Genomic DNA, 57,671 nt, shown 5'->3' on the forward strand with positions numbered 1-57,671 from the left:
CAAATGATAATTATGGAATATTCCATTCACAGCAGCATATGCCTTTTTACCATTTTTATGAATTAATTCGACAGCTTTTTTCATAGCAGCCTGATTAAATTCACCAGCAAGCCTTAAACCAAATTTTTGTTCACCGATAATAAATGCATCTGCGCCTTTTTCTATTAATGTTTCAATATGCTCAACGGTCTTGGGGGTTACTAATAATTCCGTCATATTGACACTCCTTTAATTGAAATTGCTAAACCATCATCTATATTTAAAAAGTTTGTAGTGTAATTTTCATTATTTATTAACCAATCATTGTATTCTTGAACTTTTTTAACCATTTGACGTAAATTTCTTCTACGCACTACAGAAATATCTGACACAAAACCATGGTAAAGAACATTATCAGTAATAACAACGCCACCTTCTCTTAATAGTGGTGTATAAAGCTCAAAAAACTTTTTAGATTGTGCTTTGGCAGCATCGATAAATATCATATCATAAGTGTAATCATTAACATTTTCAAATTGTTCTAATGCGTCGCCTTCAATTAGTCTAACTTGATCCTTAAATTGATATGCCTCAAAGTGAGCTTTAGCTCTGTTTATCATCTCAGTATCACGTTCAATTGTAGTCACTTTAATATCCTTAGAAACCGATGCAAATTGCATAGCACTATAACCAATAGCTGACCCAATTTCTAATATATGTGTGGGCTTATGTAATCTTATGACCTGTTTTATCATTTCTAATGTGATTCTATCAACTATTGGAACATGATTTTCTTCAGCATATGCTCTTAGAGATTCTATATTCGCATCAGTCTGTTCATGCAACTTTAATAAATATAACTGATTGTTATCCATTTTCAAAACTTCCTTCGTTGTAAAATACTACTTTTATTTTAAACAATAAAATAAATCAGTCATTCTGACTGATTATGGTAACGCAAGTAATTTAAATATAGGTCATTTTCATATGAGACATTACTTTGTTATTTAATAATTCATTTTATGCTATAGATCTTAATTATACGCTTGAAATTAACTTTATATATTTTACCATAAAGTTAGTTAGAATATAAGTGTAAATTGTGTGGCATGGCCTTTTCCATTAAAATATGTGATATTACAACATGAAAGAATAGGAACACTGTTTAATTCTAATACATAAAAAGAAACCAAGCTGAATTAATCAGCTTGGTTCCCCTATACAAAAAATTATTCGTGATCGTGTTCGTGATCATCCATTTCTGTATTAACGATTTCTTCAATCATATCCCATTCTTCATCTGTTTCAACAGGTAAGAATTTGCCACCTTCACCATTTTCATCTGGTTCGTTAATCATTGGTACTAATTCTACTAAATCATCGTCATCAGATTCTGCGCCTTCTTCAGCAAGAATCACATATTCTTTTTTGAATTCAGGGTGATAGAATTCTAAAACTTTACGATATAATACTTCATTGCCTTCTTCATCGTATAAAGTTAATAATTCCTCTTCGTTGTTTATTTCTAATTCAGCATCATGATTGTGTTCTGTCATTATAAAACGCTCCTTTTTATTAAATAGAATCCAAATAACCTTGCAATATAAACACTGCTGCCATTTTATCTATTACTTTTTTTCTTTTCTGTCTTGAAACATCTGCCTCGAGTAACGAACGTTCCGCAGCCATAGTGCTTAATCGCTCATCCCACATGATTATCTCTAAAGATGGCAATGCTTCTTTAAGTTGCTCCTTGTATTGTAACGAAGCTTCGCCTCGAAATCCAATAGAATTATTCATATTTTTAGGCAAACCGATAACAACCGAACCTACGTTCTCTTTTTTTATGATTTCTACTAACTTATCTATACCTAATTCATTATTTTCTTCATCTATACGGAGTGTATCTAATCCTTGAGCTGTCCAACCCATAAGATCACTAACTGCAATGCCAACAGTTTTACTACCAACGTCTAAACCTAAAATCTTATGTTTTAACATATTTTAATCGGGTTTCTCTTGTAAATAATTCGATACTAATTCTTCCATAATATCGTCACGATCAATACGACGAATTTGGTTTCTTGCTTCATTGTGACGAGGAATGTAAGCTGGATCACCAGATAATAAATAACCCACAATTTGGTTTACAGGATTGTATCCTTTTTCTTCAAGCGCATTATAGACATTTTGTAGTACTGTTTTGACATCTTCTTTTGGAATTTCATCATAATTAAATTTCATAGTTTTATCAAAGTTTTCCATTATTAAACACTCCTTTAATATCGAGTAACAATCTAGTTAGTTACATTCTACATGACATCACCTAGAAGTTATAGGGATTTAATGTAATTTTTAATGAAAAGTAATGATTCTGTTATGTTCTCTGGTTCTGTACCGCCACCTTGAGCCATGTCCGGACGGCCGCCGCCTTTTCCACCAACGATTGGAGCCATATTTTTGATAATATCACCAGCTTTTACTTTATCTGTTAGTGATTGAGGTACTGTGGCAACTAATGACACTTTCCCATCTATATTACTCACTAGCACAATAACAGTATCTTGTAATTTTGATTTAAAATCATCCATAGTTTCACGAATTGCTTTCGCATTCGCAACTTCAACTTCAGTAGCTAATACTTTTAAGCCATTGATATCTTCAACTTGATCTGTTATATCTCCCATTTTTAGTGAAGTAATTTCTTTGTTTCGTTGTTCTACTTGCTTAGTTAATTCTTTTTCATCCAATTGCATTTGAACAACTTTTTCAAGGACTTGGTCATCTGATTTAACTTTCACTTGTGATTTAACAGCGTTAAACTTCTCTTGTACTGATTCTAAATAAAGGAAAGCCGATTTACCAGTAAATGCTTCTATACGACGCACACCTGCACCTGTACCTGATTCACTAACAATTTTAAATAATCCAATTTCTGATGTGTTATTTACATGTATACCACCACATAATTCAATAGAAAACGGCGCCATGTTTACAACTCTAACAATATCACCATATTTCTCACCAAATAATGCCATTGCACCTAATGCCTTAGCGTCAGAAATAGACATTTCTTGAATGCTCACTTCAATACTATTCCAAATTTCTTCGTTTACTCGACGTTCTACCTTATCTATTTCGTCTTCAGTCATCGGACCAAAATGAGAGAAATCAAATCTCAAACGATCTGGTTCAACTAATGAACCTGCTTGATTAACATGCTCACCTAATACCTCTTTCAATGCTGCATGTAATAAGTGTGTTGCGCTATGGTTTTTCTCTATTGCACGGCGTTCAGTATGGTTTACACTAGCAGTGACTTCAGCCCCTGTGTTCACATTACCAAATTGTACTTCCCCTTTATGCAAGTTTTGTCCATTTGGTGCTTTAGTCACTTCTGAAACAGTTATTTCGAAGTTTTCATTACTAATTGTACCTTTATCAGCTACTTGTCCACCACTTACAGCATAAAACGGCGTTTCTTTTAATACAAAATGAATACTGCCTCCAGCTTCAACTTCTTCAACTAATTCGCCATTGTAAATAATATCTGTAATTGTAGTAGCTTTATCCATAACATCGTAACCAACAAAATCACTTTGCGTAGTAATGTTTTTTAGCACTTCACTTTGAACTTGCATAGATTGTGAATTTTGACGTGCTTGTCTTGCTCGATTTCTTTGTTGTTGCATTTCTGCATCAAAAGTAGCCATGTCCACAGAAAGATTTTCTTGGGTTGCGATTTCCTCTGTTAATTCAACTGGGAAACCGTAAGTGTCATACAATTTAAATGCATCTTTACCACTAATTTCTTTAGTTTCTACTTTTGCTTTAGCTACTAAATTGTTTAGTATAGCTAATCCTTCTTCTAACGTTTCATGGAAACGTTCCTCTTCGGATTTAATTACACGTTTAATAAAGTCTGATTTTTCTTTAACATTAGGATAATAAGGTTCCATAATGTCAGCAACAATATCTACAAGTCTGTACATAAATGGTTCATTTATATCTAACGATTGGCTAAATCTAACCGCACGTCTTAATAAGCGACGTAAAACATAGCCTCTACCTTCATTAGCTGGTAATGCGCCATCTGCAATAGCAAATGCAATTGTACGAATGTGGTCAGAAATTACTTTGAATGCAACATCAAAGGCATCATTTTCTAAATACTTTTTATTTGAAACTTTTTCCACCTCATTGATAATAGGCATAAATAAGTCCGTTTCATAATTGGTGCGCACATTTTGTGCAATAGAAGCCATTCTCTCAAGCCCCATACCAGTATCAATATTTTTATTTGGAAGTGGTGTGTACGTATGGTCTTTATTATGGTTGAATTCACTAAATACTAAATTCCACACTTCTAAGTAACGTTCATTTTCCCCACCTGGGTACATTTCTTCTTTTGGATCATTTTGACCAAATTGATCACCACGATCATAGAAAATTTCTGTATTTGGACCTGACGGACCTTCACCTATATCCCAAAAATTGCCTTCTATACGTATAATTCTACTTTCTTCTAAACCAATATCTTCATTCCAAATACGATAAGCCTCAACATCTTCTGGATGAATCGTAACATATAAACGTTGTGGATCCATTGCCATCCATTGATCACTTGTTAAAAATTCCCAAGCAAATTCAATTGCCTCTTGTTTAAAATAGTCTCCAATTGAGAAGTTCCCTAGCATTTCAAAGAATGTATGGTGTCTCGCTGTAAACCCAACATTCTCAATATCGTTTGTACGTATCGCTTTTTGAGAGTTAACAATACGTGGCTTTTTAGGTGTTTCGCGTCCATCGAAATATTTTTTCAATGTAGCTACACCTGAATTTATCCATAATAATGAATCATCATCTATAGGTACTAATGGTGCAGAAGGCTCCACCATATGTCCTTTTTCTACAAAGTAATCAATAAAGTTCTGTCTAATCTCACTTGCTTTTAAGTTTTTCATCCTTAAATTTCCTCCATATTAAATCATGTTATATCAGTCATAAAATAAAAACTGCAAATAAAAAAACGCCCATCCTCATAAAAGGGACGAACGTTTCGCGGTACCACCCTAGTTATAAGCCTTAGCAAAATCTCATTCTATCCATGCTTTATGTCGTGCATATCATTCGATAGTTATTTAAAAATTTACTAATTTATACTTATCACTTAATTAGTCTTATGTTTACTGACACAAAGTAGCGTTCAACTAATATCACCTGTACTTTTCACCAACCAGTACATCTCTTTTTGTCTAATATAGTTTACTTTTCTTCATGCGAAGTTAATTATATTGTATTTATTTTCTTTACCAATGTCAATCTTCTACGAAATCATATGGAGAAATCGTTCCCATATTTATCATTGGATCAATTTTAAACATTGTAGATTCTGTTAATACTGTTTCTGAATCAATACTTTGATTGATATCTTCGTCTTCTGAAATTGTTTCATTATTGAAATAAGCTTTCAAGAGTGAACATAGTTGCGTCATTCTCACTTGTCCATGTGTTTTCAATCCTATATCAAACGCTTGTGGGTCCCCCAAAAACACTAAAGATTGCTTAGCTCGTGTAAGACCCGTATATAAAATAGGCTTTTGTAACATTCTAAAGTATTGTTTTACCATCGGCATGATTACAATTGGAAATTCAGAACCTTGCGATTTATGAATTGAGGTACAATAAGCATGTGTCAATTCCATTAAATCTTGACGTGTAAATGTAATTTCGTTCCCCTCGAAATCAACCACGAGTACATCTTTATTTAAAGCATTTTCTTTTGCCCAGAATATACCAACAATTTCGCCGATATCACCATTAAAAATATTATCACTCGGTCTATTTACCAATTGCAATACTTTATCACCTTTTCTAAAGAAAACATCACCAAATTCTATTTCTCGTGTATCTTTTTCTTTAGGATTTAAGATGTGTTGTAATACAGTATTCAACTTTTTAATACCGGCCGATCCCTTGTACATAGGAGCCAATACTTGTATATCACTCATATCATAGCCTTTATTCACTGCGCTTGACACTACTTTTTCTACTACAGACGGGATTTGATCTGTACTACAATTAATAAAATTACGATCATGAAATCGCTGCGTAATATCTATGGACTCACCTAACTTCATTCTGTGAGCCAATTCAATAATACTTGAGCCATCTTGTTGACGATAGACTTCGGTCAGATTCACACGAGGTATGACCTTAGAATCAATTAAATCTTTAAATACTTGTCCTGGTCCAACAGAAGGTAATTGATCCTCATCACCTACTAGAATGACTTGCGCATCTATCGGCACAGCACTCATAAATTGATGAAACAACCATGTATCAACCATAGACATTTCGTCTATAATAATCAATTTGGCTGAAATTTCATTATCTAAAATATCTTCTGGTGATGTATCCTGATTCCATCCAATTAATCTATGGATTGTCATTGCCTCTAAGCCCGTGGCATCAGCCAATCGTTTTGAAGCTCTTCCGGTTGGCGCTGCTAATACCACTGGATAATCATCGTTTTGATAATCATCATAATCCAAAGATAAACCATGAATTTCAGCGTATAACTCAACAATACCTTTTATCACTGTCGTTTTTCCTGTACCTGGACCGCCAGTAAGTAACATTACTTTAGAATTAATTGCAGTTTGTAACGCTTCTCTTTGTGAGTCTGCATATGACACTTTATTTCTTTCTTCAATATCGCCAATTTCAAGTAACAAGTCCGATTGTTCAATCTCTTTTAATTTGTTGGTATAGCTGAAATTACGATATAAATTTTGTACACTTTTAAGTTCTGAATAATAAAGGCTGGGTATAGCAACTTCATTCTCTTGTTGAATTAGCTTAGTATCACTAACTAAATCTTGTAATACTGTTTCTAATTGTTGCGTGTCAATCACCTCAGCTGGTGGCTGCGATAACATATCTTGAGTCATTTCTAATACATTGTTCGTTGGTAAATAGGTATGACCTTGTTTAATACACGCTTCTTCTAATACATATAGTAAGCCTGCCTTGAGACGTTCAGCATCATTAAACTGTATACCAACATTCCTAGCTAAAGTATCTGCCTTGTTAAAGCCAATACCTTTTACATCATAAACAAGTTGATACGGTTTGCTTTTAACTATGTCAAGAGTATCTCCCATGTAAGCTTGATAAATAGCCATTGCAAGTTTAGGTCCAAATCCTAAATCATGTAAACGTATAATGATTTGTTCAGTTTCTTGATTGCTCGCAATCTGCTCAGCAATTTGCTTTTGCTTTTTCTTAGGTAACCCTGGTACTTTTTCTAATATTTCTGGATTATTTAAGATATCATTTATTGCATTTTCGCCTAATTTATTTACGATGCTTTGTGCTGTTTTTTTTCCTATACCTTTAAATAAATCACTAGATAAATAACTTATAATCGCTTCTTTCGTTTGTGGTAACTCTTTTTCAAATGTTTCAGCTTTTAATTGTTTGCCATATTTTGAATGGGTAACAACTTGACCTTTAAAAGTATAGACATCGCCTTCAGTTATTTCTGGAAAAAACCCTACAATTGTAGGCATTGAATCGAATGATTCATTTGATTCAATCATATCTACTTTTAAAACTGTATAAAAGTTCTCTTTATTTTGAAATAAAATTGCATCAACAGTGCCTTTAATCATAGAACTCGTGAATAATGTAGGGTCTTCCATAAGTTAATCCTCCTCTGCGATAGCTTTAAATGTTTTAATAGCATGTTGACTCATAATGTGTTCTGGATTAATCGCAACTGCACGTTCAAAATATTGTAGTGCTTGTTGAGGATCTTCAGTCTGCATATACGTTGCTAAACCTAAGTTATATAAAGCGTCTGTATGAGCCTCATCTAGAGTTAACACATGATTCAGTTGTGTTACTGCTGCTTCAAACATTTCTAAATGACAAAGCACTAATCCATATTGAAATTGTACTTCACTATCCTTACGGTCATCTAACTCAGCTGCTGTCATTAAAAATGGCAGTGCTTCTTTAAATGCTTCTAATTGATTAAAGGACATGCCTATCATGTAGTTAGTATCTACTTGGTCAACATTATATTTTAAGGCTTGTTGATATAGTTTAATCGCTTCAGTAAATCGATTCTCATTATAATATACATTGCCTAAATTATAATATATTGCACCATTATGAGGATCTAATGTAATTGCTTTTTGGAAGAATTTTTCTGCATTTGCTACTTCTCCGGCTTCAGCAATTAAAATACCTGCATTTATGTAATTTTCAACTTCTTGTGGATTTTGCTCAATATTCTCAAATAATGCTTTAATTGCCGCTTCTATATTTCCTTGCTTGATTAATTTATAAATTTGTTCTTGATTCAATTTAAACCCTCTTTTCTGACTATCTATTATAACATTTGCTGATGGTTTTTAAATGCTATTTTACTAAAAAGAAATCGTCAGTCACTATAATATATAGCTCAACTAACGATCTCCGAATACATCTTTATCATATAATATTATACAACGTAGCTTAATTGACCCGATTGCTTATAGACATCATCAATTGTAGCGCCACCTAAACATATATCGCCATCATATAGTACGACAGCTTGCCCAGGCGTAATAGCACGTACTGGCACATCAAAAGTAACACGTATTGCGTTATCGTTTTCTTTGGTTACAAATACTTTTGTATCTTTTTGACGATATCTAAATTTAGCAGTACATTCAAAACCATTTTCTAAATCAACGTCATTTACAAAAGAAATATCTGATGCAATTAAATAATCACTGTAAAGTGCGTCATGATGGAATCCTTGTTCAACATATAAAATATTATCATTTAAATTTTTTCCAACAACAAACCATGGTTCACCATCTCCACCAATGCCAAGACCGTGACGTTGACCGATTGTATAATACATCAGACCTGCATGAACACCGATTTTTTCACCATCTAATGTACGCATTTCTCCTGATTGCGCTGGTAAATATTGCGATAAAAATTCTTTAAAATTACGTTCACCAATAAAACAAATACCAGTTGAATCTTTTTTCTTAGCCGTAGCTAAATCTTGCTCTTCAGCAATACGACGTACTTCTTTTTTCTCTATATCGCCGATTGGGAACATCACATGAGCTAATTGATCTTGTGATAATTGATTTAAGAAATAAGTTTGATCTTTGTTATTATCAATCCCTCGTAACATTTCAACATGTCCATCTTCGTGACGCTGAATGCGTGCATAATGACCTGTTGCCACATAATCTGCACCTAATTTCAACGCGTGTTCTAAGAACGCTTTGAATTTAATTTCTTTATTACACATTACATCCGGATTTGGTGTACGTCCTTTTTTATATTCATCTAAGAAATAAGTGAATACTTTATCCCAATATTCTTTTTCGAAATTAACCGCATAGTATGGAATCCCTATTTGATTACATACTGCAATAACATCATTATAATCTTCTGTCGCTGTACAAAAACCATTCTCATCTGTATCGTCCCAATTTTTCATGAAAATGCCTATGACATCGTAACCTTGTTCTTTTAATAAATGTGCAGTTACAGAACTATCTACGCCACCAGACATGCCTACAACAACACGTGTATCTTTATTTGACACTTATATGTCCTCCTTAAATTTGTGATAAATTTTATGAATTTCTGTCGCTATATACTTAACTTCTTGTTCTGTTGTTTGTTCGTTAAAACTAAAACGCACAGAATGTTTTGCTCTGTCGTCATGCTCATACATTGCTACTAATACATGTGACGGTGTGGTAGTCCCTGCAGTACATGCAGACCCCGATGATACATAAATATTGGCTAAATCCAATAAGGTTAATATGGTTTCAACATCAATAAATGGAAAATATAAATTCACAATATGTCCCGTTGACTCAGTCATAGAGCCATTTAGTTCAAAGGGTATAGAACGCTCTTGAAGGGAAACTAGAAATTGATTTTTCAAATTCATAAGGTGTATGTTATTTTCATTTAAATGTTCTGTTGCAAGCTTAAGCGCTTCTGCAAAACCAACAATCTGAGGCAGGTTTTCAGTACCGGCTCTGCGTTTTGCTTCTTGTTCTCCACCTAATTGCAAAAATTGTAGTGGTGTACCCTCTTTTACTACTAAGGCGCCAACACCTTTAGGACCTCCAAATTTATGCGCTGTTATACTCATTGCATCAATATTAAAATCATGAAAATTTATATCTAGATGACCGATTGCTTGCACAGCATCGACATGTAATAAAGCATTAGAATCAGCAACAATGCTATCAATCTCATACATTGGCTGTACTGTACCTATCTCATTATTGACAAACATTATTGATACTAAAATCGTCTGTTCTGTAATAACTTCTTTCAATTGATCAAGTTGGACTAAACCTTGATGATCTACATCTAAATAAGTTACATCAAAGCCTTCTTTTTCAAGTTGTTCAAACACGTGAAGTACAGAGTGATGCTCAATTTTAGTAGTAATGATATGGTTACCCTTATAACGCTGTGCATATGCAATACCTTTAATAGCTGTATTATTAGATTCTGTTGCGCCGCTTGTAAATATAACTTCATTCTGCTTTGCGCCGAGAGCTTGTTTGACACTTCTACGCGAATCATCTAGATGCTTTCGTGCATTTCTCCCAACACTATGAATAGAAGATGGGTTACCATAATGAACAGCATATATATCCATCATTTTATCAACTACTTCCTGTTTTACAGGGGTTGTTGCAGCATAATCTGCATATACTTCCATGTTTGACACTCCTTACAATTTTTATCAATGTTCCAATGATAGCACCATCTAATTAATTTTTCTAGTTGTCTGTTTCAAAATGACCATTTTCATCAATAGCTTTATAATCATCTAATAATCTCAAAGTATCATTGACATTTAACTTTTTATCTTGCTTTAATGACAAATTGTGTAGCTGCTTATTTCTAACTTCCCAGTGTGTGGCTTTAAATTGTGACTGCATGTATATATCATGTGTCACAATAAATACTTGACCATTAAAACTTTGTATCATTTTCATAATTAAGTTTTGTGTAGCGATATCAAAATAGTTGGTTGGTTCATCTAATATGAGTAAATGAGGATTTGAGAAAAATAACAATACAAATTGAAGCCTACTCTTTTCTCCCATTGATAAATCTGCTATAGCATGCACTATTTTATCTTGATTAAACCCAAATGAAGCTAAAATCGTTTGTGCATGACTACGATTCATCCCCTCTAGGTCTAATACCATATTAAGTGGCGTTTCATCATAATCTAAATTATTATTTTGCTGATCAAAATATCCTATTTTAAGCGATGGTGTTATATGCACTTTTCCAATATCCGGTATCAATCGTTGTCTAATGATATCAATCAACAATGACTTCCCACTTCCATTAGGCCCAGTGAGTAATATATTTTCGCCATTTTTAATTTCAAAATGAGCATTTTCATAAATAGGATTGTTATTCATGGTCATGCTAAAGTGTTCTATACGTAGTAAGTTACGTTTGCGCAAAACATCTTGGTCATTAAAATGAAAATGTCTATCATCCATTTCCGGTTCTTCAAAATTTGTATCATTACGTTTTTGGGTCAATTGCGTTTCTTTTATTTTAGATTTTTGAGCTAATTTGCTTAACCTTTTCTGTTCAATTGGGTCTCTCACACTCGTTGATTGTTTAGCTGTGTAATGCCATTCTTTTACTCGGCTAATTGTCTGCTCTAGTTCTTTTATTTCTTTTTGATGTTTTTCATAAGCTCTAACTTGGGTTTGAAATTCTAAGTCTATGATTTCTTTATATTGGTTATAATTACCTATGAATTTTCTAGTATATTGGTTAGTAATTTCAATAATGTGACTAGCTGTTTCGTTCATAAATCCACGATGATGTGTGACATAAATCAAAGTATGATTTGATTTATTCATATATTGAACTAAGTCAGCTAACATTGCTTGATCAAGGTGATTCGTTGGTTCATCTAGCAAAATTAATTCCTTATCAGATATAACTGCTCGTAATAATGCAACTTTTGTCTGTTGTCCTCCACTTAGCAAACCTATTGATTGATTTAAATCATGTTCTGTTAAATTAAATTGCTTTGCTTTTGTAAGGATACGCTGTTCTATTTCATATCCATTTAAAGCAATATAATCTGCAATACGCTCATAATTATGCTGCATTGCTTTTTTTATAGTTAAACATTCAGGATATAAAGACATGATATAATCCATCGCTATAATGTCATGATAAATCGTCATATCTTGCTTCATTAAATAAGCATTACCCTCATATTTTTTAAAAATTTCATTTAACAACGACGTTTTGCCAACACCATTATCCCCTACAATTGCTATGTGTTCTCCTGGTTCAACAGATATATTTACGTGTTCTATTAACGTTTTACCATATTTTTCGAATGGTTTTTGCACAAAATAAAAAGACATATCAATTTCCCACTTTCACGGATATGACACATCATAAAATAGCATAAAATAATAATGTAAAGTTGCTAGATTTTAAGGAAGCTTATTTACGACATAGACATATCCCAGTAATTTTTTTATATAAATGTAATTCATTTGAGTTAATCTTTTGAGGGTTATCCATTGTCTTAATTTAAGCCACCTAACGTTTTAATTTCATTTAGTATAACAGTGAGCAATTTTATTCGCAAGTTTTCCTCCGGCTGTTATACTTCAATATATTAACAAGCTCAAGGAGGATAATACATTTATGAACCACTTAAAACTTTCCGCACTTAATCTCGTTCCCATTAGAGAGGGACATGATGATAAAGATGCTATTGATGATATGGTGACTTTAGCGCAAAACCTAGAATCATTAGATTATAATCGCTATTGGATTGCTGAACATCACAATGCCCCAAATTTAGTAAGCTCGGCAACATCACTACTCATACAGCATACTTTAGAACACACTTCTAAAATTCGTGTTGGATCTGGCGGCATCATGCTACCAAACCATGCTCCATTAGTCGTCGCAGAGCAATTTGGGACGATGGCAACATTATTCCCAAATCGTTTAGACCTTGGGTTAGGTCGCGCGCCAGGTACGGATATGATGACAGCCAGCGCATTACGTAGAGATCAACATAATGGCGTTTATGATTTCCCAGAAGAAGTTGAACAACTTGCGACATATTTTGGCCCTGCAAACAAACAAGCTTATGTACGCGCCTATCCTGCCGTTGATAAAAATGTCCCTTTATATATCCTAGGATCTTCTACCGATTCTGCGCATTTGGCAGCGCGAAAAGGTCTACCATATGTCTTTGCAGGACATTTTGCACCACAACAAATGAAAGAAGCTATGCACATTTATAAAGAGTTGTTTGAACCTTCTGATGTACTTAACGAGCCTTATATGATTGTATGTCTTAATGCAATCGTTGCAGATACAGACGAACAAGCACATTATTTAGCAACAACTCAAGCCCAAGTGATGGTCAGTATCACTCGAGGTAAGATGCAACCTGTTCAACCTCCAACTGATAATTTAGGAGGCTTATTAACTCCTAGAGAATTAGAACTTGCCAAACAACGTATGAATCAATCACTCATAGGCTCAGAAGCAACGGTTAAGCAAAAACTCAAAGCTTTTATTGCTGAATATGGTGAATTCGATGAACTTATGGCAATTAGTTATGTTTATGATCAAGATGCTCAATTAGAATCCTATCGTAAATTAAAAAATGTTATTACAAATCTTAATGATTAGTCTATAACTGTAAATAGAATGTAATTTATGTTAAACGAAGAAAAAAGCCCACTCCATAATATGGAGCGGGCTTTAAAAATATAATAAACGATTAAAGTCTTATGCATTTAAGACAAAAGCATTCTACTTTTCGTCTTTTTTATCGTTTTTATCTTCGTCACTGCCACCAGTGAATTTATCAATTTGTTCTGAAGCCTGTTTCGCTTTTTCGTTATCTGAACCTTTAAGTTTTTCAGATACTGTTTTCGCAGTATCTTTTGCTTTGTTTAAGAAATTTTCAGCCATGTGTATTTTCCCCTTTCAAAATGAGATGTTGCTTATTTTTTAAATTTATCAATAGCTTCATTCGCTTTGTTTTTGGCATTTTCAACAAACTCTTTGGCTTTACCAGAGTTTTTATCTTCTTTACCTTCTTTTTCTAAGTCTTTATTGTCAGTAGCATTACCGACCGTTTCTTTCACGTTACCTTTTGCTTGTTCAAACTTACTTTCATCAGCCATTTTGATAACCTCCTTAGCGATGTATATATAATCAATACCACTGTCTAAGAAGCATTAAACATACAAAACGAAATTAATTTACTTTTATTTATATAAGCTACGTCACTATTTTCTTTTTAAATATAAAACATATAACCATCTAAATTATCAGTATCTTTATAATCTGCTAAATATTTCAATGAAGTATTATCAAGTACATCTCTAACTGCATCTCTCATTCTAATCCAAAGTTGCTTCTGCGCTGGTGGTTCTGATTCAATACTTTCTACAAATGTAATTGGACCTTCCAACAAACGAATAATGTCACCAGCTGTTATTTCTTCTGCCGGTACTCTTAATTGATAACCACCTTTTGCACCACGAACACTTCGAATTAAACCTGCATTCCTTAAAGGACCCACTAACTGTTCTAGATATAGATCACTTAAATTATTTTCTTCTGCAATTGATTTTAATGACACACACCCTTGACCTTCTTTTTTAGCTAGGGATATCATTAGTGTTAATCCATATCTTCCTTTTGTTGAAATTTTCATTATATAACCTCACTTAATTCGAATACTATATAATAACATTCTATCATTTTTTACGTTAATATAGAATCAGAAAGGTGTGACAAATCGTGACAAATGAGCCACTTGCATCAAGAATGCGACCAAATAACATAGATGAAGTCATTTCTCAAGAACATTTAGTGGGTCCAAAGGGTATTATTAGACGAATGGTAGATACCAAACGCTTATCTTCAATGATCTTTTATGGCCCTCCTGGCATTGGGAAAACAAGTATTGCAAAAGCAATATCTGGCAGTACACAATTTAAATTCAGACAGCTCAATGCCGTTACAAATACCAAAAAAGATATGCAATTAATTGTAGAAGAAGCGAAAATGTCTGGCCAAGTTATTTTGCTTTTAGACGAAATTCACCGTTTAGATAAAGCGAAACAAGATTTTTTATTACCCCATTTAGAAAATGGAAAAATTGTATTGATTGGTGCTACAACATCAAATCCTTATCATGCAATCAACCCAGCAATTCGTTCTAGAGCGCAAATATTCGAGTTATATTCTTTAGATGAACATGACATCAGAGTTTCATTAGATAGAGCGTTAACTGATGAAACACGTGGTTTAGCAACTTACCATGCACATGTTGACGAAGATGCCTTATTATATTTTTCGACGCAAAGTCAAGGTGATGTAAGAAGTGCTTTAAACGCTTTAGAGTTAGCAGTGTTAAGTTCTGAGGTAACTGATGGCACAAGACATATTACCTTACAAGATGCCAAAGATTGTTTGCAAAAAGGAGCTTTGGTTAGTGATAAAGATGGGGATATGCATTATGATGTTATGAGCGCTTTTCAAAAATCGATTAGAGGTAGTGATGTCAACGCTGCGCTACATTATCTAGCGCGACTTATTGAAGCAGGCGACTTACCTACTATCGTACGCAGATTACTAGTGATTTCTTATGAAGATATAGGCTTAGCTTCACCGGCAGCAGGGCAACGTACACTCGCAGCTATAGAATCAGCTGAACGCCTAGGCTTTCCTGAAGCAAGAATCCCACTTAGTCAGGCAGTAATTGAGCTTTGTTTATCTCCAAAATCAAATTCTGGGATTACAGCGATTGATTCAGCTTTATCAGATATACGTAAAGGGTTAGTTGGTCAAATACCAGACCACCTAAAAGATGGCCACTATGCTGGTGCTAAAGAATTGGGTCGGGCGATTGGATATAAATACCCACATAGTTATGACAATGGCTTTGTAGCGCAACAATACCTACCCGATAAATTAAAGAACAAAATTTACTATGAACCTAAAACAACTTCCAAAAGTGAACAACAGTTTAAGGCAGTATACGAAAATATCAAACAATCTCAATTTAAAAATTAAGACTGCGATTTAAGAAAAAATGATTTCTACTTTATTACTAGTAGAAATCATCTGTTGTATATTTTACCGTTTAATGTTTGTATAATATTCTGTAGCATAATATAACTATATAACAAAAAGTTACAAGCTAAAAATCCGCTTTAAGCAAACATACATCATCTAAGACATAAAATAATAAGATAAAAAGTACACCTCTATAGGAACATAGAGGTGTACTTTTTATCTTATTCCCGGGCGTTTACACCCAGAATTATTTTTATGTCTATATTTATTTTATTCTTTATTGCTAACCTAACTATTTTTTGTCTTTGATACGTGTCACCGGTATCTCTTTCAAAATATCGTTAATCACATAACTCGCACAAATAAGTCCAACAACGCTTGGTACAAAAGCATTAGAGGATGGTGGTATTTGCCCTTTTCTAGTTGGTGCGTTTGCATCACCTACAGTATCTTTTACATCTTCTCTAATCACAATCGGACTTTCATCTGAAAAGACGACTGGTATACCTTTAGTAATACCGATTTTCTTTAATTTTCGTCTTATTATTTTTGCCATGGGATCCATATGTGTTTTGGATATATCTGCTATTTGAAAACGCGTTGGATCTGTCTTATTAGCAGCACCCATACTTGAAATCACCTTAATGTCCCTATTTAAACATTCATTCATCAAATGTACTTTATACATAATCGTATCACTGGCATCTACAAAATAATCAATATCATAATGATTAAATAAATCTTCATAAGTCTCTTCTGTATAAAACATGTGTAATGATGTCACTTTACAGTCTGGATTAATTAATTTGATACGTTCTTCCATTAATGTCACTTTACTTTGCCCTATAGTCGAGGTAAGTGCATGTAGCTGACGATTAACATTAGTAATATCGACGTCATCTTTATCAATAAGTATGATGTGACCAATATTCGTGCGCGCTAATGCCTCTGCAGCAAATGAACCCACGCCACCCACGCCAAGTACAACAACAGTTTTATTTTTTAATAAATCTAACCCTTCTTGTCCATAAGCTAATTCATTTCTAGAAAATTGATGTTTCATTTAAATACTCCTTATTCATAAAATATTTCTATATTAAAATCAGTATAACATTATCTTACTTATATATTTTAATAAAGCATTATAGTTTTTATTTAAATAATCTTATTTATTAGTAAAGATTTCAAAAAAAATACGCAAGACCGAAGTCTTGCGTACTGATAGAGTCCGTTAATGCCGTAGTTATAAGATGCTTGATCATTCGGCCTGCTTAAAACAGGTGGGTGCCCTGTTTCTTGTTTTGCAAGTCCTCCTATTGAGGCGTGTGCGCTGCAAGAAAACCCATTGGGCTCCCGGATCAAAGAGTGTTAGGCCCAAATATAAAGCAAACATACGAACACTACAGATGACTATCTTATGGAATAATCATACCACAATATATAGATTTAGCAAGAATAAAACCTCTTATCTAAATTAATGACGAATACGCAATGAAAGTTCCTCTAATTGATTTTCTGAAACTTCACTTGGTGCATTTGTTAATAAACATGATGCTGATGCAGTTTTAGGGAATGCAATTGTATCACGTAAATTAGTTCGGCCAGTTAATAACATAACTAGACGGTCTAAACCTAATGCTATACCGCCATGTGGTGGCGCACCATATTTAAATGCATCTAATAAGAAACCAAATTGTTCTTTCGCTTGTTCATCAGTAAAACCTAATACTTCGAACATTTTTGATTGTAAGTCGGCATTGTGGATTCTGATTGACCCACCACCTAATTCATAACCATTTAATACAACATCATAAGCGTTTGCTTGTACATTTTCTGGTTCATTATCTAACTTATCAATATCTTCTTGTTTAGGTGCTGTGAATGGATGATGAGCTGCTGTATAACGTTTAGCATCTTCATCATATTCTAATAATGGCCAATCAGTCACCCATAAGAAATTCAATTTAGATTGATCAATTAAATCTAATTCTTTAGCTAATTTCAAGCGTAAAGCGCCTAAACTTTGAGCCACTACACTTGGTTTGTCAGCTACAAATAATACTAAGTCGCCGGCTTTAGCGCCTGTAAGTGATTGTAATTTTTCAACATGGTCATTTTCAAAGAATTTGGCAATTGGACCGTTTAATCCATCTTCTACAACTTTAACCCACGCTAAACCTTTAGCACCATAAATATTAACGAATTCAGTTAAAGCATCAATGTCTTTTCTCGTATATTTGTCAGAAGCACCTTTCGCAACGATTGCTTTGACTTGTCCATTGTTATTAACTGCATCTTTAAATACTTTGAAATCCATAACTTCGCCTAATTCTGAAACATTAATAAGTTCCATATCAAAGCGTGTATCTGGTTTATCTGAACCGTAACGTTCCATTGCTTCACTATAAGTCATTCTTGGGAATGGGCGTGGAATTTCAACATCTTTCACATCTTTAACAACATTTTGTAACATTTCTTCGCCCATATCCATAACGTCTTCTTGGTCAACGAAGCTCATTTCAATATCCACTTGTGTAAACTCTGGTTGACGGTCTGCACGTAAGTCTTCATCACGGAAACATTTTACGATTTGATAATATTTATCAAATCCACTAATCATTAATAATTGTTTGAATATCTGTGGAGATTGTGGCAATGCATAGAATTGACCCTCATGTACACGAGAAGGTACAAGATAATCACGTGCGCCTTCAGGTGTGGACTTAGTTAAAACTGGTGTTTCTATGTCATAAAAACCTTCTTGGTCCAAATATTGTCTAATGGAACGTGTCGTTTGATGTCTCATTTTAAAGGTTTGTGCTAATTCTTGTCTTCTTAAATCAAGGTATCTATATTTCAATCTAATATTTTCGTCAACGTTTTGATTTTCTTCATTTAGAGCGAATGGTGGTGTTTCAGATTTATTGATAATTTCTATATTTGAAACTTGTACTTCAATTTGTCCAGTTTCAATTTTAGGATTAACTGTTTCAGGATCACGCTTCTTAACTATTCCTCTAACTTCAACAATGTATTCAGATCTCACTGTTTCTGCAACTTTTAAAGCCTCTTCTGAAAACGCTGGATTGAATACAATTTGAACATAACCTTCACGGTCACGTAAGTCAACGAAGATGAGTCCACCTAAATCTCTACGGTTATGCACCCAGCCTTTTAATATAACTTCTTGCTCTAAAAGTGATTCAGTCACTAAACCACAATATGTTGTACGCTTACTCATGTTATCTACTCCTTATTTTTTAAATAATCGACAATGCCATCTAATTGAATCATTTCAGTTTCACCTGATTGCATGTTTTTAATATTAATATTTTTATTTTCTAGCTCTTGATCACCGATGACGACCGTATAATTCGCATTTAATCGATCCGCTTGCTTCATTTGTCCTTTTACTTTACGAGACATATAATCTTTATCCGCTTTAATGCCATTTTTACGCAAATCGTTCAATAGCTTAATTGCATAACGATCTGCCGCATCGCCCATCGTTACTACAAATAAATCAAATTCATTATCAATATCAAGTTCAATTTCTTCTTCATTCAATGCAAGTAATAGTCTTTCAATACTTAGTGCAAAGCCAATACCAGTTTGGTTTGGGCCATCTAATAATTCTAATAATCCATTATAACGACCGCCGCCACATAAAGTTGTAATTGCACCATCATAATTTGGGTTATCCATCATAAGTTCAAATGCAGTATGTGTATAATAATCTAAACCTCTTACCAAATTAGGATCCACCACATACGGTATACCTAAATCATCTAAATGTTGTTTCACTTCATCAAAATATGCTTTAGATGCTTCATTTAAATAATCGCTAATCTGAGGTGCAGTTTTAATAGCTTCTTTATCTTTATCTACTTTACAATCCAAAATACGCATTGGGTTTGAGTGAAGTCTATTTTGACAATCACTACAAAAATCACCAATAACAGGTTCGAAGTGTTTCACAAGCGCATCGTTATATTCTTTACGAGAATGCATATCTCCAATGCTATTAATAACAAGTTTTAAATGTTTCAAACCAAATGACTGATAAATATGCATCGCCATTGCTAATACTTCAGCATCAATCCCTGGATTTTCCGCACCAATCGCCTCTACACCAAATTGTGTAAATTGACGATAACGCCCTTTTTGTTTACGTTCATAACGAAACATAGGACCCGTATAATATAATTTGATAGGTTGATTTGGAAGGCCTTGCATTTTATTTTCTATATAAGAACGTACTACTGCCGCCGTACCTTCAGGACGCAACGTTATACTACGGTCTCCCTTATCTTTGAATGTATACATTTCTTTTTGCACAACATCAGTTGAACCTCCGACACCGCGTGCAAATAATTCAGTGCTTTCGAATATTGGCGTACGAATTTCTTGATAGTTATATAATTCCATCAATTCATTTAATTTTGATTCGATATAACGCCATTTTTTTGTTTCCTCTGGTAATATATCTTGAGTCCCTCTAGGTATATTTATCATAGAACCTCTCCTTTTAAGCAATAAAAAAACCCTTGCATGACTAATAAGTCATACAAGGGACGATTTTCCGTGTTGCCACCCTAATTGGTTACAAATATATTATTCATAACCCACTTCATACGAATAACGTTCGTTACACGGCTTTATATTATAAAGCACCTCTTCTTGTGTTATATTTCTAAATTACTCTGCATAATTTTTCAGCCTAGAATTATGTCTCTTCACATTTTGATAAATGTTACCTATTTCGTTTAGAAACTTCAAGAATACTAACGGTTTTAATATAGAATTCATATTTAATAATAACGACTTTACAAATATTATGCAACCTTTTTATTCAGAGAAATAAGAACGTAATCCATCAACAACTGCTTTTTCAAGTATGTGGCGGTGCAATTTATCCGTAATCATATCTTCATCTGTAGGATTGCTAATATAGCCTAATTCTAATAATACTGCTGGAACGTCCGTTTGTCTCAATACTTGGTAGTTTTCTTGTCTAGCGCCTTTACTCGTCAACAACGCTTTCTTCTGTAGTGTAGCACTGATTGTTTCTGCTAAAGCCTCTTGGTTATCTTTATACCAATAAACCGTGCTGCCATTAGCTTTAGCGGATTTGAGAGAGTCATTATGTATGCTAATATATGCATCACCTTTAATATTACGTTGCTCGAGAGTTACATATTCATCCGCTTCACGTGTCATATTAACAACTGCACCTTCTTTTTCTAGAAGTGATTTAAGTTCTTTCGCAGTTTTTAAAGTGTATACCTTTTCCCTACTATGCTTTTTTGTATTACTTGAAGCACCTTGATCACTTCCGCCGTGACCAGGGTCAAGTACAATTATTTTATCCTTTAAAGGCTTAGCGTTGGGGTTAGCATCCGCCTCTATATTTAAATTCGTATGCCAACCTGCAACCCAACCTTTTTCTTTGCCATTACTAGATTCAACTTGAATCCATTTACCTGTTTTGCTTATTTTGTGGAAGTTTTGTCCTTTGTAGATTGAATTAACTTCTGGATAAATTGGACTAGGTCCAGTTCTTAATTCCGTATCTTCTGTAACATAAATTGTACTACTATCTTCATCATTATGATTTAAGAAAGAAATGATCATAAAAACGAAAACGACAAATGTTACAACGACAATGAGTGTGGGGAAATTCCTAAGATTATGTTTTTCTAACCAAGTATTGATTCTATTCATACGATTTTGCCATCCTGACTTTCATAAATAATAGTTACAGGTCCATCATTAGCGATATTAACTAACATATCTGTGCCAAATTGACCTGTTAACACATTTAATCCATAAGAACGCAGCGCGTTATTAAATTGTTCATAAAACGCATTAGCTTGCTCTGGAGGCATAGAACGAGTGAAACCCGGTCTATTTCCTTTTCTCACATCAGCATATAAAGTGAACTGTGAGATTGATAAAATCTCACCTTCAACTTGTTGAATATTAAGATTTAATTTACCATCTTCATCTTCAAACAATCTGGCATTCACTATTTTTTTAGCTAATGTTTCAATATCAGCTTCCGTAGTCTCACGCCCTATACCAACGAACAGACAATAGCCTTTTTTAATTTTATTTTCAATATTCTCATTAGAAACTGAAGCTTCTTTAACTTTTTGAACTACAATTTTCATCTATGCTGCACCTCTAATTCCATACTCTTGTAACAGTATAAACATCGCCGAGTTGTTTGATTTTTTCTACAACTTGGTAAACTTCATTTACATTTTTTACCATAACGCTAATATTTATCACCGCATTTTTATCAATATCTGATCGACCGGACACTTTAACCAAGTTACTCTGTGTTGAATTGACTGCTTGTAAAACTTCGTTCAAAAGTCCATTTCTATCGTAAGCAGAAACTTCCAAATCTACTTGATAACGTTGGGTAGAGTCTTTAGAACGCACCCACTCAACATGTATAAGTCGTTCTTTTTCATTTTGAATGTTAGGGCAATCCGTTCTATGTACTTTGATACCATGACCTTTGGTGATATAACCTACAATATCATCACCAGGGATTGGATTACAACATTTTGACAGTTTAATCAATACATTTTCTATACCTTCTACATAAACTCCACTATCTGTTGTAATATCATCCTTAATTGGAACGGATTTGGTGATTTCTTGAGCTTCATTTAAAGCTTTTTGTTTATCTTGAATACGTTGCTTTTCTGTTAATTTATTTACAATTTGTAATGCAGTCACGCCACCAAAACCTACTGCTGCAAATAAATCTTCTTCATTTGCAAAATTATATTTTTCATTAACAATTTCAATATTTTCATCTGTTAAAACATCATCTACTCTGAAACCATGATCTTTAATTTCAGCTTCCACCATGAATTTACCTTTTTCAATATTAGAAGAACGATCTTGTTTTTTAAAGAAACTTCTAATTTTACTTTTAGCGCTAGAAGATTTTACTATTTTCAGCCAATCTCGACTCGGCCCATAAGAATGTTTGCTTGTTCTTATCTCTACAATATCTCCTGTTTGGAGTACATAATCTATTGGTTCAATCTTACCGTTCACTTTAGCACCAATCATTTTATTACCGACTTCACTATGAATGGCATAAGCGAAATCGATAGGAACACCACCATATGGTAATTCAATAACATCACTTTCTGGAGTAAATGCATAAACTTTATCACTTTGTAAATCAAATTTTAAAGTTTCCATAAATTCTTCAGCATCTGAAGTAGTATTATCTGTTTCTGCTAGTTCTTTGAGCCAATTCAATTTATTATTGAAATTTTTATTTTTTTCAGTTACTTTTTTGCCTTCTTTATATGCCCAATGTGCTGCCACACCATGTTCAGCTATTTCATGCATCTCAAATGTGCGTATTTGAATTTCTAGTGGGTCGCCATTTGGACCTACCACCGTTGTATGTAAAGATTGGTACATATTTTGTTTTGGCATCGCGATATAATCTTTAAATCTACCAGGCATCGGTTTCCAAAGTGTATGCACTAAACCTAATACAGCGTAACAATCGTTAATAGAATTAACTATAACTCTTATGGCTAATAAATCAAATATCTGATCGAATTGTTTCTTTTGTTTAACCATTTTTCTATAGATACTATATATGTGCTTTGGTCTACCATTAATATCTCCTTGGATATTCATACTAGCCATATCTTCATCAATGCGATTAATAGCATTCTGAATATACTCTTCTCGTTCGCTACGTTTCTTTTTCATCAAATTGACTATTCTAAAATACTGTACGCTATCAATATATCTTAAAGATGTATCTTCTAATTCCCACTTTATTGTATTGATACCAAGTCTATGTGCTAATGGCGCATAGATTTCTAAAGTTTCCTTAGAAATTCTAATTTGCTTTTCTCTAGCCATTGCTTTTAATGTTCTCATATTATGTAAACGGTCTGCTAATTTCACTAAAATAACACGTACGTCCTTAGCAATAGCAATAAATAATTTTCTATGATTTTCTGCCTGCTGCTCTTCTTTTGAACGATATTTCACTTTTTTTAATTTTGTAACACCTTCTACAATGATGGCAATTTCTTCGTTAAACATGCCCTTAACATCATCAAATGTATACGGTGTATCTTCAATTACATCATGTAAAAATCCTGCAACTATCGTTGGCCCGTCTAAATGCATTTCAGTTAGAATAGCCGCAACTTGTATTGGATGCATGATATAAGGCAAACCATTTTTGCGAAATTGACCCTCATGTGCCTCATAAGCAATATGGTAACTTTTTAAAACATATTCATAATCTTCTTTAGATAAATATGATTTGGCTTTGGATAATACTTCATCAGCACTATACGGATATTCATTGTTCACTTAAGACACCCCCACACTAAATATTAATTGTTATTAAATACCCAATTTAATATTTTATTCGCTTAACCTAGTTATTTTTAATTCCGATTATAACGTACTTTCTTTATTTTAGGTCAAATTTTGTATAATAGTTATATAATACTACATGTCATTAAATAAATAAACGAGTTCATTGGACCTATTAGAAAATGTTGTTAAATTTCACCTTTTATTATTCTTTGTTTCATAGAATCACATACAATTTACACAACATAAAAAAGAAAAGCCAAATGAAAGCTCATTTTTAAATGGTTTCATCTGACTTTTTTAATTTTAGATATTACTCATCATATGAAATTAAACGCATAACATCATAATCTTGAATTTTCTCAATACCATTCAAATACTTAAGTTCAATAATAAACGCAATACCTACAACGATACCACCTAATTCTTCTACAAGCTTAATAGCCGCTTCGATTGTTCCACCTGTAGCTAATAAGTCATCTGTGATAAGAACACGTTGACCGGGTTTAATTGCATCTTTGTGCATTGTTAATACGTTTGTGCCATATTCTAAGTCATATTCGTAACGAATCACTTCACGCGGAAGCTTGCCCTCTTTTCTTACAGGTGCAAAACCGATACCCATGGAATAAGCAACCGGACACCCAATAATAAAGCCACGAGCTTCCGGTCCGACAATCACATCGACATCTCTTTGTTTCGCATATTTTACAATTTGATCTGTAGCATAGCCATAAGCCTCACCATTATCCATAATTGTTGTTATATCTTTAAAGTTCACTCCTGGTTTTGGCCAATCCTGTACTTCAGACACATATTGTTTTAAATCCATACAAACTTCCTCCTATTTATCTATCAGTTCCGATTTAATCCACTGTTTTAAGTTATTAAAATCTTCATAAAGTAACATTTTTTCAACTTGTATTCTTTCGAGTCGGCCTTGATAAAACTTACTCGATTCGATATCTCTTTTGTCAGAAATGTTATTCATTTTGATTATACCATTTTCATCTTTTATAAAGCCTAAATCAAGAAAAACTTTTAGTATAAATTTAAGCATATTGGGTTGAATGTTTAAATATTGGCAGAGTTGCATGCCATCTTGTGCTAAATTTGTTTCTTTTTTCGTTGCCAATGCTTTAAAACATTGTTTAAATGTTTCCATTTTAGGCATACCTTCAAAATAAACAGAGTGTTCATGATTTAAAACGAGATAAATTTGCGACACATCTACCATTTTTAATGTTATTTTAATTTCTTCAATGGAAGAAGGCAAATCACGAAATACATATTTATTATAGTTTGATTGAATCTCATCACCATAATAATAGTAATTACCATTTAATTTTTCACTCTTTTTATTGATTAAATAAGCAACGTCTGTCGCGTCTTGTGCAAATTCATTAACTTTACTTTTACTACGGTAATCTAAAATCTGTAAATTATTACTTGCTAAGTCTTGAATCATAAATTGAGGTGACTGGAATCCATTCCACTCATTAATTTGTAATGTACCTATAACATTGATTGGCTGTTCCACACCCAACTCTTTAACAAGATGTCCATTTTGCCAAAATATCGCTTGCAATTGACTTTCACCCATAACGAGTTTAAGATGTTTCTGCTCTTGACCAATACCTTTAGCTTGATGCACTAATACGTCTTCCAGTTCAAAACAAGGACTTGTAAAATCTGTACCAAACGGACGTAACCTTTGTATGTCTTGAATATTTTTAATAGTAATATCAGACTCAGAAATTTTCACATCCACTTTCTTTCGAGGTTCTAAGGATGTTGTTTCAGCAAGTTGATTCATCCATTGATTAAGTCCTTGTCTTAATGATTCAATATTTTCAATTGGCATCGTGACACCTGCTGCCATATGGTGACCACCAAACTTACTAATTAAGTCTGCATGTGCGGTTAAGATATCAAACATTGATACCTGTTCTATACTACGCGCTGATCCTTTTGCGTGATTTTGTGCTTCATCAATATTTAATATTAACGTAGGTAAGCCATAGGTTTCAACAACCTTTGAAGCTACGATTCCTAGTACCCCTTCATGCCAGTCTTGTTGAGCTAAAAGTAAGAATTTAGATCCATCTTGTACTTGTGTTTCAGCAACCTGTAATGCTTCGTCGGTAATTTGTGCAACGATATCTTTACGTTCTTGATTAAAGAATTCTACCTGCTCTGCTAAAAACTCTGCTTCTTCATCTGTTTCAGTCATTAACAGTTCTGCAGCTAAGGCAGCGTCTTCTAATCTTCCAACCGCATTGAGTCGAGGGCCAATGATAAAACCAATTGTTTCTTCAGTAATCTCATCATTATAACCTGCTTGTTTGAGTATTGCTTTAATTGAAACTGGGCAATGTTCGTTAAGTACTTCTAGACCTTTTTGTACTAGCGAACGGTTTTCGTCAGTTAAAGATACTAAGTCAGCAATCGTTCCAATAGCCACTAAGCCAAGAAAATATGCGGGTGGTTGTGCTAATAATGTTTGGGCTAATTTATATGCTACCCCTGCACCACATAAATATTGAAATGGATATTCATATTCTGGATGCATTGGATGCACAATGGCAAAGGCATTAGGCATTGTTTTACCAATTTCATGATGATCTGTCACAATAACATCTACACCTAAGTCTTGAACCATTTGAATTTCATCATGTCCTTGGATACCGTTATCTACAGTTATAATTAAAGAAATACCTTCATCATAAGCATTCTTAAAGGCCATTTCATTAGGCCCATAGCCTTCTGAAAAGCGATTAGGTATGTACCATCCAACATGTGCACCTAATTCTTTTAAAGTATCGACAAGAATTGTAGTCGATGTGACACCATCAGCATCGTAATCGCCATAGACTAAAATCTTTTGATTTTCATCTATTGCTAAATTAATACGTTCAACTGCTTTTGACATATCGCTCATTAACCATGGATCATGTGCAATTTGCTTACCATTAAGTACATCAGCAATTGATGATTTATCAGTTAATCCTTTACTTTCTAAGATTTTTTTTACAATAGGAGTTAGTTTTAAATCTGACGAAACATCCTCTGTAATCTCAGTTTCGGGTGAATTAACGTCCCAAGTATACTTTGATTTAATCATACTATTCTCCCTCATTTCCACAAGCAATTATACAAAAGATAACCCAAAATAAAAAGTACTTACATTTAAGTATGTATAAGAAATAATACAATACTCCAAATATGAACTATGATTGATTCATCTAAGCAATTCTACTTTCTTCGCCACTCAATAACTAAACCCAAAAATAAAAGGCTATAATTCATGATTAACATGAATTATAACCTTTATACCTCTCAAAAAATTAAAATAATTAAACTACAATTTTTTCATCATTTGATTTTTTCTCTTTATATACTACTAATTTGTTATCTTCTGATTTTTTAAGTTGACGTTTTTTCATAATGCCCCATAGCGGTACTGCAATAAATACAGATGAAAATACACCTGTGATTAATCCTATTAATAATGCTAATGAGAAATTAAAAATACTTGGTGCACCAAAAATCAATAACGAGATAACAACTATAACTACAGTGAGCACTGTATTAATGGAACGTGTCATCGTTTGACGAATTGATCTGTTCACAATATCATCAATTTGCGCTTTGTCCGTAATCACTTTCACTTTGTGTAAGTTTTCCCGGACCCTATCAAAGGTTACTATCGTATCATTAATAGAGTAACCTATAATCGTTAATACTGCAGCAATAAATGTAATGTCAACTTCAAGTCTAAACAAACTGAAGACTGCCACAATCATAAATGCGTCATGCAGTAAAGAAAGAATAGAAGACAAGCCCATACGCCATTCGAATCTAAATGTAATATAGATAATGATACCTATCGCTGCATATATTAAGGCAAGCATTGCATTTTTAGCTAGTTCTTGTCCTATAACAGGTGAAACTGTATTAACCGTTGGATCATGTCCAAAGCTACTATCTACAGTGTCTTTAATTTTAGCCACATCATCTTTAGATAAAGCATTTTTAAATTGTACCGAAACATTTTTGCCCTTTTCACCGATTGAAACTTGGTCTGGTTCGAAATGCTTATCTTTTAATACTTGAGTCACTTTGTCATCAGAAACTTTTTGATCTGACTCGAAGTCTACACGTGTACCACTTGTAAAATCAATACCAAGATTTAATCTGAAGATAAAGAGTACAATTGCACCAAGTATCAAAATAATAATACTCAGTGATAGTAATGGCTTGGCTAACTTCATAAAATTAATACGCTCATATGGTGTTTTCAAATCATGTATTTCTTTACCTTGATTAATATCAAAGGTATCCTTTTTATTTACACCAAATAGCCAATTTGATTTTTTAAAGAAGTTAGAAGAAACAAGTAATGACAATAACCATCTAGATAAAAATACTGCCGTCACAAATATCATTAAAATGCCTAAGAGTAACATTGTTGCGAAACCTTTAACTGAACTTTCACCGAAGAAGAACAGTACTGCCGCTGCAATTACAGTAGTTAACTGCGCATCGAAAATCGTTAAGAAGGAACTCTTATTGGCTTTTTTGTACGCTTGTTTAAGCGTCCGTCCTATTTTCAGCTCATCTTTTATCCGCTCATACATAATGATGTTAGCATCGACTGCCATACCTACACCGAGTACTAAAGCTGCTAAACCAGGCAACGTTAAGACCCCAGATATAAAGTTAAATGCTAATAATGTTAAATAAATATAAGCAGTTAACGCGATGACTGCTACTAAACCAGGCAAACGATAAAAGCCTAGCATAAACAGGTAAATAACTGCAATACCTATAACTGCTGCTAATACTGTTTTATCTAAAGCATCTTGTCCAAATTGTGCGCCTACTGAATTTGAATATATTTCATTCAAATCTACTGGTAATGAGCCAGAATTTAATAAGTCAGCAATTTGTTTTGCTTTTTGAACGCCTTTTTCGCCGTTAAATCCACCAGATATCTCTACACTGTCGGAATTGATAGGTTTATCAACTGATGCAGCCGAAACATATTTAGGATCTTTTTTATTTTTTTCCTTTTGGTAAGTATCACCTTTTTCATGATCTAACCAAACGACCATCACGTTTTCATCTTTTTTAGAAATTTCTTCTGTTACTTTTTTAAATTTATCACTATCTTTTAATTTAAAAGTAACTGCAGGTTGATTTGTGTTTTGCTTGAATTCTTGTTTTGCAGAACCTTGTTGAATGTCTTTACCAGTTAATTTAACTTTGTCATCCGCATCTCTAATTGTTAAATTAGCTTGGGAAGATAATATTTCACGTGCTTGAGATTGGTTTTTAACCCCCGCAAGTTGCACACGAATTCTATTCTTATCTTCGACCTGAATTTTTGGTTCTGATACTCCTAATACGTTTACACGATTTTCAAGCGTTTTAGCCGTAGCTTTCACCGCTTTTTCGTCTATTTTATCACCTTTTTGCAAAGGATCTACTTGATATAAGACTTCAAAACCACCTTGTAAATCCAAACCAAGATTGACGTCTTTAATTACATTCTTATATGTAAGTCCCATGCCTGCAAACAAAAGAACTACAAGTAATATAAATGCAACTATTCTACTACTTTTCTTCACTTGAACACCTCATTGTAAGCTTATTTTATAAGAATACTTGATTGACTCAATATAATGCAAGCTTAATAAAATCATATTATTCTTCTAAACAACCTTATATATCTTAACATATTACATCGTAGGTAAAAACTAACTCAATGGTTTTGCATATAACTTTTCGGTGTAAGCGGTTTATTTAAAGAAGATGTTTCATAAACTTTAACTACATAATAAACAATCTTGGTACGCTCACCAATAACCTTGTTAAAGTATAACACTATATACCCTATTTACGATTAAAGTAAAAGTGCCAATCTTATATGTTAACAACTGCTTAAATTCCGATACAAAAAAAGAACTAATGTTTAACATTAGTTCTTTACTTAATTATGATGGATCTACTTGCTTAATAGCTGGCTTTTCTAAAGTGATTTCAGTACCATTACTGTTTAAAGTTAATACTACTGTAGTTTCATCTACACTACGAACAGTACCTTTAATACCACCAATTGTAGTTACATGTTGTCCTGAACTTACTTGACTAATCATTTCACGATGCTCTTTAGCCTTTTTCTGTTGTGGTCTAATTAAGAAGAACCACATTAATACTAATAATAAAATTGGTAATATCAATGAAGTAAATTGCATGATTTTATTTCTCCCTTTTAAAAGTTTTTGGGGTTCTCTACATTAAGTCCATACTGCTCGAAAAATTCTTCTTTAAAATCAAGAAGACGATCTTCACGGATAGCTTGACGGATATTTTCCATTAATTTAAGCAGAAAATGTAAATTATGATAAGTAGTAAGACGGATACCAAAAGTCTCTTCTGCTTTGATTAAATGTCTTATGTAAGCTCTACTGTAATTTTTACAAGCATAGCAGTCACAATTATCATCAATCGGACGTAAATCATCCGCATATTTGGCATTTTTAACAGTTAACCGACCATGTGATGTCATACATGTACCATTACGTGCAATACGCGTTGGTAATACACAATCAAACATGTCCATCCCGCGGATACTACACTCGATTAAAGCATCAGGTGAGCCAACGCCCATTAAGTAACGTGGTTTATCCTTAGGCATAAATTGTTCAGTGTGTTGTACCATATCGTACATTACCGGTTTTGGTTCTCCAACGGATAAGCCACCAATTGCGTATCCTGGAAAATCTAAAGCTACTAAATCTTCAGCACTTTGCTGACGCAAGTCTTTATATTCTCCACCTTGGATAATGCCAAATAAAGCTTGATCTTCGGGTCTCTTATGTGCTTCAAGGCATCTTTCAGCCCATCTTGTAGTTCTCTCAATAGAATCTTTCACATATTTGTATTCAGCAGGCATTGGCGGGCATTCGTCAAAAGCCATCATAATATCTGAACCTAAATCATTTTGAATTTGCATTGATTTCTCAGGACTCAAGAATAATTTAGATCCATTAGTATGATGACGAAACTCTACGCCTTTTTCAGTAATATTTCTCAGGTTACTTAAACTAAATACTTGGAAACCACCAGAGTCAGTCAGTATAGGACCGTTCCAGTTCATAAACTGATGTAAGCCCCCACTCTTTTTGATAATATCATTTCCTGGTTGTAACCACAAATGATATGTGTTTCCTAAAATGATTTTAGACTCCATTTGATGTAATTCTTCAGGACTCATTGTTTTAACTGTTGCTTTAGTACCTACAGGCATAAACATTGGTGTTTCAAATGAACCATGTGGTGTATGCACAATTCCTAATCTAGCTCCAGATTGCTTACAGGTTTTTATATGCTCATATGTAACGGCTGGCATAAAAAATCTCCTTTCATTCCCTAAATAATTAACATTGCATCTCCAAAACTAAAGAATCTATATTCAGCCTCTACAGCTTGTTGATATGCATTGATTATAAAATCTCTTGTACTAAAAGCTGAAACTAGCATAACTAATGTCGATTTGGGTAAATGGAAGTTAGTAATCAAACCATCTATTGCCTTATACTCAAATCCAGGGAAGATAAATATATCAGTCCATCCACTTTTAGCCACAAATTGATCATTGGATTGCATAATTGTTTCTAATGTTCGAGTTGACGTGGTACCAACCGAGATGATTCTTTTCCCATTTGCTTTCGTTTCATTTAATAATTTCGCTGTATCTTCATCCATTTGATAGTATTCACTATGCATTTCGTGGTCGTCAATATTATCAACGCTTACAGGTCTAAAGGTACCTAATCCAACATGCAAGGTTATAAAAGCAATATGAATACCTTTAGCTTTAATTTGATTTAACAAATCATCTGTAAAATGTAATCCTGCTGTTGGTGCAGCTGCAGATCCAGTTGCCTTAGCATATACTGTTTGATAACGATCAGGATCGTCTAAACGTTCTTTAATATATGGTGGTAAAGGCATTTCTCCAAGTTCATCTAAACGCTCTTGCAAGATACCTTCATAATGTAATCGCATAATGCGACCACCTTGGTCTAACTCTTCAATACATTCAGCAACAATTTTGCCCTCTCCAAATGACAACTTGTTACCTATTCTAATTCTCTTGGCTGGCTTTAATAATACTTCCCAGTCATTTCCCTCTATTTGAGTAAGCATAAGCATTTCCACTTTTGCACCTGTATCTTCTTTTAAACCAAATAATCGGGCCGGCATAACTCTTGTATCATTTAGTACAAGAGTGTCACCACTTTCTAAGTGATCAATTACATTTTTAAATTGTTTATGTTCAATATTACCTGATTTTCTGCCTAGAACAAGCAATCTACTCTCATCTCTATTTTTTAAAGGCGTTTGCGCAATTAACCTTTCAGGCAAATGGTAATCAAATGCTTCAATATCCAACTTATTCCCTCTTTTCATTCTTGCTAAAATGTTCAAATGCATAAGCAGTTGCTTTACGTCCTCTTGGTGTACGTTCAATAAAGCCTTTTTGAATTAAAAATGGTTCATATACATCTTCAATGGTTACACGTTCTTCACCAATAGACACCGCAATTGTATCTAAACCAACTGGTCCACCTTTATATTGGTTGATTATGCAATTCATCATCTTATGATCGATATAGTCTAAGCCTTCATCATCTACTTGGAGTAACTGTAAAGACTGCTTTGTAGTATCAATATGGATTAAATCATCTTCTTTAACTTGTTGAAAATCTCTCACACGTTTTAGAAGACGGTTGGCAACTCTCGGAGTCCCTCGGCTACGCTTGGCTAATTCTATTGCACTATCATCATCTATAGATGTACCGAGCACTTCAGTTGTTCGTAAAATAATTTCTTTCAATTCATGTTCTTTATAGTATTCTAATCTGAGATGAACACCAAATCTATCACGCAATGGTGCAGTTAAACTCCCAGCTCTTGTTGTTGCTCCAATTAATGTGAAGGGAGGCAAATCTATACGAATACTTCTCGCTTCTTCACCTTTACCAATCACAATATCTAAAAAGAAGTCTTCCATTGCGGAATACAATACTTCTTCAACAACACTACTTAGTCTATGAATTTCATCTATAAATAAAACGTCACCCGGCTGCAAACCAGAAAGTATCGCTGCCAAATCACCTGGACGCTCTACAGATGGTCCTGAAATTGTTCTAATATTAACTTCCATCTCATTTGCAATAATATTCGATAACGTTGTCTTACCTAAGCCAGGGGGGCCAAATAATAAGACATGGTCTAACGGTTCTTGTCGAATTTTAGCCGCTTTTATAAACACTTCTAAATTCGATTTAATCGTAGATTGTCCTATATACTGACGCAACTTTGTCGGTCTCAAAGATAATTCAAATGATGATTCATCCTCATGTACAGACTGGTCTACCATTCTATCATCCATTGCCTAACCCCCTTTTTAAAAATATGAATTTTAGTTCTATGATATAAGTAATTGCAAACCTCTTTTTACAGCATCATCCACCGAATCAAACGAATCTTTATTCAATGCTTTCTCAACTTTAGTCAGTTCGCGTTTAGAGTATCCTAATGCTTCAAGCGCAAGTAATGCTTCGTTGATAATTGGCGCAGCACTGCTACTATCCACCCCTAACTCTAAAGCTTGTTTACTATCAATATCGTTAATTTGTACTTTTCCTTTAAGGTCTAATACAATTTGACGCGCTGTCTTTTTACCAATACCTGGAAACTTGGTCAAGTAAGCATCATTTTCATTTTCGATGGCAATTTTAACGTCATTAGGTGAACTACTGGCTAATATTGCTAATGCAGATTTCGGACCAATACCTGTCACTTTTATTAAACTATGGAACATATCTTTTTCTTCTTGGTTAATGAATCCATACAGTAATTGTGCATCTTCTCTTACAATAAGAGAAGTGTGAACAATGACTTCTTTATCCATGTACTTTTGAAAACGATATGAGTTTGGTGTTTGAATTTCAAAACCAACTCCCGATGCTTCAACAACGACGTGGGTTGGATTCAATTCTGTTAATGTGCCTTTGATATATGCGTACATGTCTACACTTCCTTATATAGTCATACTAATTAATTCAACTTTAGAAACATGCTCAACTTTTTTTAGTGCTTCCATTACATCATCAATTTCTAAATTTGTCCCTTTAGCATCTAACGAAAGTGTAATCGTTGCTCTACCTTCCATTGGAATACTTTGATGGATTGTCAGTACAGATAAGTTCAAATTGGATAATGTATTTAAGACACCCGCTAACATACCTACGATATCATTGACATACAATATCAATGTAAACTCCCGCGTCTCTTCCATTTTCTCATCTATGGGAAATATAGTATCACGATATTTATAAAATGCACTTCTAGATAAATCGAATTGTTTAACTGCTTCAAATATGGACAAGGAAGGATCATTTTTTAATAGGTCTTTGATTTTTAGAGTCTTTACTACAGATTCAGGTAGCACATCTTCTCTAATTAAGTAAAACTTTTTATAATCTTTTTTGTCCATCTCCAGCACTCCTATTCTACAAATTCAAATTCTCCGCCAAGTATTCTTACAATATCGCCATTTTCACAACCACGCGCTCTTAACGCTTCATCAATGCCCATAGAACGCATTTGACGTGCAAATCGGCGTACTGCAGGATCACTATTGAAGTCAGTCATTTTAAACATTCTTTCAATTGCTTTACCGCTAACAACATATGCTGCATCATCGTCTCTAGTAATAGTGAAGTTATCTTGGCTTGGTGTATGTTTATACAACACTCTATTAATGCCTAAATCTTCCTCTTCCTCTTCATCTTTACTGAAATCAATATCTTTTACTTCTTCTAATTTGTCCGCAATAGCATATAAAAGTTCATCTACATGGTCATGCATAAATGTAGAAAGTGGAATAATTTTTATACTGTCATCATTCAATTCTTCCTTAAATAATTTTAAATTATCTTCTGAATTAGGCATATCCATTTTATTTGCAACCACGATTTGTGGTCTGTCTTCTAAACGGTGTTCATATGCTTTAAGTTCGTCATTGATGATTTTGTAGTCTTCATATGGATCACGTCCTTCTGAACCACTCATATCTATCATGTGAACGATGACTTTAGTACGCTCAACATGTTTTAAAAATTGATGACCTAAGCCCACACCGTCAGATGCACCTTCGATAAGTCCAGGTAAGTCAGCCATTACGAAGCTTCGTTGGTCTTTAGTTGAAACAACACCTAAGTTGGGTTTAATAGTTGTAAAGTGGTATGCACCAATTTTAGGTTTTGCTTTAGAAACGATAGAAAGCAATGTAGATTTTCCGACACTTGGGAAACCAACTAATCCTACATCTGCTAATAATTTCAGTTCTAATGTAACATCTATTTCTTCACCTGGTTCACCATTCTCACTAAAGTCTGGTGCCGGGTTTCTTGGAGATGCAAAACGAGAGTTACCTCGACCACCTCGGCCGCCTTTAGCTACAACAGCGCGTTGACCATCTTCAACTAAATCAGCTAATACTTCTTCAGTTTCAACGCTCTTAATTATAGTGCCCGGGGGTACTTTTAAAATTAAATTTTCTGCATTTCTACCATGCATATTACTACTTTGACCAGTGTCGCCTCTTTTGGCTTTGAAATGTGTTTGGTATCTAAAGTCTAATAAAGTTCTTAAACCTTCATCAACTTCAAATATAATTGATGCACCGTCACCGCCATCGCCGCCAGCTGGACCACCGAATGGGACATATTTTTCTCTGCGGTAGGCTGTGATACCATTACCGCCATCACCTGCTTTAAGTGATATTTTAACTTGATCGACAAACATGATTTCACCTCTTTTTCTAAAATTGTTCTTAACATATCTTTTATATTATAACATTATCTTTATAACTAGAAAATAAAGACAAAAAATAAACACCAGAAGTTATAACTTCTGGTGTTAACGTTGACAAAATTACTCAGCTGCTGCGTAAACAGAAACTTGTTTTTTGTCGCGACCTTTGCGTTCGAATTTAACAACGCCGTCGATTTTAGCGAATAATGTATCGTCGCCACCACGACCTACATTTTCACCAGGATAGATTTTTGTACCACGTTGACGGTATAAAATAGAACCACCTGAAACGTATTGACCATCAGCACGTTTAGCTCCTAAACGTTTTGATTCTGAGTCACGTCCGTTTTTTGTAGAACTTATTCCTTTTTTAGATGAGAAGAATTGTAAGTTTAACTTTAACATTAGGTTGCACCTCACTTATAATTTAGTCTGATATTTTCTTTATATTCTTCTTCAATTGTTTGTAATGATACTAACATAGCTTGAAGAATTAATTGCGCTTTTTCATTGCTAGTGTCTACACTTCTGATATGAAAGTGACCACCATCATCATTATAATCGATATCTGGCTTTTCACTTGTTAATCCCATTATAGCATTAACACTACCGAATAGAACTGCAGATGCACCAGCACAAACGATATCATGTCCGTAATCACCATGGTCAGCATGGCCATCCATGATAACGTCAGTGACTTGACCGGCATCGTTCAATGTAATATCAACAGTAATCATAATTATGCGTTGATTTTGTCGATAGTTAATTTAGTATAAGGTTGACGATGACCTTTTTTACGTTTTGAGTCTTTACGACGTTTATACGTGAATACAGTGATTTTTTTACCGCGACCGTGTTTTTGAACGGTAGCAGAAACTGAAGCACCTTCAACTGTTGGCGCACCAACTTTAACTGCGTCTCCACCTACAAATAATACTTTATCAAAAGTGAATGAATCTCCTTCATTAACTTCTAATTTTTCTACGAAGATTTCTTGACCTTCTTCGACTTTAACTTGTTTTCCACCTGTTTCAATAATAGCAAACATACTTTGCACCTCCTATAATATAAGTCACGCCAAATACAGGTGACATAGATGTACTTGAACCTGAATCTGAGCGGTTGTATGTAGCTAGTAAACTACTCAACTACTGCATTTTAGCATTAGCCATTCTTACTGTCAATCTTCATTTGTACATTTTCCAAAAATTTTGTAATAACCGGAAACATAATAATAAGTAAAATAAAATTGATTATAAATGTAGGAACTAATCTAAAAATAATAAAATTAAAGAATTCAAATTGTATTAGTCCTAAAATTGCATAGATAATTGCAACATAAATTTCCAATATTAATGTACTAACTAAGATAATGATAAAAAGCATCGTCTTATCTCTATAAAATGTTTTAAAGAAATAATCCATAATGACAACGAGTAAAATATAACCAAATAAGTATAATCCATAAAAACTGCCAAAATAGAGATCTGTAATTAATCCCAGCACTACTGATAAAACCATTGCGACACCAAAGCTTCTATATACACAGACAATTAAAATATACATAAACGTTAAGTGTGGCACAAAGATAATATCCTTATCTCCTATGTGCATTGGTATAACGAGTCCAATCACGGTATCAATATAAAATAATACAATACCAATAAGAAAGTAGTATAATGCGCGCATTAATTATCCCCGCTTTCATTATTTGGTATTGTTTCAGGATTTCTTTTAGCGACATATACGTGATTTAAATCAGATAAGTTGGCTGCTGTTTTCACTCTCACTTCTTTAGATAAACCATATTGATCATTTTCAACTTTAGATACTTCACCTATGTATATACTGCTAGGAAGTTGATCAGCCAATCCACTTGTAACAACTTTATCGCCCTTTTTAACACTATTTTTGTTGCTAATATCTGCAATCACCAATTCATTATTTTTAGTATCATAATGATCTATTAAACCAAAAATATTTTTACCTTTATGTTGGATATTGACAGACAAGCGATTTGAACGCGTGTTTGTGGAAATTAAATCCACTTGTGATGAGAACTGATTCACTTTTGAAATACGACCAACTAAGCCTTCAGATGTCAACACAGCCATGTTTTTTTGGATACCATCTTTAGATCCTTGGTTAATAACTAAAGTGTTCATCCATTGGTCTGGATTTCTTGATAGGACCGTGCTAGAGATAGGTTCGAATTTAGATATATCTTCAATATCTAACTCTTTTTTGTACTTCTTATTCTCTGCTTTGAGCCTTTCATTTTCCACTTCTAATTGTTTAACCTTACTAGATTGCTCTTTAGAACTTTCTTTTGAAAAGAGTGTACCTATAGATCCTGATACAAATTGTACTGGATAACTAACCACTCTTTGTCCAAAAGCAACAGAATCTCCAACATATTGTTCCACCGGTGATTGTGTTTGCGAACGTAAAGACACGCCAATTAAGGCTATAAACACTATGATTGCACATAAAATAACAATCAATTTGTTGTTTTTAAAAAACTTTGACAACCTTAACACCTCTATTAACCAACTATTTTATGTTCTCTTATCATTTTATATTACTAATAGCCCGAAATAAAGCACGAACCCTAATAATACTCAATAAAAGATCATTTTTATTTTAAATGATCATTTTTAAAAGTAACTTCAAATTTCCAAAACGTATTTAAGGTGCAATTTGAGTTATCTGATAATTATTATAACAATATCTATAGCCAATAGTGTATTAAAAAGTATTAGTTTAACAAAACATTTATATACAATCGTTCAACTATAGTTACTACTTTGCAAAGCCTCTCATCACATTTTAATCTCTTATACATTCTTTACAATTTTTTTATTGTACTGAGAATCAATGACTCGCATTATAATTAATGGAAATAAATGACGGAAATAACTATAAAAAACGCCTCTACTCAATAGTAGAGGCGCAACCAAATTTATATTACTTTTCTTTTTCTTCAGACTTATCTGTGTCAGCTGAATCTTTAGATTCTTTTTCATCTTCTTTGTATAATTTTTCTTCTTTACGCCAACGTGCAAATAAATTTTGTGCTTTTGCTTGCTCATCCGCTTTTTTCTCGCTAGACTTTTCACTCATATTTATACACCAACCTTTAACTATTTTACTTCTCTAGGCTAACGTATTTTAATAAAGAATTCAAACGCATTACTCGTAACTTGAAGGCGGTTGTAATTCAATGTGCTGTCCTAATTGATTTAAATCTTGTTGCATCTCTATCTCAGTTTTATAAACTCTAATTGAATCTGATCCAAACTTATAAATGATAAATTCGTCGCCACGTTGCCCCGCTATATACTGATCGTTATAACCCATTCTTCCAATGCCAGAAACTGACATAAATTCTTTTTTGTTGATCCAATTAAATACGTTTTTAGTTTGGCTAAGTGGTACATTATTTAAAATATCATTTTCTTCAACCGAATATCTTTGTCCCCCTGTTAATTGTTCTCTAGGCTCAGAATTATTCATAGATGGCTCATTATTGTGTATCGGATTCCATTCTTGATCTTTTAAAAAAGGGGCATATTTAAATGCAAAAAATACAATCATTATAATTGCAATAACAGCTATAATGTTTTTAATAATTCCGAATATAAATCGCATGAACCACCCTCCTATTTCGTCATATTATATTATAAAGTGCACCTCGCTAAATATCATCAGTCTCTAGGAGTATTTAAAACATTACTATAGGCTGATGCATCTAATATATATTCATAGTACAATATCATTAAAGGGAGTGAATACACTATGAGTATATTGTTTATAATCCTACTTGCACTCTTAGTTATTTTATTATTTAGAGTAGGTTTATCAATCTTAAGATTTTTAATATATGTTGGAATCATTGTTTTATGTATATATCTAGGATATCAAGGTATCCTTTGGTTAATAGAAAATTTCAATACCTATTTCAATTTTATAAATTAAAATTTTAGCGCTTAATGACCGAGGAGTCAATTAAGCGCATTTTATTTTTTATTCTAATAAAGTAACAACATTAAATCATCTCATCCTCAAAACCTCAGTGCACTTAAAAACTTCTTAGCCTCTCAAACACTACTTTTCTATATGATTTGTTAATAGTTGATAAATATAGTAGCAACCGCTTAGTATTAACGCCCATACAATCCCAACAATAATAGCGCTTAACATATATATCCAAAATGAAGTTTCAATAGCAGTGAATATGCTAAATAATATTGCAGCAACGACCACACCAATCACTGATATCAACGTTGTAAAACCTACACGCTTTATTGTAATCTGTTGTTGTTGTTTTGTAAGTTGCATTAAATATACGATTGGTATTAATAACCCTATCAATAATATACTTCCCAATTGATGATCCTCCCTTAATTTTCACTTTAATTATACAATATATTTTGTACTTCAGAAAACACTTTCGGCAAACTACTATATATTGCATAATTGCAAATTATTCCTTAAATAGAACAATGCATATTACACTTTATTCACTAACAAACTGTTTCTTACCAACTGACATCATTATTACATTATTCAGGGTTTACAAATGCGTCCTTAATATTCGATTATATGTAAAAGGTCGAACGTTAGTTTAATATAACGTCCGATCTTTTAATAAGTATTATTTAATTTTCTTGCCTATTATAGTTATATAGTAACGATGCAATGCCTAACCCGACTAACATAAGCGTTTGCAAATATATCGCATCCCCTTCAGGTTGTATATAAATTTTAAATAAAATAAAATGAAGTAATGCAGCTAAAAAATAAACAGGTATAAAACCTTTCGAACATAATATAGAGTTGTGCATAATCAAGTACACTCCTAATCCATTTTTTGTATTTGTCCATGTACACTAATTGGTACATAAAAAATCCTATTGGAAATATAGTAATGGCAGCACCTATAAATGTAACAATGAATAAAAATACATGGGTCTATGCAATTAAATCCAAATCATCGATTATACTCACACTAACAAAATCAATTATAAATAATATATCATAACGAACAGTGTACCAACGATCAGCCCACCAATCAACGATATTAATAACCATTTCTTATCATCTCGCAACTCTTTCGCACTTTTACTATCTCGTTTCACAAAAAGTCTGTCATCCATCCATTTTACTAAAGTAAATAAGCTTGCTATGCAAATTATGATTAAAATTGCTATCAAGTACTTCATGACTCCATCATCCTTTTTATGTGAATAATAACTACTATAAACAATTTAGCCGCTGCTTATAAAGGTTATATAGCGACTTTAACTTCATATTTTCAAATCATATTAGTAGTTATCCAGAAATAAAAGTTGGTATTTTACGTACAGTTTGAAATATTCATTAGCAATACCGATCTTTCTTCTCAAGCAATATTAACGCTTCGGTTATAACATACTATGTTATAAGAACAACAGGTTAAGTAGCATGTGTTGTTCTCGTAATATATTACGAGAAAGCTCAGGATGTGCTGTGATGTGTTTATCTTTTTTATTTATCAGCTTAATCTTATCTCCTACTATTTTACTAACCATAGAAAAGTTAAAGAATACACTTTCAGATACAACCATATATTTTTGTTTAGTACTACCATTTATAAAATTTAGAAATTTTTTGGTTCCATAATTCACCCACTATATGCTAATTATTTAAAAGGCTTCATTGCTTATCTCTTCCAAGAGATGAGTAGAACCACTTCAGCCAAAATTATTAAATCAATATAGTCAATGAATAAGTATTAAAATAATTTTTCATTATTGTATATGTTATAACTCCTTTAACATAGTTACAACTTTTAATGGTTGCCCATATTCCTTATATATCACTTGCTCCTCACACTGCTTATATCCCATTGATTTATAAATATTAATATTTCTTGGTACGTTTGCGCGTACCTTACACACTATATTAGTCATACCACATTTTTGGGCACGTAGCTCCAATGATACTAATAACATTTTACTAATCCCTTCCCCTTGTCTGTCAGGAATAACAGATAAACGCGTAAAATGTATATTATTACTTATTTGCTTAAATCGAACCATCGCTACCGGTTCTTGTTTATCGTAAGCAATGAGTGCTTTTTCACCTTGTTTAAAAGCATTTAAAATCATTTTTTCCGTTTCTTGAAGTGCACTCGAAGGTAATTCACTTGCTTTATATTCTGCGAAAGCACTTTTCATAATATAATTAATTAGTGCTACATCCATGCTTGTGGCTACTTTAATTTCCATTTAACCCCTTCTCACAAATAATTTTTCTTACGATAATAGTATTTTCTGATGTTGCTATTTATTTAATATAAAATATATCACCACAGTTTAAATGATTATCTCTTGTAGACCTGTATTGAAAGTTTAGCTTTTCTGCTAATTTAATGGAAGCTACATTGTTTTTATCCGTTCTTATGATAAATTTTGACTTATCATCTACATTTGATTTTAACCAGTCAATTATTTTATTCATAGCTTCATAAGCTAATCCTTCCCCTGTATAATTAGGACATATACGATAATAAACATTTAAAAATATATCGCCAAAATACTCTTTCTTTATAGCTCCTCCGCTCCCCAATACATTTCCATTACATCTATCTATAAAAATAAAATACCATAATTATTTTCATCCCAATATCTAATCCAATTCCGTATCATTTGATTTGTATCTTCAATTGTTAAATGTCTAGTTAGTGGTGTGAATTGTGTAGCAATTAGATCTGAATGTATATTAAAAAGTTCATCAGCATATTTTAAATCAGGCTTTACCATTATAAGTCGTTTAGTCATTAGCATCTAATCACTCCTATATTGATATTCTATATAAACGCAAAATTTCGGCCAACAACATATGAATTAAAATTAAAATTCACATATCTATATTATTTTCAAAAATCACTACACTTTTATCCCACAGATCAATACGTCAGCGAATTAATCATTGTTCATAAGATTCACATTCATTCCTAATAGATTACTCGTTGATTTCATTTTCCTATACTACACTTTTCAGAATTATCTCGTACACTTCTATTTCAACACAAAATAAGTCGCATTTTTTGTATGTTTACTTTAAATTATTATTTAGAAAATAGAGTTCATTTACTTTTATTAAATCGACATCGTATGTTAAATCGACAAAATATTTAGTTTGCCAACATTGCGTATGATATGCTGTTTTATTTAAATCGGTTTCCCATGAAGGATAAAGACGCATCGCCATTTTACCTTTTTTATCTTGTGAACTTACAATGCCGTGCTCTATTAATACACTTTTTGGAAAAACAAACTGTCCTTTGTAATGACCATCACTGACATTGACCACTAACCTATCTTGAAACGATTGATAAGTAAACGGCTCATTCATGTTTGCATTATTTTTTCTCCAAACAGCTATAAAATACCCCTTCTTTTTAGGTGTCTTTTTTGCTAATCTACTTTTTACATTTGTGTTTCCGTAGCATAAATTAATTGCCTCATAATCCTTATTCCATAATTCCACTTCAACATTTGTAATTTTCATATTGTCCATGGAATCTGAAATCATCTCAAATATTTTCAGTGATTGATATGCTTCAAACGCTTTAATAAGAACCCCCCCCCCTATAATCATTCCTTTTTTATTCCCTATCATTAACAAAAACTATATACTAATGCTTTCACTTATTAAGAAAGATGCCATCGTAATTGTTATTAATGTATAAAATCACAAAAAAGCTATAAGTATATATTACTTATAGCTTATCCTATTATTTTGAGCATTTCTATTATCTTCATTTTTTAAGATTTAAATACTTATTCAGTTTTCAACTATTAGTCTTTCTTAACTTCTTCTACCGTTTCTTCCACTTCTTTACGAGACATCTTTTCGCGCCCATCTCTCATAGCTTTTAGAGATTTATGTGCAAGTGCTAAAGGTAAACGACAGAAAAGTATAATACTTCTCTTATTAATCGCCTTCATATATTCATCAGCTTTTGCCAAGTTTTGCTCAGCATAATCAAATAAATCTGCGCGTGTCCAACCATCTGGTACGAAATTCACGCCACGTTCTTCTAAATCTTCTTTCTCATTTCTTAAAATATTCACGGCCTGAAGCCCACGCCCATAACCAATGGCTAAATCTCGGTCAGTCTTGATGCCAGCACAAAACTCCCATAATTCTGAAAGCATTACTCCAACAAGTCCTGCAACGTAATATGTATAATCATCTAAATCTTCTCGAGTATGGACCTCCCAATTTGCTTTTGCCCATTTCGCCATCCCGAATGCCATTTCACTAGAAGCATCCGTAACAATTGGTAATGTACTATTTGGACATGCATCTAACCAATCACCTAAACGCACAGTAACTTCAGGCATCATTTCTTTTATTGGTCCAAGTATTCGGAAGTATTCTGTTTCATCAAAAGGTTTCTTTAATAGATCGCTCACTTGCATTAAGATCGTATATTTCACATCATTTTCAACTTCTTCGTGATCTTCGATTTCATCTATCGCTCTCATTACTAAGTAACCACATACCACCGTATGTTTTAATTCTTTTTCTAAAAAAGTAATTGGAATATAAAATGTACGGCTTGTTTCTTTTAACACGCGCATTGCATCCTTTGGGAATTTCTTATCTGTCATTTTAATCTTTCCCTCCCTTTCTTAAAATACTATCACATTATTAAAAAATAAAACATTATTCCAAAGTACAAACATCTATACTAAACAGAAATAAGTCATAAATGACTTTATAGATACAGAAAAACCACATCCATTTAGTTAAAATGGTTGTGGTTACTTACATAATAAAAGGTTTTAACATCTATATTGTTTAATGTTTTCTAAATTTAAGTCATAAAAGAACATTTAATTTTTATTTTGAAATGAGCTTATCAAGACATTGTTCAAGCCTTTAGTTAAACATAGATTGGGTTGTCAGTATAACTTCTATAATAAGTCATACCCAAACAAAGCTTCAATTTTTCTTTCATTGAACAAGTAGCAACTTCTACTTTCCGTTAAATTACACTATCAGTTATTATCGTGAAAGAAGCAGCATGAATATTTATCTGCTGCTTCAAGAAATCTAATGTTTAAATTTTTTACTATGTTTACCATAGATAAAGTAATATAAAACAAACGTAAATATCATCAAAATGGCTAACGATTTATACATACCAGCATAACCTAAAAAAGGCGTTATCAAACCTAGAGTATATGGTCCAATACCATTCCCTAAATCCATAAAAATCATAAAAGTAGAGGTTGCTAATCCAATATTATGTGGTTTGGCATGACTTACTGCTATTGTTTGAGTAATTGAGGAAATATTACCAAATCCTAATCCAATACATAGTCCCGAAACAAGTAGTAACCAAGCACTATGACTTATTCCTAATAAGCATAATCCTAATACAAATAATATAATTGCTGGATAAATAATAATATTGGCTCCATATGCATCTACAATTTTACCAGTGAAGGGTCGTGAAATTAACACTGCAGCAGTATAGATAATAAAAAAGTAACTCGCTGCTTTTACCAAATCAATCTCAATAGCATATAAATTTATATACGATACTATACCGGAAAATGATAAAGCACTTAAGAATATAATGAATGCAATGGGTAAAGCTTGTCTATCAAATAAATTATTGAATGAAAATTTCTTTTTATTATTAATTTCTTGGTTTTTTAAAAGTAATGAAATGACAAAACTAATAATACCTAATAAAAAGCTAATATAAAATATATTCATGAAGTTGTTATTGCTCGTTAAAGATATACCTATAAATGGTCCTAAACCAGTAGCTAAAGCTGTACTCACCGCAAAATAACTGATTCCCTCACCTTTTCTATGATTGGGTATTACTGTGGCAACAATTGTACCCACAATAGTTGTTGTAATACCAATGAATACACCATTTAATAAACGGACTATCATCAAGAAATATTGGTCTAATTTTATAAAATATAACATTATCGATAAGATTAATAGTAATGTATTAATGACTAATATTTTCTTCGTTATTTTTAAAAATCCTATTGTCACCCTACCTAAAAGTGCACCAACTATAAATATGCCTGCTAACAGCCCCATCATTTTACTAGAAGCATTATATTCATTTTGAGCGTAAGTGGTTATAGTAGAATTTAATAGAAAATATACTAATATTAGCAGGAAATTAATAACTGAATAAATTATAAAATCCTTTGTCCATATTTTATTTGTCATGTTACCTCCTTTCTAAATAGATCCAATATAAAACGAAGTTGTTGTAACTCGTTTTATATTGGATTTTCCATAAGTCAAGACTATATCAATATTATGATAAGCTATTAAAAGTATATTGCTCTCCATCATTTGGTATTAAAACTTGTTTTTCGATACCCATGTCTCTTGTAAGTTCTTTTAGACTATGACGAGATAAGTTCCAATGATTTACAGCTTCCATATGAACAACAATGACTTTTGAATTTGGCGCTGCTTTTGCTACTTGATAAACATCATAACCGTTCATAATGAGTGAACTACCATAATAAAATTGATTGTCTCCACCGTTAACGACGATTATTTCTGGTTCAAAATGATTTATTGTTTCTTTAACTTTACTATACATAACTGTATCTCCTGCGATATACAGTTTCTGTTCACTTTGATGTTCAAAAATGACTCCACACACAGGACCCATGTCTTCTACTATTTCACCTCTTCCATGTTCTCCAGGCGTTTTAATTAATTTAATACCATTAAATGTAGTATGCTCAGATAAAACCTCTACATCTTTAAAACCTACATTACGAACTTGACTCGCTTCATTTTCATTTTGCGTGAAAACTTTAATATTTTTATTTAATACCTTTTGTGCTACTTCATCAAAATGATCAAGATGTAAATGTGTTAAAATAATTGCATCAATGTTATTTATGATTTTGTCTAACGACATCGGTAAATCAACGATTGGATTACCTTGATCTATCCTAGGTGCATTTGGAAATGCCCCAAAAGAACCCTTTTCTCCTAACATAGGATCAATTAAAAATCTCGTATTTGCGTATTCAATTATACTTGTTGCATTTCTGATATGATTTATTTTCATAAATGTGCCTCCAATTAAATTTATATATTTATTCTACGTGGAGGCCACTGCCGTTTAAATATAAAATTGAAAAACATTTTGATTAATTACTTGGAATTTGAAAGCGAGGAAGAATATTGGATGAATTAGATAAAGCAATCGTAAGTGAATTAAAAATAAATAGTAAGATATCAATGAATGACCTTGGTAAGAAGATAAACTTAACTGGTCAAGCTACCAATAATAGAGTGAAAAAATTAGAAGATGCTGGAATCATTACTGGCTATACCATTGATTTAAATCAAGAAGCATTAGACTGCAAAGTACATGTCTTTATTAATATATATACGCATAAAATTTCTCACCGCTCATATCTTGAGTTTGTAAACAAAGAAACTATTTTTATTTTAAATAATTACAAAGTTATTGGTGATGCTTGTTATTTATTAGAATGTAGATTTCCAGACAATAATAGTTTAAACAAGTTTTTAGAACGCTTAAACAATCATGCAAATTACAATGTTTCCATGGTCATTTCATAACTAGATGTAAATAAATGCCGAATTAGCTCGTTGCTAATTCGGCATTTATTTTTGTAAAACTTTAATCGATTCATTACTACTTAAATTTTGAAACTACATACTAATCACTTCTCCTTAGTATTTCAAAAATATTTAAAAAGCCACTTTCTATATTGCATTTAAATACATTAACAAGTATAATTATTTTATTTATAAGGAACATTTCACATATCAATAGACGTTATCAATCATTTTAATTGTCGGAATATTCTTTAAATTTGTTAAATATTTAATGGAGGGAAGCACATGCATTTAGTAAAATACAAAAAATGTTATGAAAAAAATATAAATGACTATCAACTACAAGAGGACCAGTTACACTTTCCAAAGACACCTTCATACCATATTAATCAATCTTGCCAGGATGAAAATTGTCACTGTATTTTAGGCTTTGATGCACATGACCAACTTGTAACATTTTTTGTTTTAGATAGAAATAGTGACTACTTAGAACATTTTGCTACCAATCCTCAAAACACTGTTTTTTTTAGATCCTTTTCTACTGATATGCGTTACCTTAGAAAGGGTTACGCAAAATCCTGTATAAAATCATTAAATCACTATATCAAAAATAATTTCTCGGATATACATTATATTGCTTTAGTAGTTAATGAAACAAACGAAGTTTCCTATAACATTTATAAATGCTTGGGCTTTCATAAGACTGGTCAAACCATTACAACTTATGGCGTAAAACAATACTTAATGCAAAAAGAAATTCACTAATTTTGAATCGCAAGTTTATATTGAAAACAAACTAACTCAGCGCATCATTTGTGACATAGCATTTAATCCTTGTATACTACGTTAATTCGTCTACTATATAGCTACTCCTACCACCATTTATAAGCAACCAGAAAAATAAAGCTGTTTAAAGTTATTGAATTAATGATATAACCTATTATATTCTTTTTCAAAGACGATACAGAGCAAATATACCTAATTTGCATTATTCCTTAATCTTATCAATATACTACGGAAATTGCTTTATCTAATCGAAATATCCTGCTTCTACCATGCTTAAATAGTCATGGTCACCAATAATAAGATGATCTAACACATCTATACCAAGCATTTCACCACATGCTCTCAACCTTTCCGTTGTCTTGATATCTTCACCTGATGGTGTCACATCACCCGAAGGATGATTATGTAATAAAACAATAGCATTACTTGCATGCTTTACAGCTTCACTAAAAATTTCACGTGGGTGGACAATTGAGCTATTTAACGTCCCTTTAAATATCTCCTTTTGCTTGATAACAACATTTTTAGAATTTAAAAAAAGTACGACAAATTTTTCCTGTGTAAGATGTTCCATTTTGCCCATCATAAATTCTGCTACATCTTGTGGACGTGTGATTTGTATTTTATCTTCCACAGTCCTTGAATGCATACGTTCACCAAGTTCAAAAGCTGCTTTTAAAATGAGCGCTTTGTATAATCCAACACCCTTAATTTTATTCAAATCATTAATCGATAACGATTTTAATTCCTTTAAACTATCAACTGTTTTTAAAAGTTCATTCGCAATATCTATACTAGAGCTGCCTTTTCTACCAGTATTTATTAATATAGCTAATAATTCAGCGTGTGATAGCTGTGAGGCACCATGATTAAGTAAACGTTCTCTTGGTTTCTGATAATCAGCAAGGTCTTTTATCATCAAAATAAATTCACTCCTATATTAATGGTTCATTGAAAATAATTAAAAAATTAAAAGCAATAAATATAAAAGGGACAAGTGGTATTTTACGTTTAGCTTGATGGAACACCATCATACCAACCAAAGCAAATAACCCTGCTATAAGAAAAGTCATCAATATTGTTAATACAAACATAGTATACGGTAATAGATACGATAATATTGAAAATAGTAAGATATCTCCATATCCTATAGCTTGATAAAAAATAAAGTAAAATATGTGAAGTAATATCGTTATATAGAGGAATGTATAAAGATTTCCATGTGTAATAAATATGCCACAAAAAATGAAAATAATAATAACGTGTACCGGTAAAGTCAAAGTTTGAATATCATAAATAGAAAAAACCAGAAGAAATAAATATATCAGTAAGAACGTAGCATAATTTACATTCAGGGCCATATATGTATGTATAATTGTGGGAAGAAGTGCCAATAACTCTCCAATAATATAAAAACAACTTAATTTATGATTACAACATCGCGTTTTTCCCCTTTGCATCATGTAACTTAAGATAGGTATCATATTTATAAATTTGAGTTGCTGATGACAATAATCACAACGAGACCTTAATAATAAATAGTTTAACTTAAATGATTGCACGTGACATAATTGGTAAAGGTAACTAAACAATATTGGACAAAATAATAGTTGTAATATCAATATAGCGCCTCCTGATAAAATTATATCATGGTCAATTTAATTACTTAATAAAATTCTCACTAACCTTAGTTTCACCCATAAAAAACCCTACAAATTGATATATTGTTATAATGAATTGAATAATTCTGAATCCTGCACATTAACAAAAAAAATAAGCAAGTTACTGAGTATCTTCTTTACGATGCTAAATGCAACATCCCATTAAAGACTATAAACAGTAACTTACTCATATTTAATACTTTTATTTACATTTAAAATTTTATCTTAGCTTTAACTTCACTTATAAAGTAAAGACTCCCAGTAATGATCAGTCCTTTACCTTGATAATCCTCAATGAATTTAACATAATCATCAACCAATTCTTTATGGTCAAAACGTACTTCATCAAATATTTCTTCTTTTGTTAAAGCTTTATGAAAATCAAAATCAGTTATATAAAACGTTGAAGCGATTGTTTTTAGTTGATCCGCCATTACATTAACTGGTTTACCTTTAGTAGCAGCAAACAAAATATCTAATTGTTCTACATGATAATAACCTTTTAAAGTACTGATTAATGCTTCAACACTCTCATTGTTATGTGCACCATCCACAATCATTAGTGGCTGTTCTTTGACACGTTCAATTCTACCAGTCCAACTTACAGATTCAATACCATCTATCATTTTATTAAAGTCTAAATCCACAATACCGGACTCATTTAATTCAATAAGCGCTGTTATTGCTAAAGCAGCATTTTCTTTTTGGTGTTCACCTAACATATTAAGTAATAGCGTTTCTAATTCGTAATCTTTATAGCGGTACGTAAATTCTTCACCTTCAGAAACAATACTAATGTCTCGTTCAAGTTCGATACCTTCTGCGTTTTGTTGTTCAACAAAACCACGAATAATTTTAAGTGCTTCTTCGTTTTTGACTGCATAAATTACAGGCGTATCAGGTTTGACGATTGCGCCTTTATCTTTAGCAATATCAACATAACTGTCTCCTAAAATCTCAGTGTGATCTAAACCGATGCTTGTTAAAATAGACAATATCGGTTTGAACACATTTGTTGAATCATTTCTTATACCTAATCCCGCTTCAACAACTACGAAATCTACTGGGTGCAATTCTCCAAAGTATAAAAACATCATTGTGGTTATAATCTCAAATTCTGTTGCTGTTCCAAGTTCTGTTTCTAATTCTAATGCTTCGCTCACTGGTTTTACCTTTTGAACTAATTCAACAATATCATCATCACTAATTGGAACGCCATTTAAACTAATCCGTTCATTAAATGTTTCAATAAATGGTGAAGTAAAAGTTCCAACTTCATACCCATTATCAACTAAAGCTGATCTAAGATATGCAACAGTAGATCCTTTCCCATTGGTTCCACCAACATGAATACCATTTATATTAAATTGAGGATTGTTCAGTTGTTCAAGCATCCATTCCATACGTTTCACGCCAGGTTTAATGCCAAATTTAGTTCTTTCGTGTATCCAATATAAGCTATCTAGGTAATTCATGTTTTAGGACTCCTATGCTTTTAATTGATTAATTCGTAATTGAACACCGTCATATTTTTCTTGGTAATTTTGTTTCTTCTCACGTTCTTCATTGATTACTTTTTCTGGTGCTTTACTTACGAAATTTTCATTAGCTAATTTTTTATTTACTCGATCTAATTCTTTTTCCCATTTTGCAAGTTCATTTTCTAAACGTTCAATTTCTTTATCCATATCAATTAAGCCTTCTAATGGTAGCACCACTTCGCCTGCAGTAGTAATAGATGTTATGGCTTTTTCAGGAATTTCAATAGAAGTTTCAATCGTTAACTCGCTTGGGTGACAAAATCTATCTATATAATTTGAATTATTTTGCAATGTCGCTTTAATATTTTCATCTTTTGCTTGAATAAAAATAGGAATAGCTTTGGAAAGTGGTGTATCAACTTCCAAACGAGATGTTCTTACAGATTTAATGATTTCAACAAGTTGTAACATTGTTTCTTTACTTTCATCAAAAGTAAGTGCATCGTCTACTGTTGGCCATGCTGCATTCACGATTGTTTCACCTTCGTGAGGTAAATTTTGCCAAATTTGTTCAGTCACGAATGGCATGAATGGGTGTAGCATTCTCATTGTATTATCTAAGACATACGTCAATACTGAACGCGTAACTTGTTTTTGCGCCTCATCTTCACCGTTCATAGGAATTTTACTCATTTCAATATACCAATCACAGAAATCATCCCATATAAAGTTATAAAGCGCACGCCCTACTTCACCAAATTCATATTTTTCACTTAAATCAGTCACATTAGCGATTGTTTCGTTTAAACGTGTAAGAATCCATTTATCGGCTAATGATAAATCACCAGATAAATCAACATCTTCCACTTTAAAATCATCCCCGATATTCATAAGACTGAATCTCGCAGCATTCCAAATTTTATTGATGAAATTCCATACGGATTCGACTTTTTCTGTAGAGTAACGTAAATCATGTCCGGGAGATGAGCCAGTGGCTAAGAAATATCTTAAGCTGTCTGCACCATACTCGTCAATAACATCCATCGGATCAACGCCGTTACCCAATGATTTACTCATTTTACGCCCATCATCGCCACGCACTAATCCATGTAATAATACATCATTAAACGGACGTTTTCCAGTAAATTCTAATCCTTGGAATATCATTCTAGCTACCCAGAAGAAAATAATATCATATCCCGTTACTAGTACATTCGTTGGGAAATAACGTTGGAAGTCTTCTTTATCTATATCTGGCCAACCTAATGTTGAAAATGGCCACAATGCACTTGAGAACCATGTATCTAATACATCTTCATCTTGTGTCCAATTTTCACTATCTTCTGGTGCTGATTCACCAACGTAAATTTCTCCAGTTTCATTGTGGTACCAAGCTGGAATTTGATGTCCCCACCATAATTGGCGTGATATAGTCCAATCTCTTATTTCTTCCATCCAACGATTAAATGTCTTTTCAAATCTTGAAGGCACAAAATCGATTCTATTATCAGTTTCTTGATTATTCAACGCTTGTTCAGCTAATGGTTTCATTTTCACAAACCATTGCGTTGACAAATAAGGTTCTACCACTGCGCCAGAACGTTCAGAGTGACCAACTGAATGCTCATGCTCTTCTATCTTAATGACCAAACCTTCTGCTTCTAGGTCTTTAACAAGTTGCTCACGACAATCAAATCTATCCATGCCTTCGTATTTATCAGCCTTGTCATTCATTTTACCAGATTCATCCATCACAATAATACGTTCTAAATTATGACGATTACCGATTTCAAAATCATTTGGATCATGTGCAGGTGTAACTTTCATTGCGCCACTACCAAAATCAATATCTACATATTCATCAGCTAAAATAGGTAATTCTCTACCGACGATTGGTAGGATTACTTTTTTACCAATTAAATCTTTATAGCGGTCGTCATTGGGATTTACAACAATTGCTGTGTCACCTAACATTGTTTCAGGGCGTGTCGTCGCAATCTCAATGTACCCTTCACCATCTGCATAAGGATATTTAAAATGATAAAACTTACCTTGTACGTCCTCATGAATAACTTCGATATCCGATAAAGCCGTTCTTGCTATAGGATCCCAGTTAATAATATATTCACCGCGATAGATTAAGTCTTTGTTATACATATCAACAAAAACTTTTTTAACTGCTTTGCTTAATCCATCATCTAATGTGAATCTCTCCCTGCTATAGTCTAAACCTAGTCCTAATTTAGCCCATTGGTTTCTGATAAAGTCAGCATATTCTTCTTTCCAATCCCAGGCCTTTTCAAGGAATTTTTCTCTTCCTAAATCATGACGTGATAAACCTTGTTCATTTAATTTAGCTTCAACTTTAGCTTGTGTAGCAATACCAGCGTGATCCATGCCTGGTAAATATAATGTATCGTACCCTTGCATACGTTTCATTCTAGTAATTATATCTTGTAATGTTGTATCCCATGCATGTCCTAAATGTAATTTACCTGTTACATTGGGTGGTGGAATAACAATTGTGTATGTTTCTTTTGAATGATCTTCTGCTGCTTTAAAGTAACCGTTGTTTACCCATTGGTCATAACGCCCAGACTCAACTTCGCTCGGATTATATTTTGGTTTCATTTCCATTCGTTAAAATCCTCCTTAAAAAATAAAAATACCCGCCCTACATATATAGGACGGATATTCCGTGGTACCACCTAAATTCATGAAATTAGTTCGCTAACTTCATGCACTTTAAATTATGATTAACGCTCAAACACGCTTTAACCTAGTTTATATACAATTGATTATTGTATCAGTTCAGCTAAAGTTCAATGTGGGCTACCTTCAATAAGTTAAACTGTACATTTTCAGCAATCATGTACTCTCTGTCAAATCTAACACTATTTACTCTTCCCAGTAGACAATATTTGTTTCCTTAATTATAGTATAATGGATGTGAAGATAAGTCAATGCAATGGAGGTAAAATTTATGAACGAATGTGCTTTTGGAACGAAAGATCCCATTTATTTACAGTATCATGATGAAGTATGGGGACAGCCTCTATACGACAGTCTTGAATTATTTAAATTGATGGCACTTGAATCACAACATGCTGGATTATCTTGGTTAATGATTCTCAAGAAAAAAGAATCTTACGAATCAGCTTTTTATAATTTTGATCCTGCAAAAATTTCTAATATGACTTCGGAAGACATTGATGCATTAATGTCATTTCCCAATATAGTGCATAATCGAAAAAAACTAGAAGCTATTGTAGGACAAGCAAAAGGTTATTTTGAAATCGTAAAAGATTATGGCAGTTTCAGTGATTTTCTCTGGTCTTATGTAGATGGTAAGCCTGTAGATTTTCAATATACGCATCCAAGTGATCGAATTACTGTAGATGAGCGTGCCACCCAATTATCAAAGAAACTAAAAAGTTATGGTTTTAAATTTTTAGGCCCAGTAACTGTATTCTCCTTTCTTGAAGCTGCTGGACTCTATAATGCTCATTTGCAGTGTTGTCCCAAAAATCCAAATAATTTATAACATAAATAAACCTTAAGTGACATTTCACCTAGGGTTTATTTATATATTAATCTCTTTTATCAATTTATTTATTCAACATGATAAACATCCCTGATATTTAACTTACACACCTTATAATATGTCTCGCTTAATACTGGTCAGTTATTTGTTCAGGATTCTGTGGGAAAACTACTAGCCATAGACTACAGGAAAGCGTGCGTAAAAAAACTGTCGACAAAGTCAGAGACTTTGTCGACAGTTTGAGGAAGTGACTCAAATTCATTTCCTTTTTAATATTAAAACGATAGCCATTGCTGCTATTATTTTTATTTAATTTCTGAATGCCACCATAGTGAATCTTTTGGATTTTCAACAGCAATTTCAAATTCTTTCTCGTTTGCTACTGTTGGATAAGACCCTTTTAACGATTGTTTTGAAGTATCTTTGAATAAAAATACAACTACAATTAGTCCTATAATACTAAATGCTAACCAGTAAAATGCTGGTGCTAAATTACTTCCTGTTTCATGTACAAGCCACGAAGCAACTAACGGTGTTGTACCACCAAAAATTGAAACTGCAATATTGAATGTCCATGAAAGTGTTCTATATCGAACATTTGTGAAGAATAATGTTGGTAATGTACCTGGCATTGTCCCTTCATAAACAGATAACACAATACCAATCATTAATAATCCTATAAATAGGAATGCAAGACTACCCATATTTAAGAATTGGAAAGCAATCACAGAAAATACGATACCTAAAATTAATCCAATACTAATAATTTTCTTATTTCCTACTTTATCGCCTAAACGACCAAACATAATAGCAAAAGGTAACATGATAATTAATACAATCGCAGTGATTGGCGTGCTAATTGTATCTTTGATACCAATATTTTCGTCTAAGTATGAAGGCATATAGCCTAATAACATATAGTTTGTGATGTTAAAGAATGCTACAAATACCACACATATTAAAATATCACGTTTGTTTTCTTTAATGATTTGTAGGAATCCTGGTCCCTCTTCTTCTTCTTGTGCCAAATCATTTTCAAAAATAGGAGATTCTTCTAAATGCGTTCTTAAGTACAATCCAAATAATCCAATTGGAATACTAATGAAGAATGGTATTCTCCAACCCCAACTTTCCATACTACTACTTGGAATTAACCAAAACATAATTGTAACAAGCACAGATGCGAAGATATAACCTGACAGTGTACCTAGTTCAAGGCCACTACCTAATCTGATACGTTTGTTATCCGGTGAAGATTCTGCGATATAAACCATCGCTCCAGCATATTCTCCTCCAACTGAGAAGCCCTGTAATATACGAGCAATTAATAAAATAATTGGTGCCCAAATGCCAATTTGATCATATGTAGGTAAAATTCCTATTAAAAATGTAGAAAATGCCATTAACATGATTGTAGTTGTCAATACAATTTTTCTTCCATATTTGTCACCTATCTTACCAAAAACAATACCACCAACTGGTCTTAGTAAAAATGCAATCGCAAACGTTGCGAAAGTAAAAATCAGCTTCAATTCATCATTATCAACTTGACTAAAAAAGTTTTTACTAATGATTACTGCTAAGTATGAATATAAAGCAAAGTCAAACCACTCCATAGCATTTCCAATCCCAGTTGCAAAAACACTTTTTTTCGCTTGGTTTATGTCTACAGTGTTAATTTTCCTTTTGTTAAATTTCATGACATATACACTCCTTTTAATTACAAGAAGTCATTTTAGCACTAATCAAAAATACGTCAATAGCGAGAAAATAATTGATACAATTAAAGAAATCGCTTACTCACAGTGTAGTAAACGTAAGAAACGTTTTAAAATCTTTTAACAGTCAGAAAATTCCGATTATTATATTAATGTAAAATTTATAATTTGGTGTAATTTGATATTTTGTGCCGAAGTGTAAATTAACTCAATTCACAATTGTATTTGATAGTTATTTTTCATCTAAATGCCACTTTATTTTCAAATAATTCAAAAAAATATAATAAAACACCATGAGTTTACTTCATTAAAAAATTATTTTTATAATGAATTTAATTTTGAAATTTAATGGTTATCATACCAAAAAAACCAACCAGATTATTATATCTGATTGGTATATATTGCTGAATAAATGACTTTA

The 57,671-nt window shown here is 32.7% G+C and carries 57 protein-coding genes, 1 other RNA gene and 2 other annotated features (1 of these 60 cut by a window edge); of the genes, 6 read left to right on the forward strand and 52 right to left on the reverse strand.

Annotation, left to right across the window (positions count from 1 at the left end):
- The 11 genes from BK821_RS10065 to sal form a co-directional block, all read right to left on the reverse strand.
- A protein-coding gene (locus BK821_RS10065) for a peptidase U32 family protein (protein ID WP_046836605.1) crosses the window boundary here: on the reverse strand, positions 1-216 show its beginning. The gene continues 708 nt to the left of window position 1, outside the view; only the first 216 of its 924 coding nucleotides appear in the window; its start codon is at positions 214-216; its stop codon lies off the left edge, out of view.
- Entirely contained in the window at positions 213-854 is a 642-nt protein-coding gene (locus BK821_RS10070; protein WP_046836606.1) for an O-methyltransferase, read from the reverse strand. The genes BK821_RS10065 and BK821_RS10070 overlap by 4 nt, the downstream gene beginning before the upstream one ends.
- A 354-nt stretch (positions 855-1,208) precedes the next feature.
- A complete protein-coding gene (locus BK821_RS10075; RefSeq protein WP_063410268.1) occupies positions 1,209-1,535 on the reverse strand; it encodes a DUF1292 domain-containing protein in 327 nt (108 codons plus the stop codon).
- Positions 1,536-1,554: 19 nt separating this feature from the next.
- A complete protein-coding gene (gene ruvX, locus BK821_RS10080; RefSeq protein WP_071331622.1) occupies positions 1,555-1,980 on the reverse strand; it encodes a Holliday junction resolvase RuvX in 426 nt (141 codons plus the stop codon).
- 3 nt (positions 1,981-1,983) lie between these two features.
- The gene (locus tag BK821_RS10085; RefSeq protein ID WP_046836609.1) at positions 1,984-2,244 is read right to left on the reverse strand and encodes an IreB family regulatory phosphoprotein; all 261 of its coding nucleotides are present in this window, start codon (positions 2,242-2,244) and stop codon (positions 1,984-1,986) included.
- 68 nt (positions 2,245-2,312) lie between these two features.
- A complete protein-coding gene (gene alaS / locus BK821_RS10090) occupies positions 2,313-4,943 on the reverse strand; it encodes an alanine--tRNA ligase (protein WP_071331623.1) in 2,631 nt (876 codons plus the stop codon).
- A gap of 354 nt (positions 4,944-5,297) precedes the next feature.
- On the reverse strand, positions 5,298-7,685 hold the full coding sequence (recD2, locus tag BK821_RS10095; RefSeq protein ID WP_071331624.1) for an SF1B family DNA helicase RecD2: 2,388 nt from the start codon (positions 7,683-7,685) through the stop codon (positions 5,298-5,300).
- A 3-nt stretch (positions 7,686-7,688) separates the two neighbouring features.
- Positions 7,689-8,354: a tetratricopeptide repeat protein gene (locus BK821_RS10100; protein WP_071331625.1), complete on the reverse strand. Its 666-nt coding sequence runs from the start codon at positions 8,352-8,354 to the stop codon at positions 7,689-7,691.
- A gap of 137 nt (positions 8,355-8,491) precedes the next feature.
- Positions 8,492-9,604 (reverse strand): tRNA 2-thiouridine(34) synthase MnmA, encoded by a 1,113-nt coding sequence (gene mnmA, locus BK821_RS10105; protein ID WP_046836613.1) that lies wholly within the window; start codon positions 9,602-9,604, stop codon positions 8,492-8,494.
- Entirely contained in the window at positions 9,605-10,747 is a 1,143-nt protein-coding gene (locus BK821_RS10110) for a cysteine desulfurase family protein (protein ID WP_071331626.1), read from the reverse strand.
- Between the two features lie 61 nt (positions 10,748-10,808).
- Positions 10,809-12,440: a Sal family ABC-F type ribosomal protection protein gene (sal, locus tag BK821_RS10115; RefSeq protein ID WP_082104707.1), complete on the reverse strand. Its 1,632-nt coding sequence runs from the start codon at positions 12,438-12,440 to the stop codon at positions 10,809-10,811.
- 289 nt (positions 12,441-12,729) lie between these two features.
- On the opposite strand from sal, the gene BK821_RS10120 reads away from it, so the two are divergent.
- A complete protein-coding gene (locus BK821_RS10120; protein WP_046836615.1) occupies positions 12,730-13,734 on the forward strand; it encodes an LLM class flavin-dependent oxidoreductase in 1,005 nt (334 codons plus the stop codon).
- Positions 13,735-13,857: 123 nt separating this feature from the next.
- Here BK821_RS10120 and BK821_RS13505 read toward each other — a convergent pair whose 3' ends face one another.
- The 3 genes from BK821_RS13505 to cymR form a co-directional block, all read right to left on the reverse strand.
- Positions 13,858-14,019 carry a hypothetical protein gene (locus BK821_RS13505; RefSeq protein WP_169746234.1) on the reverse strand — a complete coding sequence of 54 codons (162 nt, stop codon included), beginning with the start codon at positions 14,017-14,019 and terminating at the stop codon, positions 13,858-13,860.
- A 32-nt stretch (positions 14,020-14,051) separates the two neighbouring features.
- Positions 14,052-14,234 carry a CsbD family protein gene (locus BK821_RS10125; protein ID WP_046836616.1) on the reverse strand — a complete coding sequence of 61 codons (183 nt, stop codon included), beginning with the start codon at positions 14,232-14,234 and terminating at the stop codon, positions 14,052-14,054.
- A gap of 116 nt (positions 14,235-14,350) precedes the next feature.
- Positions 14,351-14,770, reverse strand: coding sequence for a cysteine metabolism transcriptional regulator CymR (gene cymR / locus BK821_RS10130; protein ID WP_046836617.1), 420 nt, complete (start codon positions 14,768-14,770; stop codon positions 14,351-14,353).
- A gap of 86 nt (positions 14,771-14,856) precedes the next feature.
- On the opposite strand from cymR, the gene BK821_RS10135 reads away from it, so the two are divergent.
- The gene (locus BK821_RS10135; RefSeq protein ID WP_071331627.1) at positions 14,857-16,134 is read left to right on the forward strand and encodes a replication-associated recombination protein A; all 1,278 of its coding nucleotides are present in this window, start codon (positions 14,857-14,859) and stop codon (positions 16,132-16,134) included.
- Between the two features lie 295 nt (positions 16,135-16,429).
- Here the strand turns inward: BK821_RS10135 and BK821_RS10140 are convergent, their stop codons facing one another.
- The 24 genes from BK821_RS10140 to BK821_RS10250 form a co-directional block, all read right to left on the reverse strand.
- Complete coding sequence (locus BK821_RS10140; protein WP_046836619.1) at positions 16,430-17,200, reverse strand: tRNA threonylcarbamoyladenosine dehydratase; 771 nt, start codon at positions 17,198-17,200, stop codon at positions 16,430-16,432.
- Between the two features lie 158 nt (positions 17,201-17,358).
- Positions 17,359-17,549, reverse strand: a non-coding RNA gene (gene ssrS / locus BK821_RS10145) — 6S RNA.
- Positions 17,550-17,611: 62 nt separating this feature from the next.
- Entirely contained in the window at positions 17,612-19,378 is a 1,767-nt protein-coding gene (gene aspS, locus BK821_RS10150) for an aspartate--tRNA ligase (protein WP_046836620.1), read from the reverse strand.
- A gap of 5 nt (positions 19,379-19,383) precedes the next feature.
- Positions 19,384-20,652, reverse strand: a complete 1,269-nt coding sequence (gene hisS / locus BK821_RS10155; protein ID WP_046836621.1) for a histidine--tRNA ligase — start codon at positions 20,650-20,652, stop codon at positions 19,384-19,386.
- A gap of 333 nt (positions 20,653-20,985) precedes the next feature.
- The gene (locus BK821_RS10160; protein ID WP_071331628.1) at positions 20,986-21,861 is read right to left on the reverse strand and encodes an N-acetylmuramoyl-L-alanine amidase family protein; all 876 of its coding nucleotides are present in this window, start codon (positions 21,859-21,861) and stop codon (positions 20,986-20,988) included.
- Positions 21,858-22,310 carry a D-aminoacyl-tRNA deacylase gene (gene dtd, locus BK821_RS10165; protein WP_046836623.1) on the reverse strand — a complete coding sequence of 151 codons (453 nt, stop codon included), beginning with the start codon at positions 22,308-22,310 and terminating at the stop codon, positions 21,858-21,860. Before dtd ends, BK821_RS10160 begins: the two co-directional genes overlap by 4 nt.
- Positions 22,311-22,323: 13 nt before the next feature.
- Positions 22,324-24,513: a RelA/SpoT family protein gene (locus BK821_RS10170; protein WP_046836624.1), complete on the reverse strand. Its 2,190-nt coding sequence runs from the start codon at positions 24,511-24,513 to the stop codon at positions 22,324-22,326.
- 319 nt (positions 24,514-24,832) lie between these two features.
- Positions 24,833-25,351 (reverse strand): adenine phosphoribosyltransferase, encoded by a 519-nt coding sequence (locus BK821_RS10175; protein ID WP_046836625.1) that lies wholly within the window; start codon positions 25,349-25,351, stop codon positions 24,833-24,835.
- Positions 25,352-25,363: 12 nt separating this feature from the next.
- A complete protein-coding gene (recJ, locus tag BK821_RS10180) occupies positions 25,364-27,643 on the reverse strand; it encodes a single-stranded-DNA-specific exonuclease RecJ (RefSeq protein ID WP_071331629.1) in 2,280 nt (759 codons plus the stop codon).
- A 232-nt stretch (positions 27,644-27,875) separates the two neighbouring features.
- Positions 27,876-30,152 carry a protein translocase subunit SecDF gene (gene secDF, locus BK821_RS10185; protein ID WP_046836627.1) on the reverse strand — a complete coding sequence of 759 codons (2,277 nt, stop codon included), beginning with the start codon at positions 30,150-30,152 and terminating at the stop codon, positions 27,876-27,878.
- 366 nt (positions 30,153-30,518) lie between these two features.
- Positions 30,519-30,779, reverse strand: a complete 261-nt coding sequence (gene yajC / locus BK821_RS10190) for a preprotein translocase subunit YajC (RefSeq protein WP_046836628.1) — start codon at positions 30,777-30,779, stop codon at positions 30,519-30,521.
- Between the two features lie 17 nt (positions 30,780-30,796).
- Positions 30,797-31,936 carry a tRNA guanosine(34) transglycosylase Tgt gene (tgt, locus tag BK821_RS10195; protein WP_046836629.1) on the reverse strand — a complete coding sequence of 380 codons (1,140 nt, stop codon included), beginning with the start codon at positions 31,934-31,936 and terminating at the stop codon, positions 30,797-30,799.
- Between the two features lie 20 nt (positions 31,937-31,956).
- On the reverse strand, positions 31,957-32,982 hold the full coding sequence (gene queA, locus BK821_RS10200; protein ID WP_046836630.1) for a tRNA preQ1(34) S-adenosylmethionine ribosyltransferase-isomerase QueA: 1,026 nt from the start codon (positions 32,980-32,982) through the stop codon (positions 31,957-31,959).
- 1 nt (position 32,983) lies between these two features.
- Positions 32,984-33,985 carry a Holliday junction branch migration DNA helicase RuvB gene (ruvB, locus tag BK821_RS10205; protein WP_046836631.1) on the reverse strand — a complete coding sequence of 334 codons (1,002 nt, stop codon included), beginning with the start codon at positions 33,983-33,985 and terminating at the stop codon, positions 32,984-32,986.
- Positions 33,986-34,021: 36 nt separating this feature from the next.
- On the reverse strand, positions 34,022-34,624 hold the full coding sequence (ruvA, locus tag BK821_RS10210; protein WP_046836632.1) for a Holliday junction branch migration protein RuvA: 603 nt from the start codon (positions 34,622-34,624) through the stop codon (positions 34,022-34,024).
- Positions 34,625-34,636: 12 nt separating this feature from the next.
- Entirely contained in the window at positions 34,637-35,092 is a 456-nt protein-coding gene (locus tag BK821_RS10215; RefSeq protein ID WP_046836633.1) for an ACT domain-containing protein, read from the reverse strand.
- An 11-nt stretch (positions 35,093-35,103) separates the two neighbouring features.
- The gene (obgE, locus tag BK821_RS10220; RefSeq protein WP_071331630.1) at positions 35,104-36,405 is read right to left on the reverse strand and encodes a GTPase ObgE; all 1,302 of its coding nucleotides are present in this window, start codon (positions 36,403-36,405) and stop codon (positions 35,104-35,106) included.
- 129 nt (positions 36,406-36,534) lie between these two features.
- The gene (gene rpmA, locus BK821_RS10225; protein ID WP_046836635.1) at positions 36,535-36,819 is read right to left on the reverse strand and encodes a 50S ribosomal protein L27; all 285 of its coding nucleotides are present in this window, start codon (positions 36,817-36,819) and stop codon (positions 36,535-36,537) included.
- An 11-nt stretch (positions 36,820-36,830) separates the two neighbouring features.
- Positions 36,831-37,151 (reverse strand): ribosomal-processing cysteine protease Prp, encoded by a 321-nt coding sequence (locus tag BK821_RS10230; protein WP_046836636.1) that lies wholly within the window; start codon positions 37,149-37,151, stop codon positions 36,831-36,833.
- Between the two features lie 2 nt (positions 37,152-37,153).
- Positions 37,154-37,462 carry a 50S ribosomal protein L21 gene (gene rplU / locus BK821_RS10235; RefSeq protein WP_046836637.1) on the reverse strand — a complete coding sequence of 103 codons (309 nt, stop codon included), beginning with the start codon at positions 37,460-37,462 and terminating at the stop codon, positions 37,154-37,156.
- Positions 37,463-37,474: 12 nt separating this feature from the next.
- Positions 37,475-37,548 (reverse strand) — a sequence feature (ribosomal protein L21 leader region).
- 30 nt (positions 37,549-37,578) lie between these two features.
- Positions 37,579-38,103 (reverse strand): rod shape-determining protein MreD, encoded by a 525-nt coding sequence (gene mreD, locus BK821_RS10240; protein ID WP_046836638.1) that lies wholly within the window; start codon positions 38,101-38,103, stop codon positions 37,579-37,581.
- Positions 38,103-38,945 carry a rod shape-determining protein MreC gene (mreC, locus tag BK821_RS10245; RefSeq protein WP_046836639.1) on the reverse strand — a complete coding sequence of 281 codons (843 nt, stop codon included), beginning with the start codon at positions 38,943-38,945 and terminating at the stop codon, positions 38,103-38,105. The genes mreD and mreC overlap by 1 nt, the downstream gene beginning before the upstream one ends.
- Before the next feature lie 436 nt (positions 38,946-39,381).
- A complete protein-coding gene (locus BK821_RS13360) occupies positions 39,382-39,537 on the reverse strand; it encodes a hypothetical protein (protein WP_101117425.1) in 156 nt (51 codons plus the stop codon).
- A gap of 69 nt (positions 39,538-39,606) precedes the next feature.
- Positions 39,607-40,065, reverse strand: a complete 459-nt coding sequence (locus BK821_RS10250) for a DUF4930 family protein (protein WP_046836640.1) — start codon at positions 40,063-40,065, stop codon at positions 39,607-39,609.
- Between the two features lie 147 nt (positions 40,066-40,212).
- Here BK821_RS10250 and BK821_RS13250 point away from each other — a divergent pair, with 147 nt between their 5' ends.
- Complete coding sequence (locus tag BK821_RS13250) at positions 40,213-40,392, forward strand: hypothetical protein (protein ID WP_073504264.1); 180 nt, start codon at positions 40,213-40,215, stop codon at positions 40,390-40,392.
- Positions 40,393-40,521: 129 nt separating this feature from the next.
- Here BK821_RS13250 and BK821_RS10255 read toward each other — a convergent pair whose 3' ends face one another.
- From BK821_RS10255 to BK821_RS10295, 9 genes are all read right to left on the reverse strand, one after another.
- Positions 40,522-40,803, reverse strand: coding sequence for a hypothetical protein (locus BK821_RS10255; protein WP_046836641.1), 282 nt, complete (start codon positions 40,801-40,803; stop codon positions 40,522-40,524).
- Positions 40,804-41,438: 635 nt separating this feature from the next.
- Positions 41,439-41,639 (reverse strand): hypothetical protein, encoded by a 201-nt coding sequence (locus BK821_RS10265; protein WP_046836642.1) that lies wholly within the window; start codon positions 41,637-41,639, stop codon positions 41,439-41,441.
- Between the two features lie 579 nt (positions 41,640-42,218).
- Complete coding sequence (locus BK821_RS10270; RefSeq protein ID WP_071331632.1) at positions 42,219-42,686, reverse strand: GNAT family N-acetyltransferase; 468 nt, start codon at positions 42,684-42,686, stop codon at positions 42,219-42,221.
- A gap of 58 nt (positions 42,687-42,744) precedes the next feature.
- Positions 42,745-43,056, reverse strand: coding sequence for a GNAT family N-acetyltransferase (locus BK821_RS13725; protein WP_083390169.1), 312 nt, complete (start codon positions 43,054-43,056; stop codon positions 42,745-42,747).
- A complete protein-coding gene (locus tag BK821_RS13260; protein ID WP_083390170.1) occupies positions 43,047-43,244 on the reverse strand; it encodes a hypothetical protein in 198 nt (65 codons plus the stop codon). Before BK821_RS13260 ends, BK821_RS13725 begins: the two co-directional genes overlap by 10 nt.
- A gap of 271 nt (positions 43,245-43,515) precedes the next feature.
- Positions 43,516-44,082: a MepB family protein gene (locus BK821_RS10280; RefSeq protein ID WP_256201629.1), complete on the reverse strand. Its 567-nt coding sequence runs from the start codon at positions 44,080-44,082 to the stop codon at positions 43,516-43,518.
- A 179-nt stretch (positions 44,083-44,261) separates the two neighbouring features.
- Positions 44,262-45,080, reverse strand: a complete 819-nt coding sequence (locus tag BK821_RS10285; RefSeq protein ID WP_046836646.1) for a squalene/phytoene synthase family protein — start codon at positions 45,078-45,080, stop codon at positions 44,262-44,264.
- Positions 45,081-45,525: 445 nt separating this feature from the next.
- Positions 45,526-46,674: an MFS transporter gene (locus BK821_RS10290; protein WP_071331634.1), complete on the reverse strand. Its 1,149-nt coding sequence runs from the start codon at positions 46,672-46,674 to the stop codon at positions 45,526-45,528.
- Between the two features lie 91 nt (positions 46,675-46,765).
- Complete coding sequence (locus BK821_RS10295; RefSeq protein ID WP_046836648.1) at positions 46,766-47,539, reverse strand: MBL fold metallo-hydrolase; 774 nt, start codon at positions 47,537-47,539, stop codon at positions 46,766-46,768.
- 113 nt (positions 47,540-47,652) lie between these two features.
- On the opposite strand from BK821_RS10295, the gene BK821_RS10300 reads away from it, so the two are divergent.
- On the forward strand, positions 47,653-48,060 hold the full coding sequence (locus BK821_RS10300) for an Lrp/AsnC family transcriptional regulator (protein WP_046836649.1): 408 nt from the start codon (positions 47,653-47,655) through the stop codon (positions 48,058-48,060).
- Positions 48,061-48,345: 285 nt separating this feature from the next.
- The gene (locus BK821_RS10305; RefSeq protein WP_046836650.1) at positions 48,346-48,825 is read left to right on the forward strand and encodes a GNAT family N-acetyltransferase; all 480 of its coding nucleotides are present in this window, start codon (positions 48,346-48,348) and stop codon (positions 48,823-48,825) included.
- A 265-nt stretch (positions 48,826-49,090) separates the two neighbouring features.
- Here BK821_RS10305 and radC read toward each other — a convergent pair whose 3' ends face one another.
- The 4 genes from radC to BK821_RS10325 all read right to left on the reverse strand — a co-directional run bounded on the left by radC (position 49,091) and on the right by BK821_RS10325 (position 54,625).
- Positions 49,091-49,768, reverse strand: coding sequence for a RadC family protein (gene radC, locus BK821_RS10310; protein WP_071331635.1), 678 nt, complete (start codon positions 49,766-49,768; stop codon positions 49,091-49,093).
- Positions 49,769-49,781: 13 nt separating this feature from the next.
- Positions 49,782-50,468: a prepilin peptidase gene (locus BK821_RS10315; RefSeq protein ID WP_046836652.1), complete on the reverse strand. Its 687-nt coding sequence runs from the start codon at positions 50,466-50,468 to the stop codon at positions 49,782-49,784.
- Between the two features lie 251 nt (positions 50,469-50,719).
- Positions 50,720-51,982, reverse strand: coding sequence for a bifunctional folylpolyglutamate synthase/dihydrofolate synthase (locus BK821_RS10320; protein WP_046836653.1), 1,263 nt, complete (start codon positions 51,980-51,982; stop codon positions 50,720-50,722).
- Between the two features lie 12 nt (positions 51,983-51,994).
- Positions 51,995-54,625 carry a valine--tRNA ligase gene (locus tag BK821_RS10325; protein WP_046836654.1) on the reverse strand — a complete coding sequence of 877 codons (2,631 nt, stop codon included), beginning with the start codon at positions 54,623-54,625 and terminating at the stop codon, positions 51,995-51,997.
- A gap of 43 nt (positions 54,626-54,668) precedes the next feature.
- Positions 54,669-54,912 (reverse strand) — a binding site (T-box leader).
- Positions 54,913-54,971: 59 nt separating this feature from the next.
- On the opposite strand from BK821_RS10325, the gene BK821_RS10330 reads away from it, so the two are divergent.
- Complete coding sequence (locus tag BK821_RS10330; RefSeq protein WP_063410270.1) at positions 54,972-55,532, forward strand: DNA-3-methyladenine glycosylase I; 561 nt, start codon at positions 54,972-54,974, stop codon at positions 55,530-55,532.
- 305 nt (positions 55,533-55,837) lie between these two features.
- Here the strand turns inward: BK821_RS10330 and BK821_RS10335 are convergent, their stop codons facing one another.
- Complete coding sequence (locus BK821_RS10335) at positions 55,838-57,232, reverse strand: MFS transporter (RefSeq protein ID WP_046836656.1); 1,395 nt, start codon at positions 57,230-57,232, stop codon at positions 55,838-55,840.
- Positions 57,233-57,671 lie beyond the last annotated feature (439 nt).

This window comes from Staphylococcus sp. LCT-H4 (assembly GCF_001866145.1).
In the GTDB taxonomy this organism is placed as follows: domain Bacteria; phylum Bacillota; class Bacilli; order Staphylococcales; family Staphylococcaceae; genus Staphylococcus; species Staphylococcus succinus.

What these genes read in the sequence shown, in the direction of transcription:
- ruvB (WP_046836631.1), bottom strand. Translation starts at nt 33,985, where the DNA reads ATGGATGATAGAATGGTAGACCAGTCTGTACATGAGGATGAATCATCA.
- BK821_RS10070 (WP_046836606.1), bottom strand. Translation starts at nt 854, where the DNA reads ATGGATAACAATCAGTTATATTTATTAAAGTTGCATGAACAGACTGAT.
- BK821_RS13250 (WP_073504264.1), top strand. Translation starts at nt 40,213, where the DNA reads ATGAGTATATTGTTTATAATCCTACTTGCACTCTTAGTTATTTTATTA.
- recJ (WP_071331629.1), bottom strand. Translation starts at nt 27,643, where the DNA reads ATGATTAAATCAAAGTATACTTGGGACGTTAATTCACCCGAAACTGAG.
- hisS (WP_046836621.1), bottom strand. Translation starts at nt 20,652, where the DNA reads ATGATAAATATACCTAGAGGGACTCAAGATATATTACCAGAGGAAACA.
- aspS (WP_046836620.1), bottom strand. Translation starts at nt 19,378, where the DNA reads ATGAGTAAGCGTACAACATATTGTGGTTTAGTGACTGAATCACTTTTA.
- BK821_RS10320 (WP_046836653.1), bottom strand. Translation starts at nt 51,982, where the DNA reads ATGAATTACCTAGATAGCTTATATTGGATACACGAAAGAACTAAATTT.
- tgt (WP_046836629.1), bottom strand. Translation starts at nt 31,936, where the DNA reads ATGCCAGCCGTTACATATGAGCATATAAAAACCTGTAAGCAATCTGGA.
- BK821_RS10325 (WP_046836654.1), bottom strand. Translation starts at nt 54,625, where the DNA reads ATGGAAATGAAACCAAAATATAATCCGAGCGAAGTTGAGTCTGGGCGT.
- rpmA (WP_046836635.1), bottom strand. Translation starts at nt 36,819, where the DNA reads ATGTTAAAGTTAAACTTACAATTCTTCTCATCTAAAAAAGGAATAAGT.
- BK821_RS10305 (WP_046836650.1), top strand. Translation starts at nt 48,346, where the DNA reads ATGCATTTAGTAAAATACAAAAAATGTTATGAAAAAAATATAAATGAC.
- BK821_RS13505 (WP_169746234.1), bottom strand. Translation starts at nt 14,019, where the DNA reads ATGGCTGAAAATTTCTTAAACAAAGCAAAAGATACTGCGAAAACAGTA.
- BK821_RS10215 (WP_046836633.1), bottom strand. Translation starts at nt 35,092, where the DNA reads ATGGACAAAAAAGATTATAAAAAGTTTTACTTAATTAGAGAAGATGTG.
- BK821_RS10125 (WP_046836616.1), bottom strand. Translation starts at nt 14,234, where the DNA reads ATGGCTGATGAAAGTAAGTTTGAACAAGCAAAAGGTAACGTGAAAGAA.
- cymR (WP_046836617.1), bottom strand. Translation starts at nt 14,770, where the DNA reads ATGAAAATTTCAACAAAAGGAAGATATGGATTAACACTAATGATATCC.
- BK821_RS10140 (WP_046836619.1), bottom strand. Translation starts at nt 17,200, where the DNA reads ATGAAACATCAATTTTCTAGAAATGAATTAGCTTATGGACAAGAAGGG.
- BK821_RS10335 (WP_046836656.1), bottom strand. Translation starts at nt 57,232, where the DNA reads ATGAAATTTAACAAAAGGAAAATTAACACTGTAGACATAAACCAAGCG.
- BK821_RS10280 (WP_256201629.1), bottom strand. Translation starts at nt 44,082, where the DNA reads ATGATAGGGAATAAAAAAGGAATGATTATAGGGGGGGGGGTTCTTATT.
- BK821_RS10230 (WP_046836636.1), bottom strand. Translation starts at nt 37,151, where the DNA reads ATGATTACTGTTGATATTACATTGAACGATGCCGGTCAAGTCACTGAC.
- rplU (WP_046836637.1), bottom strand. Translation starts at nt 37,462, where the DNA reads ATGTTTGCTATTATTGAAACAGGTGGAAAACAAGTTAAAGTCGAAGAA.
- mreD (WP_046836638.1), bottom strand. Translation starts at nt 38,103, where the DNA reads ATGCGCGCATTATACTACTTTCTTATTGGTATTGTATTATTTTATATT.
- recD2 (WP_071331624.1), bottom strand. Translation starts at nt 7,685, where the DNA reads ATGGAAGACCCTACATTATTCACGAGTTCTATGATTAAAGGCACTGTT.
- BK821_RS10265 (WP_046836642.1), bottom strand. Translation starts at nt 41,639, where the DNA reads ATGAAGTACTTGATAGCAATTTTAATCATAATTTGCATAGCAAGCTTA.
- ruvA (WP_046836632.1), bottom strand. Translation starts at nt 34,624, where the DNA reads ATGTACGCATATATCAAAGGCACATTAACAGAATTGAATCCAACCCAC.
- BK821_RS10120 (WP_046836615.1), top strand. Translation starts at nt 12,730, where the DNA reads ATGAACCACTTAAAACTTTCCGCACTTAATCTCGTTCCCATTAGAGAG.
- BK821_RS13260 (WP_083390170.1), bottom strand. Translation starts at nt 43,244, where the DNA reads ATGCTAATGACTAAACGACTTATAATGGTAAAGCCTGATTTAAAATAT.
- dtd (WP_046836623.1), bottom strand. Translation starts at nt 22,310, where the DNA reads ATGAAAATTGTAGTTCAAAAAGTTAAAGAAGCTTCAGTTTCTAATGAG.
- alaS (WP_071331623.1), bottom strand. Translation starts at nt 4,943, where the DNA reads ATGAAAAACTTAAAAGCAAGTGAGATTAGACAGAACTTTATTGATTAC.
- yajC (WP_046836628.1), bottom strand. Translation starts at nt 30,779, where the DNA reads ATGCAATTTACTTCATTGATATTACCAATTTTATTATTAGTATTAATG.
- ruvX (WP_071331622.1), bottom strand. Translation starts at nt 1,980, where the DNA reads ATGTTAAAACATAAGATTTTAGGTTTAGACGTTGGTAGTAAAACTGTT.
- BK821_RS10330 (WP_063410270.1), top strand. Translation starts at nt 54,972, where the DNA reads ATGAACGAATGTGCTTTTGGAACGAAAGATCCCATTTATTTACAGTAT.
- BK821_RS10290 (WP_071331634.1), bottom strand. Translation starts at nt 46,674, where the DNA reads ATGACAAATAAAATATGGACAAAGGATTTTATAATTTATTCAGTTATT.
- BK821_RS10110 (WP_071331626.1), bottom strand. Translation starts at nt 10,747, where the DNA reads ATGGAAGTATATGCAGATTATGCTGCAACAACCCCTGTAAAACAGGAA.
- BK821_RS10285 (WP_046836646.1), bottom strand. Translation starts at nt 45,080, where the DNA reads ATGACAGATAAGAAATTCCCAAAGGATGCAATGCGCGTGTTAAAAGAA.
- obgE (WP_071331630.1), bottom strand. Translation starts at nt 36,405, where the DNA reads ATGTTTGTCGATCAAGTTAAAATATCACTTAAAGCAGGTGATGGCGGT.
- BK821_RS10295 (WP_046836648.1), bottom strand. Translation starts at nt 47,539, where the DNA reads ATGAAAATAAATCATATCAGAAATGCAACAAGTATAATTGAATACGCA.
- BK821_RS10160 (WP_071331628.1), bottom strand. Translation starts at nt 21,861, where the DNA reads ATGAATAGAATCAATACTTGGTTAGAAAAACATAATCTTAGGAATTTC.
- sal (WP_082104707.1), bottom strand. Translation starts at nt 12,440, where the DNA reads ATGTCTTTTTATTTTGTGCAAAAACCATTCGAAAAATATGGTAAAACG.
- BK821_RS13360 (WP_101117425.1), bottom strand. Translation starts at nt 39,537, where the DNA reads ATGAGTGAAAAGTCTAGCGAGAAAAAAGCGGATGAGCAAGCAAAAGCA.
- BK821_RS10175 (WP_046836625.1), bottom strand. Translation starts at nt 25,351, where the DNA reads ATGGATTTAAAACAATATGTGTCTGAAGTACAGGATTGGCCAAAACCA.
- BK821_RS10085 (WP_046836609.1), bottom strand. Translation starts at nt 2,244, where the DNA reads ATGGAAAACTTTGATAAAACTATGAAATTTAATTATGATGAAATTCCA.
- BK821_RS10250 (WP_046836640.1), bottom strand. Translation starts at nt 40,065, where the DNA reads ATGCGATTTATATTCGGAATTATTAAAAACATTATAGCTGTTATTGCA.
- BK821_RS10075 (WP_063410268.1), bottom strand. Translation starts at nt 1,535, where the DNA reads ATGACAGAACACAATCATGATGCTGAATTAGAAATAAACAACGAAGAG.
- BK821_RS10270 (WP_071331632.1), bottom strand. Translation starts at nt 42,686, where the DNA reads ATGGAAATTAAAGTAGCCACAAGCATGGATGTAGCACTAATTAATTAT.